Source organism: Cupriavidus sp. HPC(L) (assembly GCF_000307735.3).
Lineage (GTDB): Bacteria > Pseudomonadota > Gammaproteobacteria > Burkholderiales > Burkholderiaceae > Cupriavidus.
Window position 1 is genome coordinate 1 of record NZ_AMPR02000057.1, and the last position, 44,325, is coordinate 44,325.

The 44,325-nt window shown below is 66.8% G+C and carries 45 protein-coding genes; 13 read left to right on the forward strand and 32 right to left on the reverse strand.

What is annotated here, in order from left to right:
• Nucleotides 1-679, forward strand: a 679-nt coding sequence (locus B551_RS26445) for a BspC domain-containing protein (protein WP_023263587.1), incomplete at its 5' end; no start/stop codon positions are given.
• Between the two features lie 54 nt (nucleotides 680-733).
• Here B551_RS26445 and B551_RS04820 read toward each other — a convergent pair.
• Both B551_RS04820 and yaaA read right to left on the reverse strand, forming a co-directional pair.
• A complete protein-coding gene (locus B551_RS04820; protein WP_006577997.1) occupies nucleotides 734-1,903 on the reverse strand; it encodes a M14-type cytosolic carboxypeptidase in 1,170 nt (389 codons plus the stop codon).
• A gap of 98 nt (nucleotides 1,904-2,001) precedes the next feature.
• Nucleotides 2,002-2,799: a peroxide stress protein YaaA gene (yaaA, locus tag B551_RS04825; RefSeq protein ID WP_006577998.1), complete on the reverse strand. Its 798-nt coding sequence runs from the start codon at nucleotides 2,797-2,799 to the stop codon at nucleotides 2,002-2,004.
• Between the two features lie 38 nt (nucleotides 2,800-2,837).
• Here yaaA and B551_RS04830 point away from each other — a divergent pair, with 38 nt between their 5' ends.
• Together B551_RS04830 and B551_RS04835 are read left to right on the forward strand one after the other, a co-directional pair.
• On the forward strand, nucleotides 2,838-3,371 hold the full coding sequence (locus tag B551_RS04830) for a putative toxin-antitoxin system toxin component, PIN family (RefSeq protein ID WP_023263588.1): 534 nt from the start codon (nucleotides 2,838-2,840) through the stop codon (nucleotides 3,369-3,371).
• A 52-nt stretch (nucleotides 3,372-3,423) separates the two neighbouring features.
• Nucleotides 3,424-4,587 carry a pyridoxal phosphate-dependent aminotransferase gene (locus B551_RS04835; RefSeq protein ID WP_023263589.1) on the forward strand — a complete coding sequence of 388 codons (1,164 nt, stop codon included), beginning with the start codon at nucleotides 3,424-3,426 and terminating at the stop codon, nucleotides 4,585-4,587.
• A gap of 195 nt (nucleotides 4,588-4,782) precedes the next feature.
• Here the strand turns inward: B551_RS04835 and B551_RS04840 are convergent, their stop codons facing one another.
• Nucleotides 4,783-5,424 carry a glutathione S-transferase gene (locus B551_RS04840; protein WP_006578001.1) on the reverse strand — a complete coding sequence of 214 codons (642 nt, stop codon included), beginning with the start codon at nucleotides 5,422-5,424 and terminating at the stop codon, nucleotides 4,783-4,785.
• A gap of 162 nt (nucleotides 5,425-5,586) precedes the next feature.
• On the opposite strand from B551_RS04840, the gene B551_RS04845 reads away from it, so the two are divergent.
• From B551_RS04845 to B551_RS26845, 7 genes are all read left to right on the forward strand, one after another.
• A complete protein-coding gene (locus B551_RS04845; RefSeq protein ID WP_023263590.1) occupies nucleotides 5,587-7,110 on the forward strand; it encodes a 3-hydroxyacyl-CoA dehydrogenase in 1,524 nt (507 codons plus the stop codon).
• 59 nt (nucleotides 7,111-7,169) lie between these two features.
• On the forward strand, nucleotides 7,170-7,949 hold the full coding sequence (locus tag B551_RS04850; RefSeq protein WP_006578002.1) for an oxepin-CoA hydrolase, alternative type: 780 nt from the start codon (nucleotides 7,170-7,172) through the stop codon (nucleotides 7,947-7,949).
• 39 nt (nucleotides 7,950-7,988) lie between these two features.
• Nucleotides 7,989-9,074 carry a phosphotransferase gene (locus tag B551_RS04855; RefSeq protein ID WP_006578003.1) on the forward strand — a complete coding sequence of 362 codons (1,086 nt, stop codon included), beginning with the start codon at nucleotides 7,989-7,991 and terminating at the stop codon, nucleotides 9,072-9,074.
• Nucleotides 9,075-9,336: 262 nt separating this feature from the next.
• The gene (locus B551_RS04860; protein ID WP_006578004.1) at nucleotides 9,337-10,323 is read left to right on the forward strand and encodes a tripartite tricarboxylate transporter substrate binding protein; all 987 of its coding nucleotides are present in this window, start codon (nucleotides 9,337-9,339) and stop codon (nucleotides 10,321-10,323) included.
• A 94-nt stretch (nucleotides 10,324-10,417) separates the two neighbouring features.
• Nucleotides 10,418-10,612, forward strand: coding sequence for an oxidoreductase-like domain-containing protein (locus tag B551_RS04865; RefSeq protein WP_006578005.1), 195 nt, complete (start codon nucleotides 10,418-10,420; stop codon nucleotides 10,610-10,612).
• Nucleotides 10,609-11,532 (forward strand): NAD-dependent protein deacetylase, encoded by a 924-nt coding sequence (locus B551_RS04870; RefSeq protein ID WP_006578006.1) that lies wholly within the window; start codon nucleotides 10,609-10,611, stop codon nucleotides 11,530-11,532. Before B551_RS04865 ends, B551_RS04870 begins: the two co-directional genes overlap by 4 nt.
• A gap of 194 nt (nucleotides 11,533-11,726) precedes the next feature.
• Entirely contained in the window at nucleotides 11,727-13,529 is a 1,803-nt protein-coding gene (locus B551_RS26845; RefSeq protein WP_216599689.1) for a hypothetical protein, read from the forward strand.
• A gap of 71 nt (nucleotides 13,530-13,600) precedes the next feature.
• Here the strand turns inward: B551_RS26845 and B551_RS04880 are convergent, their stop codons facing one another.
• Nucleotides 13,601-14,533: a LysR family transcriptional regulator gene (locus B551_RS04880; protein ID WP_023263592.1), complete on the reverse strand. Its 933-nt coding sequence runs from the start codon at nucleotides 14,531-14,533 to the stop codon at nucleotides 13,601-13,603.
• A 193-nt stretch (nucleotides 14,534-14,726) separates the two neighbouring features.
• On the opposite strand from B551_RS04880, the gene B551_RS04885 reads away from it, so the two are divergent.
• The 3 genes from B551_RS04885 (at nucleotide 14,727) to B551_RS04895 (ending at nucleotide 17,660) form a co-directional block, all read left to right on the forward strand.
• Nucleotides 14,727-15,989 (forward strand): acyl-CoA dehydrogenase family protein, encoded by a 1,263-nt coding sequence (locus tag B551_RS04885; protein ID WP_006578008.1) that lies wholly within the window; start codon nucleotides 14,727-14,729, stop codon nucleotides 15,987-15,989.
• 193 nt (nucleotides 15,990-16,182) lie between these two features.
• Entirely contained in the window at nucleotides 16,183-16,875 is a 693-nt protein-coding gene (locus B551_RS04890) for a glutathione binding-like protein (protein ID WP_006578009.1), read from the forward strand.
• 392 nt (nucleotides 16,876-17,267) lie between these two features.
• On the forward strand, nucleotides 17,268-17,660 hold the full coding sequence (locus tag B551_RS04895; RefSeq protein ID WP_023263593.1) for a helix-turn-helix domain-containing protein: 393 nt from the start codon (nucleotides 17,268-17,270) through the stop codon (nucleotides 17,658-17,660).
• A 17-nt stretch (nucleotides 17,661-17,677) separates the two neighbouring features.
• Here B551_RS04895 and ureG read toward each other — a convergent pair whose 3' ends face one another.
• The 28 genes from ureG to B551_RS05035 form a co-directional block, all read right to left on the reverse strand.
• Nucleotides 17,678-18,301 (reverse strand): urease accessory protein UreG, encoded by a 624-nt coding sequence (gene ureG, locus B551_RS04900; RefSeq protein ID WP_006578011.1) that lies wholly within the window; start codon nucleotides 18,299-18,301, stop codon nucleotides 17,678-17,680.
• A 32-nt stretch (nucleotides 18,302-18,333) separates the two neighbouring features.
• A complete protein-coding gene (locus B551_RS04905; RefSeq protein WP_006578012.1) occupies nucleotides 18,334-19,026 on the reverse strand; it encodes an urease accessory protein UreF in 693 nt (230 codons plus the stop codon).
• Nucleotides 19,027-19,041: 15 nt separating this feature from the next.
• A complete protein-coding gene (gene ureE, locus B551_RS04910; protein WP_006578013.1) occupies nucleotides 19,042-19,689 on the reverse strand; it encodes an urease accessory protein UreE in 648 nt (215 codons plus the stop codon).
• Between the two features lie 2 nt (nucleotides 19,690-19,691).
• Complete coding sequence (gene ureC, locus B551_RS04915; protein ID WP_006578014.1) at nucleotides 19,692-21,410, reverse strand: urease subunit alpha; 1,719 nt, start codon at nucleotides 21,408-21,410, stop codon at nucleotides 19,692-19,694.
• Nucleotides 21,410-21,715, reverse strand: a complete 306-nt coding sequence (locus tag B551_RS04920; protein WP_006578015.1) for an urease subunit beta — start codon at nucleotides 21,713-21,715, stop codon at nucleotides 21,410-21,412. The genes ureC and B551_RS04920 overlap by 1 nt, the downstream gene beginning before the upstream one ends.
• A gap of 62 nt (nucleotides 21,716-21,777) precedes the next feature.
• A complete protein-coding gene (locus B551_RS04925; RefSeq protein ID WP_023263594.1) occupies nucleotides 21,778-22,416 on the reverse strand; it encodes a HupE/UreJ family protein in 639 nt (212 codons plus the stop codon).
• 97 nt (nucleotides 22,417-22,513) lie between these two features.
• Nucleotides 22,514-22,816: an urease subunit gamma gene (locus tag B551_RS04930; protein ID WP_006579911.1), complete on the reverse strand. Its 303-nt coding sequence runs from the start codon at nucleotides 22,814-22,816 to the stop codon at nucleotides 22,514-22,516.
• 114 nt (nucleotides 22,817-22,930) lie between these two features.
• Nucleotides 22,931-23,815 (reverse strand): urease accessory protein UreD, encoded by an 885-nt coding sequence (locus B551_RS04935; protein WP_006579910.1) that lies wholly within the window; start codon nucleotides 23,813-23,815, stop codon nucleotides 22,931-22,933.
• Between the two features lie 35 nt (nucleotides 23,816-23,850).
• Nucleotides 23,851-24,543 (reverse strand): urea ABC transporter ATP-binding subunit UrtE, encoded by a 693-nt coding sequence (gene urtE, locus B551_RS04940; protein WP_006579909.1) that lies wholly within the window; start codon nucleotides 24,541-24,543, stop codon nucleotides 23,851-23,853.
• Between the two features lie 50 nt (nucleotides 24,544-24,593).
• Nucleotides 24,594-25,442 (reverse strand): urea ABC transporter ATP-binding protein UrtD, encoded by an 849-nt coding sequence (gene urtD / locus B551_RS04945; RefSeq protein ID WP_006579908.1) that lies wholly within the window; start codon nucleotides 25,440-25,442, stop codon nucleotides 24,594-24,596.
• A gap of 8 nt (nucleotides 25,443-25,450) precedes the next feature.
• Nucleotides 25,451-26,653: an urea ABC transporter permease subunit UrtC gene (gene urtC, locus B551_RS04950; protein ID WP_006579907.1), complete on the reverse strand. Its 1,203-nt coding sequence runs from the start codon at nucleotides 26,651-26,653 to the stop codon at nucleotides 25,451-25,453.
• Nucleotides 26,650-28,299: an urea ABC transporter permease subunit UrtB gene (urtB, locus tag B551_RS04955; RefSeq protein WP_083492518.1), complete on the reverse strand. Its 1,650-nt coding sequence runs from the start codon at nucleotides 28,297-28,299 to the stop codon at nucleotides 26,650-26,652. The genes urtC and urtB overlap by 4 nt, the downstream gene beginning before the upstream one ends.
• A 205-nt stretch (nucleotides 28,300-28,504) precedes the next feature.
• Nucleotides 28,505-29,761 carry an urea ABC transporter substrate-binding protein gene (urtA, locus tag B551_RS04960; protein WP_023263595.1) on the reverse strand — a complete coding sequence of 419 codons (1,257 nt, stop codon included), beginning with the start codon at nucleotides 29,759-29,761 and terminating at the stop codon, nucleotides 28,505-28,507.
• Between the two features lie 202 nt (nucleotides 29,762-29,963).
• Nucleotides 29,964-30,443 (reverse strand): MaoC family dehydratase, encoded by a 480-nt coding sequence (locus B551_RS04965; protein ID WP_006576677.1) that lies wholly within the window; start codon nucleotides 30,441-30,443, stop codon nucleotides 29,964-29,966.
• Nucleotides 30,444-30,462: 19 nt separating this feature from the next.
• Nucleotides 30,463-30,915, reverse strand: coding sequence for a MaoC family dehydratase (locus tag B551_RS04970; RefSeq protein WP_006576678.1), 453 nt, complete (start codon nucleotides 30,913-30,915; stop codon nucleotides 30,463-30,465).
• A 230-nt stretch (nucleotides 30,916-31,145) separates the two neighbouring features.
• Nucleotides 31,146-32,264, reverse strand: a complete 1,119-nt coding sequence (locus B551_RS04975; RefSeq protein ID WP_006576679.1) for an acyl-CoA dehydrogenase family protein — start codon at nucleotides 32,262-32,264, stop codon at nucleotides 31,146-31,148.
• Between the two features lie 13 nt (nucleotides 32,265-32,277).
• Nucleotides 32,278-33,480 (reverse strand): acyl-CoA dehydrogenase family protein, encoded by a 1,203-nt coding sequence (locus B551_RS04980; RefSeq protein WP_006576680.1) that lies wholly within the window; start codon nucleotides 33,478-33,480, stop codon nucleotides 32,278-32,280.
• A gap of 89 nt (nucleotides 33,481-33,569) precedes the next feature.
• Nucleotides 33,570-34,031, reverse strand: coding sequence for a DUF1178 family protein (locus B551_RS04985; protein ID WP_006576681.1), 462 nt, complete (start codon nucleotides 34,029-34,031; stop codon nucleotides 33,570-33,572).
• 310 nt (nucleotides 34,032-34,341) lie between these two features.
• The gene (locus tag B551_RS04990; RefSeq protein ID WP_006576682.1) at nucleotides 34,342-34,986 is read right to left on the reverse strand and encodes an NUDIX domain-containing protein; all 645 of its coding nucleotides are present in this window, start codon (nucleotides 34,984-34,986) and stop codon (nucleotides 34,342-34,344) included.
• 48 nt (nucleotides 34,987-35,034) lie between these two features.
• A complete protein-coding gene (locus B551_RS04995) occupies nucleotides 35,035-35,343 on the reverse strand; it encodes a DUF2818 family protein (protein ID WP_006576683.1) in 309 nt (102 codons plus the stop codon).
• Between the two features lie 34 nt (nucleotides 35,344-35,377).
• The gene (gene nuoN / locus B551_RS05000; RefSeq protein ID WP_006576684.1) at nucleotides 35,378-36,853 is read right to left on the reverse strand and encodes an NADH-quinone oxidoreductase subunit NuoN; all 1,476 of its coding nucleotides are present in this window, start codon (nucleotides 36,851-36,853) and stop codon (nucleotides 35,378-35,380) included.
• 18 nt (nucleotides 36,854-36,871) lie between these two features.
• Entirely contained in the window at nucleotides 36,872-38,338 is a 1,467-nt protein-coding gene (locus B551_RS05005) for an NADH-quinone oxidoreductase subunit M (protein ID WP_006576685.1), read from the reverse strand.
• Nucleotides 38,339-38,352: 14 nt separating this feature from the next.
• Nucleotides 38,353-40,461, reverse strand: a complete 2,109-nt coding sequence (gene nuoL, locus B551_RS05010) for an NADH-quinone oxidoreductase subunit L (RefSeq protein ID WP_006576686.1) — start codon at nucleotides 40,459-40,461, stop codon at nucleotides 38,353-38,355.
• Nucleotides 40,462-40,533: 72 nt separating this feature from the next.
• Nucleotides 40,534-40,839, reverse strand: coding sequence for an NADH-quinone oxidoreductase subunit NuoK (nuoK, locus tag B551_RS05015; protein WP_006576687.1), 306 nt, complete (start codon nucleotides 40,837-40,839; stop codon nucleotides 40,534-40,536).
• 15 nt (nucleotides 40,840-40,854) lie between these two features.
• Complete coding sequence (locus B551_RS05020; protein ID WP_006576688.1) at nucleotides 40,855-41,496, reverse strand: NADH-quinone oxidoreductase subunit J; 642 nt, start codon at nucleotides 41,494-41,496, stop codon at nucleotides 40,855-40,857.
• A gap of 158 nt (nucleotides 41,497-41,654) precedes the next feature.
• Nucleotides 41,655-42,146 carry an NADH-quinone oxidoreductase subunit NuoI gene (nuoI, locus tag B551_RS05025; protein ID WP_006576689.1) on the reverse strand — a complete coding sequence of 164 codons (492 nt, stop codon included), beginning with the start codon at nucleotides 42,144-42,146 and terminating at the stop codon, nucleotides 41,655-41,657.
• Nucleotides 42,147-42,244: 98 nt separating this feature from the next.
• Nucleotides 42,245-43,309, reverse strand: a complete 1,065-nt coding sequence (gene nuoH, locus B551_RS05030) for an NADH-quinone oxidoreductase subunit NuoH (protein ID WP_023263596.1) — start codon at nucleotides 43,307-43,309, stop codon at nucleotides 42,245-42,247.
• Between the two features lie 30 nt (nucleotides 43,310-43,339).
• Nucleotides 43,340-44,325: molybdopterin-dependent oxidoreductase (locus B551_RS05035; RefSeq protein ID WP_023263597.1), on the reverse strand; the 986-nt coding region annotated here is incomplete at its 5' end.

Consider the following 44,325-nt stretch of genomic DNA (forward strand, 5'->3'; position numbering starts at 1 on the left):
CGCGCCCGCACCGCGCGGCGCGACCTCGTACTCCGACAAGCAGGCGGTACCACCGCCGGACAACGACAACTCCCCGACCAAGACCGTGACGCTGCCGCCCACCGGCCGCGTCAGCCTGGCCGAATACCGTGCGCAGATGCGCCAGCAGCTGATGCGCAGCGAGAACGCCAGCGCCGACGTGGCCGACTGCGCCGCGCACGCGAGCTGGGTGGTGCCGCGCTCGGCGACCTACGACGCGCTGCGCATTCCGACCGGCGCGCTGGCCTCGGGCCAGGCCTCGGTCGAAAGCTGGGAAGGCCGCTTCTCGCGCGGCAAGCAGGCCGTGCCGGTCACCTCGGTGGTGACCTTCTCCGCCGCCGCGCATCGCCGCAACGGGCAATCGGGCCAATCGCGCTGGGACCCGGTCAAGGTCCGCTGCGGCTATGACGACGGCATGATGCTGGCCTACGAACTGCTGGACGACGACGGCGACATCATCGTCGAACCGGCCGCCAGGCCGGCCGTCAGCGTGGCACCGCGCAATGCCACGGCCAACAAGGGCCGCAAGGCCAAGGCAACCAGGTCCAGCCGTTCGGGCAAGGCCACGTCGGCCAGGTCGTCGGCCAGCACGAAGAAGGCCGCGGCGAAGTCGACCTCTTCCAGCAAGTCGACGAAAAAGACCAGCAAGCCGTCGCGCTGACCCTGCCGCGCCGCATCGCGGCGGCATCACCGCCGCCTTGCGCGGCGGCGTCGCTCAGTCCAGCTGCGCCAGGATCGCCTGCAGCATCGCCGCGCCCAGCAGCGCGCTGCGGGCGCCGTTCCAGCCGACCTCGGGCTGCGGCAGGTCGGCATTGTCCTTGAACGGCATCTCCAGCGTCAGCGACAGGCAGCCGAACGCGTGGCCGATGTACTTCGAGGCCAGCTTCAGCGCATCGGCGTTGTACTTGCTCGCGGCATAGCCATGCACGTCCTGGAAGTCCGGCGTGGCGCGCTTGAACGCCTCGACGAAACGCGCCTGCGCGACGCGCTGTGACTCGGTGAAGCTCGGCAGCATCTCGCTGCCGGCGATGAAGTTGTAGGGCAGCCCCTCGTCGCCGTGGATGTCGAAGAACAGGTCGCAGCCGGTCGATTCGATCGCGCGGCGCACGTGATAGACCTCGGGGCTGGATTCGAGGCTCGGCGCCATCCATTCGCGATTCAGGTTGGCGCCGGCCGCGTTGGTGCGCAGATTGCCGAGCGCCGAGCCATCCGGGTTCATGTTCGGCACGATATGGAACACGGCCTTCTGCAGCAGCCGCTCGGCGACGCCGTCGCCCGCCCAGATGCCGGTGCCGGTCAGCCGCTGCAGCACGCCCTCGACGAACCATTCGGCCATGGTTTCGCCCGGATGCTGGCGCGCGATCATCCAGATCGTCTTGCGGCCGTCATTGCCACCGTCACTGGCACCCTCGGGCGGCGCGCCGATCGTCACCACGGTCATGTCGCGGCCCTGCACCGTGCTGCCCAGATGCGTCAGCCGCGCGCGCGGCGAACGCTGGCAGGTGCCCAGCAGCGCCAGATGGCGCTCCTCGGCATACGGCTCGAAATAGGCCAGCCAGACGCTGTCGTGGGCCGGCGTGAATTCCACCGTCATCACCTGGCCGTCGAAGCGCGTCGGCACGCGGAACCAGTGCACGCGGTCATACGAGGCCACCGCGCGGTAGTCGCGCCAGCCGTCCGGATAGGTGCAATCGCCGGCATTCAGGAACTGCAGCCGGCAGGCCTGGCCGGCCGCGCCATGCAGCCCGAAATGGAACCACTGGCGGAAGTCGGCATGCGAATCGGCGCGGATGCGCAGCCGGATATCGTCGGCGCGATCCAGCGCCTCGACTTCGATCGCGCCGGAATCGAACCGGCTGGAGATATGCAGCGCTGCGGTCTTCATGTCTGAGCCTCGCAAGACGAATTCGTTTTTTGGCCGGCACCGTGCGTAGCCCATCGGACCATCGGACCATCGCCCCGACGCACCGGGCGCACGCGTCGTCAGTCTTCCAGCCGGCGGCGGAACACCCAGCGCGTCGCGTCGGACGCCTTCGCGTCGTAGGCGTAGCCGTCCTCCGCGAATTTCTTCAGGCCGGCCGCATCGGTGATGCGCCGGGTCACCGCGAAGCGCGCCATCGTGCCGCGCGCGCGCTTGGCGTGGAACGAGATGATCTTGTAGCGGCCGCCCTTCCAGTCCTCGAACACCGGCGTGATCACGCGCGCGTCCAGCACCTTGGGCCGGACGACCTTGAAGTATTCCTCGGAAGCGAGATTGACCAGCGTCGGCGCGCCCTCGCCCTTCAGCGCGGCAAGATCCTTGTTCAGCAGCTGCGTTACGTCGTCGCCCCAGAACGCATACAGATCCTTGCCCGCGTCGTTGGCCAGCCGCGTGCCCATCTCGAGGCGATACGGCTGCATCCAGTCCAGCGGCCGCAGCACGCCGTACAGGCCCGACAGGATGCGCAGATGGCGTTGCGCGAAGGCGAGGTCGTCGTCCGACAGGCTCGGCGCGTCGAGTCCCTCGTACACATCGCCATTGAAGGCCAGCGCCGCGGGCTTGCTGTTGCGCGCGGTGAATTTGGGCGACCAGTCGGCATAGCGGGTCGCGTTCAGCACCGCCAGCTTGTCCGAGATGTCCATCAGCGTGCCGATTTCCTGCGGCGCCAGCGCGCGCAGACGCTCGATCAGCTGCGCCGAACGCGGGATCAGCCGCGGCAGGTGGCTGGCATTGAGCGGGGGCCGGACGCGCGGCGGCGTCTCGTAGTCCAGCGACTTGGCGGGCGACAGAACGATCAACATGGCAGAATGCGGCAGAAACAAAGTCCAGATTGTAACGAATGCTCAACCCCTCTACCGGGCCGGACACCGCTTCCGGCACCGAATCCTTTGCCGATGGCGCATCGCCGCCGCCCGCCGTTTCCGCCCCCCGCGTGGTACTGGACTCCAACGTCTGGATCGACCTGCTGGTCTTCCGCGATCGGCATGCCGAGCCGATCCGCAGCGCGCTGCAGGATGGCGCGATCGCGCCGCTGATCCGCGCCGATTGCCGCGAGGAATTGCGCCGCGTGCTGGCCTACCCGCAGTTCGCCCGCTTCGAGGTCGATATCGACGAGGCGCTGGCCACCGTGGACCGGCTGACCACCGCGGTCGCACCGCCCTGCCCGGCGCAGGCCGAGGCGATCCGGCTGCCGCGCTGCCGCGACGGCGACGATCAGAAATTCATCGAGCTGGCGCACTTCGCCGGCGCCGATTGCCTGGTGTCGAAGGACAAGGCGGTGCTCAAGCTCGCGGGCCGGCTGCGCCGCAGCAGCGGCGTCGCGGTGCTGACGCCGCAGGCCTTCGCGCCGTGGCTGGCCGCGCGGGCGCGCTAGAATCGCCCCGGCTTTTTCACCTGCAACCGATTGACGACTGATCCTTGACGCCATGTCCGCCGACGCCCCGCTCCGCCCTCCCCCGTCCCGCCTGCCCAACGTGGGCACCACCATCTTCACCGTGATGTCCGCGCTCGCCGCCGAGAAGAATGCGGTCAACCTGGGCCAGGGCTTTCCGGACTTCGACTGCGATCCGAAGATCGTCGACGCGGTCACGCGCGCGATGCAGGGCGGCCTGAACCAGTACCCGCCGATGGCCGGCGTGCCGAAGCTGCGCCAGGCCATCGCGGACAAGATCGGCAAGCTCTATGGCCGCGCCTACGACGCCGACAGCGAAATCACGGTGACCGCCGGCGCGACACAGGCGCTGCTGACCGCGATCCTGTGCGCGGTCCATCCGGGCGACGAAGTGATCGTGCTGGAGCCGTGCTACGACAGCTATCTGCCGGCGATCGAACTGGCCGGCGGCAAGCCGGTGCCGGTCACGCTCGACGCGCCGCACTTCCGCATTCCGTTCGACCGCCTCGCGGCCGCGATCACGCCGCGCACGCGCATGATCCTGATCAACACGCCGCACAACCCGACCGGCACGATCTGGCGCGAGGAAGACATGCGCCAGCTGGCGGAGCTGCTGGCAGGCACCGATATCCTGCTGCTGTCGGACGAGGTCTACGAGCACATGGTCTACGACGGCCAGTCGCATCAATCGGTGGCGCGGCATCCGGAACTGGCGCGGCGCAGCTTCGTCGTGTCGAGCTTCGGCAAGACCTACCATGTGACCGGCTGGAAGGTCGGCTATGTCGCCGCGCCAGCCGCGTTGATGGCCGAATTCCGCAAGGTCCACCAGTTCAATGTGTTCACCGTCAATACGCCGGTGCAGCACGGCCTGGCTGACTACATGGCGGACCCCGCGCCCTATCTCGAATTGCCGGCCTTCTACCAGGCCAAGCGCGATTACTTCCGCGCGGGGCTGGCCGATACGCGCTTCAAGCTGCTGCCGTCGGACGGCACGTATTTCCAGTGCGTCGACTATTCGGCGATCTCGGAGATGAGCGAGGCGGACTTCGCGATGTGGCTGACACGCGAGATCGGCGTCGCGGCGATTCCGGTGTCGGCGTTCTATTCGCAGCCACGCGAATCGGGCGTGGTGCGATTCTGTTTCGCCAAGCGGGAAGAGACGCTGGCGCTTGCGCTGGAGAGGTTGCGCAAGCTGTGAGATAGCGCGCGCGGGCGGCGCGAGGCGGCCGCCCGTTACCCTCTCCCCCGCCCCTCTCCCGCAAGCGGGAGAGCGGAGAAAACCGGTACGGTGACGACGAGCAGCGCAAGCACTCGCCGGCCGGAGGTGTTCCCCTTCTCCCCGTCAGGGGGAGAGGGTTGGGCAGAGGGGGTGGTTTCGAAGCGCCCTGCCGCCTTACTTGTTCCGGCTCAGCATCAACTCGGTATTGGCCTTGCGGTCCGCATTGACCTTCTGCACCGTCGGCCGCTCGCTCATCCGCTTCAGATAGTCCTTGACCGGCAGGTCGGCCAGCATGTCCGTGCCGTAAATGATCTTGGTGCACGCCGACACCAGCGGCAGATGGACCACCGCGGCGCAGTCCGCCAGCGTGAAGCTGTCGCCGGCCACATACGGCGAGAACTTCGCCAGTTTGGCGAAGGCGGGAATGTAGCGGGTCAGCAGCTTCTGCTGGCGCTCCTTGACCCCGTCGCTGACCTTGCCACCGAAAAACGCCTCGGGATAGAGCTCCCGCACGGTCAGTTCCAGATACAGTTCCATGTAGGTGACCAGCTCGCGCACCTTGCCGGCGGCCAGCGGATCGGCCGGCAGCAGCGGGGTCTGCGGATACGCGGCCTCCAGGTATTCGGCGATCACCTCCGATTCGCACAGCGTGCCGCCATCGGCGACGATGTACGGCACCTTGCCCAGCGGCGAGGCGTTCAGGTCCGTCTCGCCGATCCAGGCCAGCACCTCCTCGAACGGCACATTCTTTTCCAGCAGCGCCAGCTTGACCTTGTTGTAGTAGTTGCTGGCGGCAAAGCCGCAGAGCTTCAGCATCGGTATGTCTCCTTTGTTGTGCTGCGTTCTCCCGGACGGGATCGGTGGCCGTGCCCCGGCTTGTCTGGCCGATCAGCGCACGCGCCTGCGCGGCAGTGCTCACGCAACGAGTGCAAAAACCGCACGAGCGTGCTAATTTAACCACAACTTTTTGGAAGCACGATGAGCACTTTGACTATCGACACCCTCGGCATCGTAGGCACCGGCGCAATGGGCCGGGGTATTGCCCAGATCGCGGCGCAGGCCGGCCTGACCGTCCGCCTGTTCGACACCAATCCCCAGGCCGTGGCCGCCGCCCGGCAGTATCTGCAGGACACGCTGGCCAAGCTGGCCGACAAGGGCAAGATCAGCAGCGACGATGCCGCCGCCACGCTGGCGCGCGTGCAGCCGTGTGGTGCGCTCGAGGAGATGGCCGATTGCGACATGGTGCTCGAGGCCATCGTCGAGCGGCTCGACGTCAAGCGCGATCTGGTTGCCAAGCTCGAAGCGATCGTCCGTGAGAACGCGGTGATCGCGTCGAACACGTCGTCGCTGTCGATCACCGCGATCGCGGTCGGCGCCAGGCATCCGGGCCGCGTCGTCGGCTATCACTTCTTCAACCCGGTGCCGCTGATGAAGGTGGTCGAGGTGATCGACGGCCTGTCGGGCGATCCGGCCGTCGGCGATGCGCTGATGGCGCTGTCGCGCCGCATGGGCCATACGCCGGTGCGCTGCAAGGACATGCCCGGCTTCATCGTCAACCATGCCGGCCGCGGCATGAACATCGAAGGGCTGAAGGCCGCGCAGGAAGGCGTGGCCGAGTTCGCCGACATCGACGCGATCATGCGCGAGCAGGCGGGCTTCCGCATGGGCCCGTTCGAACTGATGGACCTGACCGGTCTCGACGTGTCGCACCCGGTGATGGAGTCGATCTACAACCAGTTCTACCAGGAGCCGCGCTACCGCCCGTCGCCGATCACGGCGATCCGCCAGGTCGGCGGGCTGCTGGGCCGCAAGACCGGCGCGGGCTTCTACCGCTACGCCGATGGCCAGAAGCAGGTCCCCGCCACCGCGCCGGTGCCGAGCGCCCGGCCGGTCAGCGTCTGGGTCAGCCGCGACAGCGAGCGCGGCCATGCGATGGTGGTCAAGCTGCTGACCGCGATGGGCGCCACGCCCGAGGGCGGCAACGCCCCGTCGGCCGATGCGCTGATCGTGGTCACGCCGCTGGGTCTGGACGCCACCACCTGCGCGCTGCAGCAGGGGCTGGACGCGAGCCGCGTGGTCGCCATCGACACGCTGCTGCCGTTCGAGGCCACCAAGCGCCGCACGCTGATGACGACGCCCGCCACCAGCGTGGCGATGCGCGACGCCGCGCACGGCCTGTTCGCCAGCGACGGCGTGCCGGTCACGGTGATCCGCGACTCGGCCGGCTTCATCGCCCAGCGCATCGTCTCGTGCATCGTCAATATCGCTTCCGATATCGCGCAGCAGCGCATCGCGACGCCGTCGGACATCGACCTCGCCGTCAACCTGGGCCTCGGCTATCCGAAGGGCCCGCTGGCGCTCGGCGATGCGATCGGCCCGCAGCTGGTGCTCGAGGTGCTGCGCAATATGGAGCGGCTGACCGGCGACATGCGCTACCGTCCGAGCCCGTGGCTGTGGCGCCGTGCCAGTCTGGGCCTGTCGCTGCTGACCGAGGAAGCCTGACGCTTCCGGCCGCCCCCCCGGACTTTCTTCCATCCACCACGCCACCGAGCCGAGCCGCCATGCCTGCCCAACTGCTGTCCGAACGCGTCGATGCGACGCTGGTGCTGACCATCTCGAATCCGGAAATGCGCAATGCGCTCGGCCCGGAGATCTATCTCGCAACGAAAGAAGCCCTGCAGGCGGCCGAGCAGGACAGCAGCATCCGCTCGGTGGTGCTGACCGGCGCCGACGGCATGTTCTGCGCCGGCGGCAACCTGAACCGGCTGCTGGGCAACCGCGCGCAGCCGCCGCAGGTGCAGGCCGACAGCATCACGATGCTGCACGCCTGGATCGAAAGCCTGCACGCGTTTCCGAAGCCGATCATCGCGGCCGTCGAGGGCGCGGCCGCGGGCGCGGGCTTCTCGCTGGTGCTGGCCTGCGATTTCGTGGTGGCGGCCAGCAATGCCAAGTTCGTGATGGCCTACGTCAAGGTCGGCCTGACGCCGGACGGCGGCGGCTCCTACGAGCTGGCGCGCGCGCTGCCGCGCCAGCTGGCCTCCGAGCTGCTGATCGAGGGCAAGACCGTCGACGCGCAGCGGCTCGCGCAGTTCGGCCTGGTCAATCGCGTGACCGAGCCGGGCGAGGCGCTCGGCGAAGCGCTGCGCCTGGGCCAGTCGCTGGCGGCGCAGTCCTCGCATGCAATGGGCCGCATCAAGGGCCTGATCAACCAGGCCGGCACGCTGTCGCTGAACGCGCATCTGGCGCAGGAGCGCGAGAACTTCGTCGCCGCGCTGCATCACCCCGACGGCGGCGAAGGCATCAGCGCCTTCCTGGAGAAGCGCAAGCCGACCTATCGTTGAAGCCGCACCGATCCCGATAAAAAAGATACCGGAGACAGCATGAGCAGCAATCTTTCCCAGTTCGAGGGCACGCGCCCGGTCGCCGACCAGCAGCGCTTCGATACCGCCGCGCTCGAGGTCTGGCTGCGCGACCATGTCGAGGATTTCGCCGGCCCGCTGACCGTCGAGCAGTTCAAGGGCGGCCAGTCCAATCCGACCTTCAAGCTGATCACCCCGGGCCGCACCTACGTGATGCGCGCCAAGCCGGGCCCGAAGTCGAAGCTGCTGCCGTCGGCGCACGCAATCGAGCGCGAGTACCGCGTGATGGCGGCGCTGGCGAATACCGACGTGCCGGTCGCGCGGATGTACGCGCTGTGCGAGGACGAGGCCGTGATCGGCCGCGCCTTCTACATTATGGAATACGTCAACGGCCGCGTGCTGTGGGACCAGTCGCTGCCGGGCATGAGCACCAGCGAACGCGCCGCGATCTACGACGAGATGAACCGCGTCATCGCCGCGATGCATACCGTCGACTACCAGGCCATCGGCCTGGGCGACTACGGCAAGCCCGGCAACTACTTCGCGCGCCAGATCGAGCGCTGGACCAAGCAGTACAAGCTGTCCGAGACCGAGAAGATCGACGCGATGGACGCGCTGATGGACTGGCTGCCGCACCATATCCCCGAGGAAGACCAGGACCTGACCAGCATCGTCCACGGCGACTACCGGCTCGACAACCTGATGTTCCACCCCACCGAGCCTCGCGTGCTCGCGGTGCTGGACTGGGAACTGTCGACGCTGGGCCATCCGATGGCCGACTTCGGCTACCACTGCATGAGCTGGCATATCGCGCCGGGCCAGTTCCGCGGCATCGCGGGGCTCGACTACGCCGCGCTCGGCATTCCGGACGAGGCGACCTACCGCCGCATGTACGAGCAGCGCACCGGGCGCCAGATCACCGGCGACTGGAACTTCTACCTGGCCTTCAGCATGTTCCGCATCGCCGGCATCCTGCAGGGGATCGCCAAGCGCGTGGTCGACGGCACCGCTTCGTCCGCGCAGGCGGTCGACGCCGGCAAACGGGCCCGGCCGATGGCCGAGATGGGCTGGCAGTACGCGCAGAAGGCGAAGCAGCGGATCGCCTGAGCCCGGCACCGGCGACCAAGGCTGGCCTGACAAGGGTCGGCGCGGCGACAAGCCGTGCCGGCCTTTTTTGTTGTGCGGAGCAAAGCTGGCGCGGGCGCCATATTGTCTGACGACATATAACAGACGGGGCTACTGGACCCCCGGGATTTCCCTGAACCCAGCAAAATTTCGCCGCTTTCCCGCTGGACGGCGTGCATTCCGGCTTTTATGATGGCGACCATTGTTGTATGACGACTGACAAATAACCCGTTCCGGAGACATCATGCAAACACGCCGCCGCTTCCTCAAGCTCGCCTCCACCGCCGCCCTCGCCGCTGCCTCTACCACGCTGGTGGCGCCTACCCTGGCAGCCGATACCTGGCCGAACCGGCCGATCCGGCTGGTGGTGCCCTATCCCGCCGGCGGGTCGTCGGACATCATCGCCCGCCTGATCAGCAAGCAGCTGGGCGAGGCGCTGGGCCAGCCGGTGGTCGTCGACAACCGTCCGGGCGCCAACGGCAACGTCGGCGCCGCCTTCGTGGCGCAGTCCGGCGGCGACAACCACACGCTGCTGCTGTGCGACGTCGGCGCGCTGGCGATCAGCCCGTCGGTCTACACCAAGCTGACCTTCGACCCGGCCAAGGACCTGAAGGGCGTCAGCATGCTGGCCTACTCGCCGCACATGCTGGTGGTCAACCCGTCCGTGCAGGCCAATACGCTGAAGGATCTGGTCGAGATGTCCAAGCGCGGCGAGCTGAATTTCGCCGTCACGGCGATCGGCAGCGCCCCGCATCTGGCCGGCGTGGCCGTGCAGCAGGCCACCGGCGCCAAATGGCAATACGTGCCGTACAAGGGCGGCGCGCAGGCGATTGCCGATACGGTCGGCGGCACCGCGCAGGTGCTGATGAACGGCATGCTGGCCACGCTGCCGCATGTGCAGAGCGGCAAGCTGAAGGCGATCGCGGTGTCCAAGCGCACGCGCATGCCGCTGGTCGGCAACCTGCCGACGATCGCCGAACAGGGCGTGGCCAACTTCGAATCGGGCACGTGGCAGGGCGTGATGGCGCCGGCCAGGATGCCGGACGCCGCCGTGACGCGCCTGAACGCCGAGCTCGTGCGCATCATCCGCTCGCCCGAAGTGCGCGCGCAGCTGGCCGGCCAGGGCGCCGAGGTGGTGACAATGACGCCCGCCGAGACGAATCGGTTCTTCGCCACCGAGAAGACCCGCTGGGCCGCGGTGGTCAAGCAGGCCGGCATCAAGCTCGACTGACGGCTGTCACAGGCCTGCGGGCCCGTGGCGTCACGGGCAGCGTCGGGGCGTCAAGCGTATACTGGCCGTTGCTATAGGTTTTCGCCCGTTCGCTGTGTCCGCCCCCACTCCCCACGACGCCCACGACGATCCCCGCCCGCTGCCGCCCAACCGGCCCGACGACGACGCCTGCTGCGGCAGCGGCTGCAGCCCGTGCATCTTCGATTTCTACTACGAGGAAATGGAGCGCTACCGGCAGGAGCTGAAGGACTGGCTGGTGCGGCATCCCGAGCAGGCATCCTCGTCGTGACCGCCCAGATGCCGGGCGCAGCCGCCCCGATTGCCTCCTCGATTGCCTCCTCGATTGCCTCCTCGATCGCAACCGACGGTCCGCCGCATGGCGATGCCGAGGCGCTGATCGACTTCGTGCGCCGCCACCCGAGGCTGCTGGTGCTGACCGGCGCCGGCATCAGCACCGACTCGGGCATCCCCGGCTACCGCGACGCCGATGGCAACTGGCGTGCGAGCACGCCGATCCAGCACCGCGAGTTCCTCGAATCGCACGCGCGCCGGCAGCGCTATTGGGCGCGCAGCATGGTGGGCTGGCCGATCATGTCGCGCGCCTTGCCCAACGACGCGCATCGCGCGCTCGCCCGGCTGCAGCAGGCCGGGCATGTCGAGGCACTGGTCACGCAGAATGTCGACGGCCTGCATCAGGCCGCCGGCAGCACCGGCGTGATCGAACTGCACGGCAGCCTCGCCTCGGTGGTCTGCCTGGCTTGCGGCGAACGGCATCCGCGCGCCGAAATCCAGCGCGAACTCGAAGCGGCGAACCCCGCCATCGCCGGCCTGTCCGCCGTGCCGTCGGCCGACGGCGACGCGCATCTCGAGCCCGACGATCTGCACGGCTTCACGGTGCCGCACTGCCGCCGCTGCGCCGGCGTCATCAAACCCGATGTGGTGTTCTTCGGCGACTCGGTGCCGCGCGATCGCGTGGCCGCGGTCCACGAGGCATTGCAGCGCGCCGATGCGCTGCTGGTCGTCGGCTCCTCGCTGATGGTCTTTTCCGGATACCGCTTCTGCGTCGCCGCCGCGCAGGCCGGCAAGCCGGTGGTTGCCATCAATCTCGGCCGCACCCGCGCCGACCCCCTTCTGACGATGAAGATCGCCGCGCCCTGCGGCGCCACGCTGACGCGCCTCGACGCCACGCTGCGCAACATCGCCGCCTGACTTCGCTGCCAATTCGATACGAATAAGTCGCAAATCGGAAACGGCCGTAAACCATCGACAGTTGAGATACCAATTCGGTAGCAGCATGTGACGCGTCGTTGGTTGTGGCGCGGGGTCGACAGCGAATGTTCGTCGCGACAGCGCCCCGTCCTCGACGTACGAACCGTCCGCGCGCCCTGGATGCCATGCCGGCCATGGACGTCGAATCCATCCTGCCCGAGGGAATTACCATGCCCGTCTCCTACCTGACTTCGATGCCGACCCAGCAGTCCTATGCCGCCAAACCCTTGTTCGAATCGCAACTGCATTTCCCGGAGCTGACCGCCGAACAGCTTCCCGCCTTTATCGAGAACGCCGAACGGTTGCTGCTCCAGGAAAAGCGAATCAAGCTGTCGGTCAATGGAACCCCCCTGCCGCTGGCGGAGATGGTGGGCAATAGCAATGACCGGGAGGGCGCAGTCATTCTCACGGGCATCGCGGAAGCCCTGCCCCGCGCCTTCGAGAATCATTCTGACGTCGAGGTTCGCGATCTGGCGTTTTATGAAGCAGCGGGCCTGATTGCCAGCCCAGCGTTCTGGGAGGCAACCGAAGACGCGATGAAAGCGACGCTGAACCTGGGCACCACGGGCGGCGACATCCGCCTGCACGACGCGGCGCAGCTGGGAATGAATGTCACGCTGGCCAAGGATGGGAAAAGCCTTGAGTGCCATATCAGCGCCACCTGGAAAGAGTTCACCGCCGGTGCGAAGTGGCACGCCATGACCGGTCTTGAACCCGTGATGAAGGCGGACGTGCGGATGCGGATCCCGCTGAAGCGAAAAGGCGGTCAGCAGCAATTGCAGCCGACCTTCGTTTATCTGCACGCCAACAGCCCTGTCCCTGAAATCGCCAGCAAGCTCAAGGAACGGAAGACCACGCTGGGTCAGGCCCTTCTCAACGCGCTGGCCAGCCTTCCGCTGCTCGGTCGCCTGTTCCGGGGCGTGCAGATCAAGGTGTGTGTCGGGGAAAACTTCCGTGGCCATGGGCTCGCCTGCATGCCGGCCGATCTGGGCGACAGAGACTGGATCGGCCGGGGACATGACAGGCGTCTGGGACACCATCTCGCCGCGTGCACCCACATCACCGCAAAACGGCTGACGCACCGGCCAAACGCGACCCGGCACCTGACTCGCGCCATGGCCGCGGCGCAGGTTAACGCCAACGAAGTGGCTCCGCTGAAAGTCCTGTTGGCTCACCGGGCACCCGAATTGAGAGTCAAGGCCAACATGGTGGAACGCCTGGACCATTGGGCGTTCCAGCGTGGGCTCAACGATCCAGCAGCAAACGAGATTGCCGGCCAGCCGCCGCAGGAAGTGCCGGCGCGCCCGCTCGATGTTCCGCCGCCGCCCGATGAGGTGCCGCCGATCGGCCCGACCGTCGAGGCGCTTCAATCCCAGCTGCAAGAGTTCCAACAAACCTTGGAGGCTGAACGGAGCGCACGGCAGCAGGCGGATACCGAACGCGATGGATTGCGCTCGGAAACGGAGAAGCTGAGGGTGCAACTTGCGGCCCTGCAGGAAGAGCGATTGCAGCTGACTGGGGAACTCGAAGAGTTGAACGCGAAATTCATGAAGACGCATACCGCGCTGATGGCGACGCGAAGCCCGCTCGTCTCCATGCCGCATAGCCTGGACGGCGGCCCCATCCCCAACGGAATCGTCAGGAACCGGGCACAGTCAATCTCGAACCAAAGAAGCACGAGACCCGCGGCGCCTGGCGCCAATACGTCAACCACGACGCGCACAGCCGCGATACAGGCTACACCGGTGGCTCCGACTACGACCGAGGCTCGGGCTACGACCGAGGCTCGGGCTACGACCGAGGCACCGGCTACGACCGAGGCACCGGCTACGACCGAGGCGCCGGCTACAACCGAGGCACCGGCTACGACCGGCACATCCGCTACATCGGCGACAACCGCCACGACAGGCACGACGACGTCCACGGATGACGCATAGCAGGCCGGGTGAACCGCTTCTTGCCGCCTTGCGCCAGATGGCCGCCGCCCGGCGGCAATGGCGGACGCTCGTCAGCTCGCGACGTCCGCCATACCCGTGCCCAACTCTCCGATCACCGCCCCCAACTGCTCCCGCAACCACCGATTCGCGCCGTCATTCTCGCCGCCAGCATGCCAATACAAGTGCAGCTCCAATGACGGCACCTTGAACGGCAGCGTCAGCAGGCGGTTGCCATACGCCTCGTTGGCGATGCGCGCATAGCGCAGCGGCAGCGTCGCCAGCAGGTCGGTGCAACTGACGATGCGGCACGCGGCCGCGTAGTGCTGGCAGCGCAGCCGCACCCGCCGCGTCATGCCCATCCGGTGCAGCGCCTGGTCCTCCAGCCCCGCCCCCCGCCGCCGGGACGACACGTGCACGTGCTCGGCGGCCAGATAGCGCTCCAGCGTCAATTCCTTCTTCACCAAGGGATGGTCGCGCCGGGCCAGCACCACCATCGGGTCGGCCATGAACTGCGCGTGGTGGATCGCCGGCGAGACCGGCAGCAGGATATCGATCGCGGCATCGAGCGTGCCGGCCAGCAGCTCCGATTCCATCTCGCGGCGGTCGAAGCGGACCGCCGCGATGTCGACGTGCGGCGCCACCGCGGCGACGCGCGACATCAGCGGCGGCAGCAGCGTCGATTCCAGCGCATCGCGCATGCCGATGGTGAAACGCCGCACCGTCGCGGCCGGATCGAAATGCGGCGTGTCCTGCAGCGTCCGCGCGAACGACTGCAGCGCGGTGCGTACCTCCCCGGCCAGCGAGCGGGCCAGCGGGGTCGGCGCCATGCCCTGCCCGCGCCGCTCGAACAGCGGGTCGTCGAACAGCGTGCGCAATCGGCCGAGCGCATGGCTGACCGCCGGCTGCGTCAGGTTCAGCTGCCGGGCGGCCGCCGTGATGCTGCCTTCGGTATAGATGGCGTCAAACACGACGAACAGGTTCAGGTCGATGCGGGAGAGCTGCATGGCGGCGATTGTGTCATGGAATGCAGCAGATTGATACCATCGAATCCAGAAAATTCATTTTTCATATTCCATCGATTCGGATAGAGTGGCCTCAGTCGGCGTATATCGCGCCCGCCCGCCGTCTGTCCGGTCCGCCCTCACGCGGTCCGGCAGCCCCGGCGGGGCCAAATCGCAGGGGTTGTGAGGAGACACCATGGATTTCGAATACTCGCCCAAGGTCAAGGAAATGCGCGCCAGGTTGCTGGCCTTCTTCGACCAGCACATCTATCCGAACGAGAAGCGCTTCCACGCCGAGATCCAGGCCAACCGCAAGGCCGGCAACGCCTGGGTGCCGAGCCAGCTGATCGAGGAACTGAAGCCGCTGGCGCGCGAAGCCAGCCTGTGGAACCTGTTCCTGCCGCGTTCGAAGCGCGCGCCCGAAGGACTGTCGAACCTCGAATACGCGACGCTGTGCGAGATCATGGGCCGCGTGCCCTGGTCGCCCGAGGTATTCAACTGCGCGGCGCCCGACACCGGCAACATGGAGACGCTGGAGCGCTACGCGTCCGAGGAACTGAAGGACAAGTGGCTGGAGCCGCTGCTGCGCGGCGAGATCCGCTCCGCCTTCCTGATGACGGAACCGGACGTGGCGTCCTCCGACGCGACCAATATCCGCTGCAGCATCGAGCGCGATGGCGACCACTACGTGATCAACGGCACCAAGTGGTGGTCGTCGGGCGCCGGCGACCCGCGCTGCAAGGTCTATATCGTGATGGGCAAGACCAATCCCGATGCGGGCCGCCACGAGCAGCAGTCGATGATCGTGGTGCCGGCCGACACGCCGGGCATCACCGTCAAGCGCCATCTGCCGGTGTTCGGTTATGACGACGCGCCGCACGGCCACATGGAGATCGAGCTGAAGAACGTGCGCGTGCCGGCGGACAATATCCTGCTGGGCGAGGGCCGCGGCTTCGAGATCGCGCAGGGCCGCCTCGGCCCGGGCCGCATCCACCACTGCATGCGCAGCATCGGCGTGGCCGAGCGCGCGCTGGAACTGATGTGCAAGCGCAGCCTGGAGCGGGTCGCGTTCGGCAAGCAGATCGCCCGCCATGGCGTCACGCAGGAGCGCATCGCCGAGGCCCGCTGCGAGATCGAGATGGCACGCCTGCTGACGCTGAAGGCCGCGTACATGATGGACACGGTCGGCAACAAGGTCGCCAAGGCCGAGATCGCGATGATCAAGGTCGTCGCGCCCAATGTCGCGCTGAAGGTCATCGATTGGGCGATCCAGGTGCACGGCGCCGCCGGCGTGTCGGAAGACTTCCCGCTGGCCTCGTGGTGGGCGCACCAGCGCACGCTGCGTCTGGCCGACGGTCCGGACGAGGTGCACCGCAACGCGATCGCCAAGCTGGAACTGGCCAAGCACATGAGCCTGAATCCGGACGAGATCCAGATGCCGGTCACGCGCGGCGGCTGATGCCGTCGTCACGATAAAAAACACCCCGCGGCCATCCGGCCGCACGACTCCAGGGCGGCTGCGCCGGCAGCAAGCCATCCACGCGCAGCCTGTCTGCGCGTTTTTTTCTTCTGTGATTAAATGCGTCGGTCCATTCAACCGGCGCTGCGCTGCCGAGTCTGCGGCGCCCTTCTCCCGTCCAGGAGCTTCCTCGATGATCGATGTCTACAGCTGGGCCACACCCAATGGCCACAAGGTTCATATCATGCTGGAAGAGTGCGGCCTGCCCTACCAGGTGCACCCCATCAATATCGGAGCCGGCGACCAGTTCGGCGAGGAATTTCTGAAGATCAGCCCGAATAACAAGATCCCGGCGATCGTCGACAGCGAAGGGCCGGACGGCAAACCGATCTCCCTGTTCGAGTCGGGCGCGATCCTGGTGTATCTGGCCGGCAAGACCGGCAAGTTTCTGCCCGAGGACGTGCGCGGCAAATACGAAACGCTGCAATGGCTGATGTTCCAGATGGGCGGCGTGGGACCGATGCTGGGCCAGGCGCATCATTTCCGCATCTATGCGCCAGAGAAAATCGAATATGCGATCAACCGCTATACCAATGAAGCGCGCCGCCTCTATGGCGTGATCGACAAGCAGTTGTCGAATCGCCCCTGGCTGGCTGGCGACGAATATACGATCGCCGATATCGCGACCTTCCCGTGGCTGCGCAGCTGGCAGAACCAGGGCATCGAACTGGACGACTATCCGCACCTGAAGCGCTGGTTCAATACGATCGCTGAACGCCCGGCGGTCAAGCGCGGCGTCGAGGTACTGGCACGCGAACGCAAGCCGCTGCATACCGACAAGGAACGCGAGATCCTGTTCGGCGCGACGCAATACGCCCGCCGCTGAGCCGAAAGCCGCCCTCCGGCACCGAAGACCCCCAGCGAACGCTGGGGGTTTTTTCATTGGACGAGCGCTTGTGTGCGGGACGCGGCTCGCGCCAGCGGATCCGTCGGCGGGTCGCCGTCGCCCCATTCCTTAACTAAAACGCGCTGTTCTTTAGATTATTGAGAGATCGATTCAGGTGAATACCTGTATGACATTCACCTCCGAACATGAGAAAAAAGCGTTACGCGCTTTTGATTTCCCGATGCCGGCGCAGATTTTCAACACTTTACGCAATCTATAGTGTTTATATCGAAGGTTATGTTGTCTGACACCGATTGTGCGACGGACTCTAGGATGTCGAGTCGATCAGGCGAATCCCTTAACTTCCTTCAAATTCCTCTCTCCCCCTTACCATGATCGGCGATCCTCTCAAGCTATTTGGCCAAAGACTGACGGCCCTGCGCAAACAAAGGGGCTGGTCGCAGGAAAAACTCGCGCTCGAAAGCGGAATGGCGCGCTCCTACCTCAGCGGCATCGAGCGCGGGCTGCGCAACGTGGCGCTGATCAACATCTGCACGCTGGCCGATACCCTCGGCGTTCCTCCCGGCGAAATGTTGAAGTTTGATGGCGACAACTCGGTATTGACCGTCGAGGAATTACGCACGCCGTTCGGTGCGGAAGAAACTACCGCGCAACGCAATGCGCGGCGTTATATGGCAAGGCTCGATAATGACGACCAGGATCTCGTTGCCTCGGTGGCACGTGCGCTCGCCCGCAAGCGCGCCGCCGGACAAAATGCCGCCTGACGGCATCCGCCGCCGCGCTACATCGCCAGCATGCCCTGCCGCTCGATAAAGCGGATCACCGCGTCAAGACCCTGCCCCGACTTGACGCTCCCCATCACGAAAGGCCGTTCCCCGCGCATCTTGCGCGCGTCGCTTTCCATCACGTCAAGATTGGCGCCGACGTACGGCGCGAGGTCGGTCTTGTTGATCACCAGCAGATCCGACTTGGTAATGCCCGGTCCGCCCTTGCGCGGAATCTTCTCGCCGCCGGCGACATCGATCACGTAGATCGTCAGATCGGACAGCTCGGGGCTGAATGTCGCCGCCAGATTGTCGCCACCGGATTCGATGAACACCACGTCCGCATCGGGAAAGCGCGCCAGCATGCGGTCGACCGCCTCCAGGTTGATCGATGCGTCCTCGCGGATCGCGGTATGCGGGCAGCCGCCGGTTTCCACGCCCATGATGCGCTCGGCCGGCAGTGCTCCGGAGATCGTCAGCAGTCGCTGGTCCTCCTTGGTGTAGATGTCGTTGGTGATCGCCACCAGGTCGTAGCGCTCGCGCATGGCCTTGCACAGCATCTCCAGCAAGGTGGTCTTGCCGGAGCCGACCGGGCCGCCGACGCCGACGCGCAGCGGAGGAAGTGTCTTGGTACGGGTCATGATGTCGGTTCCGATTCGATATGCGGCTGCGCTCAGGAGCGGAACAGCCGGGAATACTGCGTTTCGTGGCGCGCCGACAGCAGGCCGAGCATCGGCGACAGCGTCGACAGCGCGGGCGGTTCGGCATCGGCGCGGCGCGCCGCCTCGGCCACCGCGTCGAGCACGCAGCCATGCATGGCGCGCAGGATCTGCTGGCCGGCGACCTGCCCCAGCGGCACCGCCTTGATCGCCGCGGCGATCTGGTTCTCGGCCCAGTTGAAGCAATAGGCCGCCAGCCCGTCGCGCTCGTCGACCTGCAGCGCGACGCAGGCCGCCGCGAACGCCGTTGGCAGGCACACCGGCGATATCGCCGCCAGCGCTTCGCGCAGCGCCGGCTCGCCCCATTCCATCTGCCCGACCAGCCGCGCCAGCGACCATCCCATCTGCTCGGTTTCGAGCCGCAACTCGGCGGTTTCCCGGCTTTGGTGGAACCAATCGTTCCAGTGCCGCGCGGCATCGCGGTCATCGGCACGCCATGCACGATGCAGCAGCAGCCACAACGGACCTTCGGCATGCGCCTGCACGTGCAGCAAATTGTCGCGAATCCACTGCCGCGCACTGTCGGCATCTAGCACGATGCCGCATTCGATCGCCGCCTCCAGCCCTTGCGAATAGCTGAACCCGCCAATCGGCAGCGCCGGCGAGGCCAGATGCAGCAGCGACAGCAGTTGCGGGAGTTGGGTCATGGCAGCGCGAGCGGCTCAGCGCGGGTGATCGCAGCCGACATGGTGTCCTTGATCCCCATGCGAATGATCATGATCATGCGGATGCGGATGCGGATGCGGATGCGGATGCGAGTGCGAGTGCGAGTGCGAGTGCGAGTGCGAGTGCCCATGATGCTCATGAAACACCGCCTGCGCCGCCGCGTAGTCTTCGGCGAAGGTCGCGTCGTGGCCGTGCTTGTGGCCGCCGCCATAGGCGCCGGCTTCGGGTTCGAATGGCAGCTCGGCGCGTTCGGCGTTCACGCCGAGGCGGACCAGCATGTCGGCCAGCACCGGGTCGTATTCCAGCCGCAGATAGTCGCGGCCGATCTCCACCGGGGTGTGGCGGTTGCCGAGGTGGTAGGCCGCGCGCATCAGTGCGTGCGGATCGCCGGACCGTACTTGCAGCACCGATTCCGCTGCCGCCTGCACCTCGACGAACGTGCCGTCGGCGGTCACCAGCAGGTCGCCGCCGCGCAGCACCGTGCCGCGCGGCAGGAAGATCGCCGCTTCCTCGCCGTTGTCCAGCACCGCGCGCAGCCGGCTCTTGCTGCGATCGCCGAACGGCAGCACCAGCTTCGGCGCGCGGCGCACCAGCACCGGCGCGATGCCGTGCGGCGCGGGAAGATGCTTGTCGATCTTGTGCATGGTCAGAACAGGAAATAGCGCTGCGCCATCGGCAGCGAGGTCGCCGGCTCGCAGGTCAGCAGCTGGCCGTCGGCGACGACCTGGTAGGTCTCGGGATCGACGGTGACCGTCGGCTGCCAGTCGTTGTGGACCATGTCGCGCTTGCTGACCGTGCGCGTGCCGCGCACCGCCGACAGCGTCTTCCGCAGCCCATAACGCCCGCCCACATCCGCAGCCAGCGCGGCCTGCGACACGAAGGTCAGCGACGACCGGTGCAGCGCACCGCCGGCGCTGGCGAACATCGGCCGATAGTGCACCGGCTGCGGCGTCGGGATCGACGCGTTGGGATCGCCCATCGCCGCGGCGGCGATCATGCCGCCCTTCAGGATCAGGCTCGGCTTGACGCCGAAGAACGCCGGCTTCCACAGCACCAGGTCCGCCCACTTGCCGACCTCGATCGAGCCAACCTCGTGCGCGACGCCATGCGTCAGTGCCGGATTGATCGTGTACTTGGCGACATAGCGCTTGACGCGGAAGTTGTCGTGCCCGCCGCGCGCATCGTGCGGATCGCCCGGAAGCTTGCCGCGCTGCAACGCCATCTTGTGCGCGGTCTGCCAGGTGCGCAGGATCACCTCGCCGACGCGCCCCATCGCCTGCGAATCGCTGGAGATCATCGAGAACGCGCCGAGGTCGTGCAGGATGTCCTCGGCCGCGATGGTCTCGCGGCGAATCCGGCTCTCGGCAAAGGCGATGTCCTCGGCGATCGACGGATCGAGGTGGTGGCAGACCATCAGCATGTCCAGATGCTCGTCGATCGTATTGATCGTGTAGGGCCGCGTCGGGTTGGTCGACGACGGCAGCACGTTGGCCTCGCCGCAGACCTTGATGATGTCCGGCGCATGCCCGCCGCCGGCGCCTTCGGTGTGATAGGTATGGATGGTGCGGCCCTTGAACGCGGCGATGGTCGCCTCGACGAAGCCGCCCTCGTTCAGCGTGTCGGTATGGATCGCGACCTGCACGTCGGTCGCGTCGGCCACCGACAGGCAGGTATCGATGGCGGCCGGCGTGGTGCCCCAGTCCTCGTGCAGCTTCAGCCCGATCGCGCCGGCCTCGACCTGCTCGACGATCGGCTGCGGCAGGCTGGCGTTGCCCTTGCCGAGCAGGCCGATATTCATCGGATAGGCGTCCACCGCCTGCAGCATCCGCTCCATGTGCCAGGGGCCCGGCGTCACCGTGGTCGCATAGGTGCCGGTAGCCGGACCGGTGCCGCCGCCGATCATCGTGGTGACGCCGCTCATCAGCGCCTCCTCGATCTGCTGCGGGCAGATGAAGTGGATATGGCTGTCGATGCCGCCGGCGGTGACGATCATCCCCTCGCCCGCGATCACCTCGGTGCCCGGACCGATGACGATCGCCACGCCCGGCTGGATATCGGGATTGCCGGCCTTGCCGATGCCGGCGATGCGGCCGTCCTTGATGCCGATATCGGCCTTGACGATGCCCCAATGGTCGACGATCAGCGCATTGGTGATCACGGTGTCGACGCAGTCGCGCGCCAGCCGCTGGCTCTGCCCCATGCCGTCGCGGATCACCTTGCCGCCGCCGAACTTGACCTCCTCGCCGTAGATCGTGAAATCCTTCTCGACCTCGATGACCAGCGCGGTATCGGCCAGCCGCACGCGGTCGCCGGTGGTCGGCCCGAACATCTCGGCATAAGCCTGCCTTCCGATCGTCAACGCCATCACAGCGCTCCCATGATCTTGCCGTTGAAGCCGTAGACGATGCGGTCGCCATCGAGGGCGACCAGCTCGACGGTGCGCGACTGCCCGGGCTCGAAGCGCACCGCGGTACCGGCGGCGATATTGAGCCGGAAGCCGCGCGCGGCATCGCGATCGAACTCCAGCGCGGCGTTGGTCTCGTGGAAGTGGAAATGCGAGCCGACCTGGATCGGCCGGTCGCCGGTATTGGCGACCGCCAGCCGTATCGTCGCGCGGCCCGCGTTCAGTTCGATCTCGCCGTCGGCGGGCATCAGTTCACCGGGGATCATGGGGTCTCCTGTCGTTGGTCGGGGCGGATTCGAGCCACCATCGGGCCACCATCGGGCCACCATCAGGCCACCATCAGCCCGACGCCATACAGCGCGACGCCGGCCCCAAGCGCGCGCGCCAGCCACGGCGCATGCCGGCGCAGTACCGAGCCGGCGGCGATGCCGGCCAGATGCAGCGCCATCGTCGCCAGCGCGAAGCCGCCGACATAGGCCAGCACCGCAGGCAGCGCGCCGGCACTCGCGGGCAGCTCGGCACCGTGCGCATGGCCATGGAACAGTGCGAAGCCTCCGACCAGCGCCATCGCCACGCCGGCGGGCAGCCGCGCACGCAGCGCGACCAGCAGGCCGATCACCAGCAGCGAGGCGGCGATCATCGGCTCGACCGCGGGCAGGGCAACACCGGCGAGGCCGAGCGCGGCGCCGACCAGCATCAGCGCGACGAAGGCCAGCGGCAACCGCAGCACGCCGCCACCCGCTCCGCCACCCGCGCCTGCGCCACGCACCGCCAGCGCGCTCCAGACGCCCACCGCCACCATCGCCAGCAAATGGTCGGCACCGGTCAGCGGATGCAGCAGGCCGGAGGCGAGACTGGCGCCGACGCTGGCGACATCGTGGCCCGGATGCGCCAGTGCCTGCCCGCTGGCGAGCAGCGCGGCCGCAGCGGCGAGATGAGCGGCGACGCCCGCCCGGCCACGCGGCATGGCTTGTTGGAAGGAAACGGAACGAATGAAACCGGCCATGTTGGTCCTCGGTAGAAAACGGAAATTCAGTCAGCGGCGGCGATGCGGGTGACGCCGGTCAGACGATCGGCTGGTGCACGGTGACCAGCTTGGTGCCGTCGGGAAAGGTCGCCTCGACCTGGATCTCCGGGATCATCTCGGCGACGCCGTCCATCACGTCCTCGCGCGACAGCACCGTGGTGCCGGCATGCATCAGCTCGGCGACGGTGCGCCCGTCGCGCGCGCCCTCCATGATCGCGGCGGTGATCAGCGCGACCGCCTCCGGATAGTTCAGCTTCAGCCCACGCGCGCGGCGGCGCTCGGCCAGCAGCGCGGCGGTGAAGATCAGCAGCTTGTCCTTCTCTCTTGGCGTCAGTTCCATCGCCAGTCCTCAACGTTCTGTCGTTACGTCGACCTGTCAGATCGACTTGTTGGATCAACCTGCTGGATCGACCTGCTGGATCGACCTGCTGGATCGACTTGTCAGATCGACCCGTTACGTCGCCCACAGCCGCAACGGCCTCGCCGCTACCCCATGGATCGGCATCCGCAACGCGCTCCACGCCGCCACCATCAGCTCGCGCACCGGCTCGATGCGCGCGCCCAGCACGCGCAGCAGCAGCATCGGCTGCTCGGCGTCGGCCAGGCACGTCACGCCGGCACGCAGATCGGTCCGATACGGCAGGCGATCGGCAAGCTGCTCGGCCAGTTCCTGCGTCGCGCCCGCGCCGACGGCCCACAGCGTGCCGAGCACCGGCAGGCCGTCGAGCCCGACGCGCGCCTGGCGCAGCGGCGAATCGGCATCGAGGCGGGCATGCTCGCGCCACAGCGTGCGGACGCCCTGTCCGATGCGCGTGTCCATCCACGCGGTGCCGCGCCGCCATTGCTCGCCGGACGCCTGCCGCCCGAGCACCAGCGCGTCCCAGCCGATCGCGCTGGCGCCCGGGGCGACCTCCACCGTGGTCGCGAGCCGCGCGCGCGCATCGTCGAACACGATGTTCTCCTGCGGCAGCCAGTCCAGCTTCGCGCCGGCCGCGACCGAGATGCGCACGCGCTGGCTGGCGTCGCGGCCGAGCGACTTGTACCACTTGGTCGCGCCCGGCGTGGCCAGCACCGCGTGCGCGCCGGCCTCGATGCCGATATCGATGTCGAGCACGTCGCCGCCCGCGATGCCGGCCGGCGGATGCAGCACCACCGCGTGGCAGATGCCGCCCTCCGGATACAGCGGCTTCTGCACCATCAGGGGCCCGGCATGCCGCCGCTCGACCAGCGCAGTACGCTCGCCGCGCACGGCAAAGCGCAGCCGCAACTGCGCGTGCCACGCGGCCGGCAAGGCCAGCGTCGCGGCCGGGTCGTCGGCGGGGAAATCGGGATGGCGCATCGATCGATCGAGCGAAGGCGAAGATGAGCCGCGGCCTAGACCGCGATCATTTCCCGCACGCCCTGCTCTTCCATTCGCCCGCCCTCGCCGCTGGCCACCACCTCCCCGCGGCTCATCACCACGTAGTGATCGGCCAGATGGCGCGCGAACTCGTAGTACTGCTCGACCAGCAGCACCGTCATGCCGAACTCGTCGACCAGCAGCCGCAACGCGCGGCCGATGTCCTGGATGATCGACGGCTGGATGCCTTCGGTCGGCTCGTCGAGGATCAGCAGCTTCGGCTCGCTCATCAGCGCGCGGCCGATCGCCAGCTGCTGTTGCTGTCCGCCCGACAGGTCGCCGCCGCGGCGCTGCCGCATCGTGCGCAGCACCGGAAACAGTTGATAGATGCGGTCGGGCACGCCGGCCGGCTTGCCGCGGCTGGCGGCGCCGATCAGCAGGTTCTCTTCGACGGTCAGCCGCGGAAAGATCTCGCGGCCCTGCGGCACATAGGCCAGGCCCGCGGCGACGCGCTCGTAGGGCGGCGCCTTGTCCAGCGTCCGGCCGTGCCAGCGGATGGTGCCGCTGCGGGTCGGCACCACGCCCATCAGGCATTTCAGCAGCGTGCTCTTGCCCACGCCGTTGCGGCCGAGCAGCGTGGTCAGCCGGCCCTCCGGCACGTCGAAGCTGACGTCGCGCAGGATATGGCTGCCGCCGTAGTACTGGTTCAATCCGCTGACTTGCAGCATCGGTTTTCCTTTCTGCGCTTCCATTCCGCGCCGCCGTTCAGCGCCGCCGTTCAGCGCCCCAAATACGATTCGATCACGCGCTCGTCGCGCTTGACCGCGTCCAGCGTGCCCTCGGCCAGCACGCTGCCCTCCGCCAGCACCGTGACCTTGCCGGCCTCGCCCGCCAGCGCGGCGACGAATTCCATGTCGTGCTCGACCACCATCATCGAGCAGCTGCCGCGCAGGCCATTGAGCAGCTTGGCCAGCTGCATCGTTTCCTCGTCGGTCATGCCGGCCACCGGCTCGTCGAGCAACAACAGCTGCGGCCGCTGCATCAGCAGCATGCCGATCTCGAGACGCTGCTTCTGGCCGTGCGACAACAGCCCCGCCGGCCGGTAGGCCTCGTCCTCCAGGCCCGTCAGCGCCAGCGTCTGCTCGATGCGGCGGCGGCCATCGGCGTCGAGCCGTGCGCGCAGCGACGACCACCAGCGCTTGTCCGCCTTCATCGCCAGCTCCAGGTTCTCCCACACCGCGTGCTGCTCGAACACGGTCGGCTTCTGGAACTTGCGGCCGATGCCGGTCTGCGCGATGGTCGGCTCGTTCAGCCGCATCAGGTCGATGCTCTGGCCAAGGAACACGCGGCCGCTGACCGAGGCATTGCGTGGCCCGGTCTTGCCGGTGATCACATCCATCATCGTGGTCTTGCCCGCGCCATTGGGGCCGATCACGCAGCGCAGTTCGCCGTGGTCGATCGACAGCGTCAGCCGGTTCAAAGCGCGGAAGCCGTCGAACTGCACGGTGACGTCCTCCAGATACAGGATCGGGCCGTGCGAGACGTCGATGGCGCCGCGCTCGAGCACGCGGCCCAGGCCGGTGGCGTCGCCGCTTTCCGCCTGCGCCGCGTCGTGGCGTTCGTTCATTGCGGCGTTCATGCCTTTCCTCCGCTGCCGGCAGGCACCGCCACGGGCGCAGGCTTGGGTGCCGCCGTTGCACCCGCCGCGCCGCCCCGCCGCAGGCGAACCAGCAGCCCCACGACGCCGTTTGGCAGATACAGCGTCACCAGCACGAACATCGCGCCGAGCAGGAACAGCCAGTACTCGGCGAAATGCGCGGTGAACAGCGTCTTGGCGCCATTGACGAGGAACGCGCCGATCACCGGACCGATCAGCGTGCCGCGTCCGCCGACCGCGACCCAGACCGCCATCTCGATCGAGTTCGCCGGCGACATTTCGCCCGGATTGATGATGCCGACCTGCGGCACGTACAGCGCGCCCGCGATGCCGCACAGCACCGCCGAGAAGGTCCAGACGAACAGCTTGTAGCCGAGCGGGTTGTAGCCGGAGAACATCACGCGCGTCTCGGCATCGCGCACCGCGGTGACCACGCGGCCAAGCTTCGAGGTCACGATATAGCGGCAGGCGATCAGCCCGCCCAGCAGCGCGAACGCGGTCAGTACGAACAGCACGGTGCGCGTCTCGGGTGCGGCGATCGCGAAGCCGGCGATGCGCTTGAAGTCGGTGAAGCCGTTGTTGCCGCCGAAGCCTGTCTCGTTGCGGAAGAACAGCAGCATCGCGGCATAGGTCATCGCCTGCGTGATGATCGACAGGTAGACGCCCTTGATGCGCGAGCGGAACGCGAAGAAGCCGAACAGCCAGGCCAGCACGCCGGGCACCAGCACCACCAGCAGCAGCGCGTAGCCCAGATGCTCGGTGCCGTGCCAGAACCACGGCAGCTCCTTCCAGTCGAGGAACACCATGAAGTCGGGCAGCTCGCTGCGATAGACACCGTCGCGGCCGATCGCGCGCATCAGGTACATGCCCATCGCATAGCCGCCGAGCGCGAAGAACAGCCCGTGGCCCAGGCTCAGGATGCCGCAGTAGCCCCACACCAGATCGAGCGCGATCGCCGCCAGCGCGAAGCACATGATCTTGCCGATCAGCGTCAGCGCATAGGCCGACAGATGCAGCGGATGCGTGTCGGGCAGCACCAGCGCGCACACCGGCACCGCCACGGCGGCGAGCAGCGCGAGCAGCGCCAGCGCCAGCCAGCCGCGCGTGGAGAACAGCGGCTGGCGCGCGGGCACCGCCAGCGTGAAGGCGCGCGTTGAAGGATCGATCGAGCTTTGCATCATGCCTCCGCGCTGCGCCCCTTGAGCGCGAACAGTCCCTGCGGCCGCTTCTGGATGAACAGCACGATCAGCACCAGGACGATGATCTTGGCCAGCACCGCGCCGTAGAACGGCTCGATGAACTTGTTGATGATCCCCAGGCCGAAGGCGCCGACGATGGTGCCGGCCAGCTGCCCGACGCCGCCGAGGACGACCACCATGAAGGAATCGATGATGTAGGCTTGCCCCAGGTCCGGGCCGACATTGCCGATCTGCGACAACGCGCAGCCGCCGAGCCCGGCGATGCCCGCGCCGAAGGCAAACGCATAGCTGTCGACCTTCCAGGTCCGTACGCCGACGCACGCTGCCATCGTGCGGTTCTGCGTGGTGGCGCGCACGAACAGCCCGAGCCGGGTGCGATTGAGCACGGCCCAGGCGATCGCCACCACGGCCAGCGCGAACACGACGATGACGATGCGGTTGTACGGAATCACCAGTCCCGGCATCCACTGCACGCCGCCGCTCATCCAGCTGGGGTTCGCCACCTCGACGTTCTGCGCGCCGAACAGCATCCGCACCGCCTGCATCAGCAGCAGGCTGATGCCGAAGGTCGCCAGCAGCGTTTCCAGCGGACGGCCGTACAGATGGCGCAGCACCAGCCGCTCCAGCACGAAGCCGACCGCGGCGGCGGCGAGGAAGGCCGCGGGCAAGGCCGCCGGCAGATACCAGTCGAACGCATCGGGCAGATAGGTGCGGAACAGCGTCTGCACCAGCCAGGTCGCATAGGCGCCGATCATCAGGAATTCGCCATGGGCCATGTTGATCACGCCGATCAGGCCATAGGTGATGGCCAGGCCCAGCGCGGCCAGCAGCAGCACGCTGCCCAGGCTCAGGCCCGCGAACAGGTTGCCGATCAGCTCGGCCTGGCGTTCACTGGCGCGCAGATTGTCGAGGGCCTGCTGCGCGGCGGCACGCAGTTGCGCGTCGGGCTCGCGGTACTGGCCGCTGTCGTCGCGCTCGACCAGCGGCTGCAGCCGCTGGCGCGTGGCCGGATCGATGTCGCGGCCCAGTATGCGAATCGCCTCCAGCCGCTCGTCGCGGCTGCCGTCGGCGAGCACGGTATTGGCCCAGATCACGTCGAGCCTGGCGCGCAGCGCGGTGTCGGCTTCCGACTGGCGTGCGACGGCGACGGCCTCGCGCGGCGCGTCCTCGGGGCGCTCGAGCAGCGCGGCAATCGCCTGCGCGCGTACCGCGGCATCCGGCGACGCCAGCAGCAGGCTGCCGGCCGCGCCGTCGACCTGCGCGCGCAGGCTGTTGTTCAGCGTCAGCGATTGCAGCGCGCCGGCATCGACCTCGACCGGCTTGCCGGTGATCGCGTCGATCGCACGCTCGCCGTCGACGCGCACCATGCCGATGCCCGGCGCGAACTGCAGCGTGTCGTCCTGCAGCGCCCGCAGGATCGGGCCAGCCTGCTTCGGATCGGCCTTGGCCAGCGCGGCGATGGCGGCGCGCTTGGCGTCGAAGTCGTCTTCGGCCAGCGGCTGCAGGTCGGCCTGGGTCAGCGCGGTGGCGGCCCACAGCGCAGGGGCGGCCAGCAGCAGCGGCAGCACCAGCAGCACGGCAAGCGTGGCGCGCCACCAGGAGGCGCGGAGCAGCATGGGTCGGGACATGGAAATGGGTAGTGTCCTGGATGATGGAGTGGGCTTGAAGCGGATGGCAGTGGGATAGCGAGCGCCGCTACCCTCTCCCCCGCCCCTTTCCCGCAAGCGGGAGAGAAGAAAACCTGCGAGAGAACCGACGGTCTTCTCCCTCTCCCCCTCAGGGGGAGAGGGTTGGGGAGAGGGGGTGGTTTGCCACCCTCTCCCGCACGAAGCCTCACATCACCTTGTCCGGCTTGCCCTCGTTGCCCGCGATGAACGGGCTCCACGGCTGCGCGCGCAGCGGCTTCGGCGTCTTCCAGACGACCGAGAACTGGCCATCGCCCTTGACCTCGCCGATCATCACCGGCTTGTACAGATGGTGGTTCTCGCCCATCGTCAGCGTGAAGCCGCTTGGCGCCTTGAAGGTCTGGCCGATCATCGCGGCGCGGACCTTGTTCGGATCGGTGGTGCCGGCCTTCTTGACCGCCTGCGCCCACATATGGATGCCGACGTAGGTCGCTTCCATCGGATCGTTGGTCACGCGCTTGTCGCCGCCCGGCAGCTTGTTGGCCTGGACCCAGGACGCCCATTGCTTCTTGAACGCGTCGTTCTCCGGGTTCTTGACCGACATGAAGTAGTTCCATGCGGCCAGATGGCCGACCAGCGGCTTGGTATCGATGCCGCGCAGTTCTTCCTCGCCGACCGAGAACGCCACCACCGGCACGTCCTTGGCCTTCAGGCCCGCGTTGCCCAGCTCCTTGTAGAACGGCACATTGGAGTCGCCGTTGATCGTCGAGATCACCGCGGTGCGGCCGCCCTGCGAGAACTTCTTGATGTTGGCGACGATGGTCTGGTAATCGCTGTGGCCGAACGGCGTGTAGACCTCCTCGATATCCTTGTCGGCCACGCCCTTGCTCTTCAGGAATGCGCGCAGGATCTTGTTGGTGGTGCGCGGATACACGTAGTCGGTGCCCAGCAGGAAGAAGCGCTTCGCGCCGCCGCCCTCCTTGCTCATCAGGTACTCGACCGCGGGAATGGCCTGCTGGTTCGGCGCCGCGCCGGTGTAGAAGACGTTCTTCGACATCTCCTCGCCCTCGTACTGCACCGGATAGAACAGCAGCGCGTTCAGTTCCTCGTAGACCGGCAGCACCGACTTGCGCGACACCGAGGTCCAGCAGCCGAAGGTCACCGCAACCTTGTCGTTGCTGATCAGCTGGCGCGCCTTCTCGGCGAACAGCGGCCAGTTCGACGCGGGATCGACGACTACCGGCACCAGCTTGCGGCCCAGCACGCCGCCGCTCTTGTTGATCTCGTCGATGGCCATCAGCGCGACGTCCTTCAGCGACGTCTCCGAGATCGCCATCGTGCCCGACAGCGAATGCAGCACGCCCACCTTGATCGGCTCTTTCGATTGCGCGATCGCCAGCGGGCTGGTACCGATCATCGCCGCGGCGGCCACCGCCGACAGCTTCAATATCTCACGTCGTTTCATTGCAGCTCCCTAGCTCGTATTGGTGTTCGAGGAAGAACGCACCCCGGCAGGGACTTCTGCAACTAGCGTGCCACCAAAAAAGAACGCGGCCTGTGGCCGCGTGGGTGACTGCATCGAGATGACGGCACCGTGGCGGTGCGCGCGTGCCTTGCATCACGATGGTGCGATGACGCAAAGCGGTGCGGCGCACCGCGCCGGGGCGTCAGGAATAGCGCCGGCTGATCGATTCGGCGACGCAGACCGGACGGTCGCTGCCCTCGCGCTCGATCGTGACCTCCCAGGTCGACTGCGCGCCGACCAGGTCCGGTGCATTGGGCGGCGGCGCGATGCGCTCGACCTTCAGCAGCTTGATGCGCGCGCGCAGCCGGCTGCCGACCGGCACCGGCGCGGTGAAGCGCACGCGGTTCAGGCCGTAGTTGACGCCGATCTTGACGCCCGGCATCTGCATCGCGCTCTGCATCAGCGCGGGCAGCAGCGACAGCGTCAGGAAGCCGTGCGCGACCGGCGCGCCGAACGGCGATTCGCGCCGCGCGCGTTCGGGATCGACGTGAATCCACTGATGGTCGCCGGTCGCCTCGGCGAACAGATTGACCTGGTGTTGCGTGATCTCGGTCCAGTCGCTGACCGCGACCTCCTGCCCCTGCAGGCCCTCGAGTTCTTCCAGCGAAGCGATGGTGCGCATCTTCTCTCCTTGTCCAATGTCAGGCCGGCCGGCGGCCATACATGCCCATGCCCTTGACGGTGCAGACCAGCTCGCCGCGCTGGTTGACCGCCTCCCACTGCGTGTGCACGACGCCGCGATCGGGCTTGGACTGCGACGGCCGCTTGTCCAGCACCGCGACAAACACCGTCAGCGTGTCGCCGGCATAGACCGGCTTGAGCCAGCGGATCTCGTCGACCCCAGGCGAGCCCATGCTGGCGGATTTCGATGTCATGTTGTCGACCAGCATGCGCATCATCACCGCGCAGGTCATCCAGCCGCTCGAGATCAGGCCGCCGTAGATGCTCTTCTTCGCCGCCTCCTTGTCGACGTGGAACGGCTGCGGATCGTATTGCGCGGCAAAGCTGACGATCTCGTCCTCGGTGATCAGCCGCGAGCCGAGCTCGCGCCGGCTGCCGACGACGAAGTCTTCGAAGTACATGGTGTCGGACATGGGGTCTCCGTGGTTGTCGGTATCGACAATGTATCGAGTGTGTTCTCCCTCTCCCCTCAGGGGGGAGGGTCGGGGAGAGGGGTGGTTTCAGTCGCCACGTACATAGCGACCGCCGCTGCCCTCTCCCCCGCCCCTCTCCCGCACGCGGGAGAGGGGAGAAACCCGGAATGCAAAAAGCCGCGCCGGACGTTCAGCCCGAGCGCGGCCTTGCTTGCCTCAGCGGCTGGCCATCATGCCGCCTGCTGGAATTCCGGCAGGCTGGCGAAGCGGCCAAGATGGTGGTCGACGTCGCCAAAGGTCGTGTTGATCAGCGTCAGCCGCTTGAACATGTGCGCGGCCGGCAGTTCGTCGGTCACGCCCATGCCGCCGTGGATCTGCACCGCTTCCTGGCCGACCGTGCGCGCCGCCTGTCCGACCCGCGCCTTGGCGGCGGACACGTAGCGGCGGCGCTCCTCGGGGCTCGCCTCGTCGAAGCGGGCCGCGGCCAGCAGCGTGATCGAGCGCGACTGCTCCGCATGGATGAACATCTCGACCATGCGGTGCTGCAGCGCCTGGAAGCGCGCGATCGGCACGCCGAACTGCTGGCGCGTCTTGGCGTACTCGATGGTGGCGGCGGTCAGCGTGTCCATCACGCCCACGGCCTCGGCGCACAGCAGCACCGCGGCGTAGTCGGCGACCTGCTCGAGCAGCGCCCAGCCCTGGCCCTCGGCGCCCAGCAGTTCGCCAGCGGCGTCCTGGAAAGTGATATCGGCCGCGTGCAGGTTGTCGATCGTGCGGTAGTCGCGGATGGTGACGCCCGGCGCCTTGGCATCGACCAGGAACAGCGAGATGCCGTCCTGGTCGGCGTTGCCGCCGCCGCTGCGCGCCGACACCACCAGCTTGTCGGCCTGGCCGCCGTGGATCGCCACGACCTTGGCGCCGTTCAGCTTGCCGCCCTTGGCCGTCACGCGCACGTCGTTCAGCGCGTAGCGCGCCTCGCGCTCGTTGAACGCGGTGGCCAGCTTGATCTCGCCGCCGGCAACCTGTTCGAGCACGGCGTCCTGGCCGCCGGCCTGCTTCAGCGCGTAGGCGGCGGTCACCGTCGCCAGGTACGGCTCGACCACCAGGCCGCGGCCCAGCTCCTGCATCACGACCATCATGTCGATGGCCGACCCGTTGAAGCCGCCCTGCGCCTCGGGCACCGGCAGCGCGGTCAGGCCGAGTTCGACCAGCGCGTTCCAGGCCGCCTCGCTGTAGCCGGTCTCGCTCTTGTAGGCCTTCTTGCGGGACTCGAAGTCGTAGCTCTTGTCGATGAAGCGGCGTACCGCGTCAGCCAGTTGCTTCTGCTCGTCGCTGAGATTGAAGTTCATGGTTCCTGTCTCCTCACAGCCCCAGGATCATCTGGCTGATGATGTTCTTCTGGATTTCGTTGGATCCGCCGTAGATCGAGGTCTTGCGGAAGTTGAAGTAGTACGCGGCCAGCGGCGCGGCATCGTCGTAGCCGGTCACCGCATGCTCGGTCTCGCACTCCAGGTAGTCGCGGTCGAACGGCTGCGCGTACGGGCCGACGGCTTCGACCATCAGCTCGGTCAGCATCTGCTGGATCTCGGTGCCCTTGATCTTCAGCAGCGAGGCCTCGGGGCCGGGGCCCTTGCCGGCGCTCTCGCTCGACACCACGCGCAGCACGGTGATTTCCAGTGCCATCAGCTCGATCTCCAGCGCGGCGACCTTGGCGCCGAACACCGGATCCTCCAGCAGCGGCTTGCCGTTCTTCTGCTGCTGGCGCGCGACGCGCTTCAGGAAGCCGAGCTCGCGCTTGGAATTGCCGACGCGGGCAATGCCGGTGCGCTCATGGCCGAGCAGGTACTTGGCGTAGGTCCAGCCCTTGTTCTCCTCGCCGACGCGGTTCTCGACCGGCACCTTGACGTTGTCGAAGAAGACCTCGTTCACCTCGTGGTCCTCGTCGAGCATGATGATCGGACGCACGGTGATGCCCGGCGTCTTCATGTCGATCAGCAGGAAGGAAATGCCCTCCTGCTTCTTGGCTTCGGGGTCGGTGCGGACCAGGCAGAAGATCATGTCGGCATGCTGGCCGAGCGTGGTCCAGGTCTTCTGGCCGTTGACGATGTAGTGCTTGCCGTCCGGGGTCAGTTCGGCGCGGGTCTTCAGCGAGGCCAGGTCCGAGCCCGAGCCCGGCTCCGAATAGCCCTGGCACCACCAGTCGGTGCAGTCCAGGATGCGCGGCAGGTAGTACGACTTCTGCTGCTCGTTGCCGTACTTCATGATCACCGGCGCGACCATCGCGACGCCGAAGGGCAGCACGCCGGGCGCGCCGACGCGGGCATTTTCCTCATCCCAGATATGGCGCTGGGTCGCGTTCCAGCCGGTACCGCCGTACTCGACCGGCCAGTGCGGCGCCGACCAGCCCTTGCCCGCCAGGATCTTGTGCCAGCGCACCAGATCGTCGCGGTTGGGCCGGCGGTGATTCAGAATCTTGGCGCGAATGTCCGCCGGCAGGTTGGCTTCCAGCCAGCTGCGCACTTCCTCGCGGAAGGCGTTGTCGGCCGCCGTGTAGTTGAGATCCATGCCCGTCTCCAGTGATGCCGGCTGCGGCCGGCAAATTGTTCTGGCCAACGCACCCTCGCACCGGCGCGAAGGCGGGCACGGGACGCGATTCAGTGAGCCGTCTGCTTCAGCGCATCCGGCACCACGAGCGGAAACGTTTCGATGCCCTCTTCGGCGAGCGCCTGCACTTCCTCCGGCGACGCCGTCCCGCGGATGCCGCGTTCCGGTGCCTCGTCGTAATGCATGCGCCTGGCCTCCTCGGCAAAGCGCGGCCCCACGTCCTCGGTCTGCGCCAGCACCTGCCTGACCGCCTGCAGATACAGCGATTGCAGAGCCTGCGCCGCCTGCGGGACCGCCTGTGCCTGCCGCGCCGGCGCCTGAGCAGCCGGCTGGCGCTCGGCCGCGCCGGACAGATTCAGGCGCGGGGCGCTCGGCAGCCGCGTCACCGCGTGGTCGCCGCAGACAGGACACTGAACGAGATCGCGCGAAATCTGCGACTGCGCATCGTCCTCCGAAGCAAACCAGCCTTCGAACCGATGGTCATGCGCGCAGCGCAGGTCGAGCACCTTCATGATGTTTCCAGCCCGTCAAAGCAAATATTAGCCGTGAATCGCAAATTTGTGAACGGTCGTTCTAATTTTTTCCTGACCGCGGCCAGCCTGGGGCTGGCGTCTGGGGAAGATGGTAGCGTCTCGGCGAATTTAAAGGTGGGTTGCCCTCTCCCCGGCCCTTTCCCCGGCCCTTTCCCCGGCCCTCCCCCGCAAGCGGGAGAGGGAGAACACCCTTGGCACACCGCCACCAGGCGGTTCGCTCCCCGCTCCCGCTTGCGGGAGAGGGCCTGGGGGAGAGGGCAGCAGCGCTCGCACAACCAGCGGGCCGGGATCAACCCGGCACCGTCTGCTCCCCCGGCTGCCAAGTCCCCGACAGCACCTTTTCCAGCCAGAACGCCCCGATGATGGTCTTGACGTCGGTGATGCGGCCCTGGCGGACCCAGTCGATCACCTGCCCCGCCGGCACGATCAGCGTTTCCAGGAATTCGCCGTCGTCGAGCGCCGCCTCGCCGGCGGTCAGGTCGCGCGCCAGGAACAGGTCGATGAACTCGGTCGAGTACGAGATCACCGGGTGGATGCGGGTCAGATAGTCCCAGCGCGCGGCGCTGTAGCCGGTCTCCTCGCGCAGTTCGCGCTCGCCGCAGCGCTGCGCCCCTTCCTGCGGATCGAGCTTGCCGGCCGGGAATTCCAGCATGACCTCGCGCACCGCATAGCGGAACTGGCGCTCCACCAGCACGGTGCCGTCGTCGAACAGCGGGATCATCATCACCGCGCCCGGATGCTCGACATACTCGCGGCCGGCCTGCTTGCCGTCGGGCAGCCGCACGATGTCCTGCTTCAGCGTCAGAAACTTGCCCCGGTGCAGCGTCGCGGACGCCAGGGGGACTTCCTTCAGATGGTCGTCGCCGCCGGCGTCGAGCGCTTCGGGCGAGACCAGGGAGGCGGCGTTGGCGCCTTGGGATCGGGATGACGACATGAACCCTCCGGGATGGCGAGGCCGCCGAAGGTCATGCCGGATTCGGCGTCAGCTCGCGCGATGTTTGACCAGGTACTGCCAGGTGTAGCCGGGGAAGGCGAACACCAGCATCAGGCAGGCGGTGATCGCGTAGAACTGCCAGCCCTGGGCGAAGCGGTTGCCCAGGCCGGCCTCAACCGCGAAGCCTACCGCGCCGACCAGCAGATAGTAGACGATCAGCTCGGCGAGCCGCATCCAGAACGGCTTGCGCGGCTTGCCGAGCGGAATGACCGCGAACAGGCGCTGGTTGACGAACGGCAGATTGGCACAGGCCAATGCCAGCAGGATGACAAACCAGCCGCCCGCGGATGCGCTCATTGTGGTGTGCGTGGTGCGCGTGTCGGCCGGGCGCTCAGGCGCCCAGCGTGGTGCGCACGACCTGGTAGCACAGGTTCATCAGCGCGGCCGGGAAGATGCCCAGCACGACGATGACCAGGCCGTTCAGGCTCAGCAGCGAACGCAGGCCGCCCGAGGCCTCCAGCGTTTCCTCGCCGGCCGGCACGTCGAAGTACATCAGCTTGACGATGCGCAGGTAGTAGAACGCGCCGATCAGCGAGAACAGCACCGCCACCACGGCCAGCCACGACATGCCCGCCGCGACCACCGCCTCGAGCACCGCCAGCTTGGCGTAGAAGCCCACCGTCGGCGGGATGCCGGCCAGCGAGAACATCATCACCAGCATCAGCAGCGCGAACCACGGGTTCTTGCGCGACATGCCCTTCAGGTCTTCCAGCGTCTCGGCCTCGAAGCCCTTGTTGGTGCGCAGCAGGATGATGCCGAAGGTGCCCAGCGTGGTCAGCACATAGGTGACCGCGTAGAACATCGCCGAGCCGTAGGCGCTGGCGGCGCCGTCGGTCTGGCCGCCGGCCACGCCCGACAGCATGCCCAGCAGCAGGAAGCCCATGTGCGAGATCGTCGAATACGCCAGCATCCGCTTCAGGTTGCTCTGCACGATCGCGGTCAGGTTGCCGATCGCCAGCGACACCACCGCCAGCACCGACAGCATCAGCTGCCAGTCCACCGCCAGCGGCAGCAGGCCCTCGACCAGGATGCGCAGCGTCATCGCGAACGCGGCCAGCTTCGGCGCACCGGCGATCAGCAGCGTCACCGCGGTCGGCGAGCCCTGGTAGATGTCCGGAATCCACATGTGGAACGGTGCGGCACCCAGCTTGAAGGCCAGGCCGGCGACCAGGAACACCACGCCGAAGGCCAGCATCGTCGTGTTGACGCGGCCGGACTCGACCACGCGGAACACCTCGCCCAGGTTCAGCGAACCGGTGGCGCCGTACATCATCGACATGCCGTACAGCAGGAAGCCCGAAGCCAGCGCGCCCAGCACGAAGTACTTCATCGCCGATTCGGAGGTCACGCGCGAATCGCGGCGCAGCGCGACCAGCGCGTACGACGACAGCGACAGCAGTTCCACGCCGAGATACAGCGTCAGGAAGTTGTTGCCGGTGATCATCACGATCTGGCCGCCCAGCGTGAACAGCGCCAGCATGTAGAACTCGCCGGCGTACAGGTCACGGTCGCCGAGGTAGCGGCGGGTGTAGACCAGCGTCACGAACAGCGCCAGCGCCGAGAACGAGGCCAGCACGTTGGCCATCGGGTCGATCACGGCCAGGTTCGAGAACGCGTAGTGGGTCTCGCCGTTGGCGGCGTTCAGGCCGAACCAGACGGTCAGCACCAGCGTGATCAGCAGCGACAGCGGATAGGCGACGCTCGGCCGGTTCTTGCCGCGCGCAAGGTCGATCCAGTTGACCGCCGCGATGGCGATCGCCAGGAAGATGATCGGGGCGACAGCGGCCCAATTCGTGGTCGATTCCATGATTCGTTCTCTCCCTGCTTACAGCTTGGACTGCGCCACGTGCGACAGCAGGTTGACCACCGATGCGTGCATCACATCGGTAAAGGGTTTCGGATGCAGGCCCATGTACAGCGTCATCGCGGCCAGCAGGCCCAGCATGACGAACTCGCGCTTGTTCAGGTCGACCAGCTCGGCGACGTGCTGGTGCTTGATATCGCCGAACACCACGCGCTTGACCATCCACAGCGAATAGGCCGCGCCCAGGATCAGCGAGGTAGCGGCCGCCAGGCCGATCCAGAAGTTGTACTGGACGCCGCCCAGGATCACCATCCACTCGCCGACGAAGCCCGAGGTGGCCGGCAGGCCGCTGTTGGCCATCGCGAAGAACACCGCGAACGCCGCGAACTTCGGCATCGTGTTGACCACGCCGCCGTAGTCGGCGATCTGGCGCGAGTGCACGCGGTCATAGAGCACGCCGATGCAAAGGAACATCGCGCCCGAGATGAAGCCGTGCGAAATCATCTGCACGATGCCGCCCTCGATGCCGATCTCGCTGAAGATGAAGAAGCCCAGCGTGACGAAGCCCATGTGCGCGATCGACGAGTACGCGACCAGCTTCTTCATGTCGGCCTGCACCATCGCCACCAGGCCGATGTAGATCACCGCCACCAGCGAGATCGCGATGATGAACGCGGCCAGGCTGTGGCTGGCGTCCGGCGCGATCGGCAGCGAGAAGCGCAGGAAGCCGTAGGCGCCCAGCTTCAGCATGATCGCGGCCAGCACCACCGAGCCGCCGGTCGGCGCCTCGACGTGGGCGTCGGGCAGCCAGGTATGGACCGGCCACATCGGCACCTTGACCGCGAAGGCCAGGAAGAACGCCAGGAACAGCAGCACCTGCTCGTTCATCGACAGCTTGGCCTGATGCCATTGCAGGATCTCGAAGCTGCCGGTCTTGTTGTACAGGTACAGCAGCGCGACCAGCGTCAGCAGCGAGCCGAGCAGCGTGTACAGGAAGAACTTGAAGGCCGCATAGACCCGGTTCGGACCGCCCCAGACGCCGATGATGATGTACATCGGGATCAGCGTGGCCTCGAAGAACACGTAGAACAGCATGCCGTCGAGCGAGGCGAACACGCCGACCATGATGCCCGACAGGATCAGGAACGAGGCCATGTAGGCCGCCACGCGCTCGGTGATGACCTCCCAGCCGGCGATCACGACGATCACCGTGATGAAGGCGGTCAGCACGACGAACCACATCGAGATGCCGTCGACGCCGAGGTGGTAGTGGATGTTGAAGCGCTCGATCCACGAGTACTTCTCGACGAACTGCATCTGCGCGGTGCCGCGGTCGAAGTTCAGGATCAGCGGCAGCGTGACCAGGAAGCTGACGATCGAGCCGAACAGCGCGGTCCAGCGGACGAAGCCCGGGCTGCGATCCGAGCCGAAAGCCAGCACCAGCAAGCCGAAAAAGATAGGCAGCCAGATAGCGAAAGAGAGAACCATTTTCGTTGTATTCCTTACTTGGCGCCCACCGCGCTAGCCGAGCCGAAGATCGTGATCGACAGCAGCACCAGCATGCCCAGGATCATCGCGAATGCGTAGTGATAGATATAGCCGGACTGCACGTAGCGGCTGATCGAGGCGACCCAGCCGACCACACGCGCGGCGCCGTTGACCAGCAGGCCGTCGATCAGGCCCTGGTCGCCGCCCTTCCACAGGCCCGTGCCGATCAGGCGCGCGCCGCGGGCGAACACCGCTTCGTTGATGGCGTCCATGTAGTACTTGTTGTCGAGCAACTTGTACACGCCGCTGAAGCGCTGCTGGATCGCGGCCGGGATGTCGGGGCGCTTCATGTAGAAGAACCACGACAGCACCACGCCGGCCAGCGCGAGCCACAGCACCGGGGTCTGCAGCGAGTGGATGCCCATCGCGACCCAGCCGTGGAACATCCCGGCGAGCTCGCGCATCGCGTGATGGTTTTCGCCGACGAAGATCACGTCCTGGAAGGCCACGCCGTTCTTGAAGAAGTCGCCGAACAGCATCGGCTCGATCGCGATCGCCCCGATCACCACCGACGGGATCGCCAGCAGCACCAGCGGCAGCGTCACGACCCATGGCGACTCGTGCGGCTTCTCGCCCGGCGCCAGGCCATGGTGATGGTCGTCGCCATGCGCCTCTTCCTCTTCCTCGGCGTGGTCGTGGTGCAGGTGCGGCTTGCCGAAGCGCTCCTCGCCGTGGAACACCAGGAAGTACATGCGGAACGAATAGAACGCGGTGACGAACACACCGGCCATCACGGCAAAGTAGGCGAAGCCCGAACCGGCGATGTGCGACTCGGCCACGGCCTCGATGATCGAGTCCTTCGAGTAGAAGCCCGAGAAGAACGGCGTACCGATCAGCGCCAGCGAACCGACCAGCGAGGTGATCCAGGTGATCGGCATGTACTTGCGCAGGCCGCCCATGTTGCGGATGTCCTGGTCATGGTGCATGCCGATGATCACCGAGCCCGCGGCCAGGAACAGCAGCGCCTTGAAGAACGCGTGGGTCATCAGGTGGAACACCGCGACCTGGTAGGCCGAGGCGCCCAGCGCGACCGTCATGTAGCCCAGCTGCGACAGCGTCGAGTATGCGACCACGCGCTTGATGTCGTTCTGGATGATGCCGAGGAAACCCATGAACAGCGCGGTGATGGCGCCGATCACCAGCACGAAGGACAGCGCGGCGTCGGACAGCTCGAACAGCGGCGACATGCGGCTGACCATGAAGATGCCGGCGGTCACCATGGTGGCCGCGTGGATCAGCGCCGAGATCGGGGTCGGGCCTTCCATCGAATCGGGCAGCCACACGTGCAGCGGGAACTGCGCCGACTTGCCCATCGCGCCGATGAACAGGCAGATGCACGCCACCGTCAGCATCATCCAGTCGGTGCCCGGGAAGGTCACGGTCGCCAGCTGGTCGCGCGCGGCGAATACCTCGGTGTAGTTCAGGCTGCCGCTGTAGGCCAGCAGCAGGCCGATGCCCAGGATGAAGCCGAAGTCGCCGACGCGGTTGACCAGGAAGGCCTTCAGGTTGGCGAAGATCGCGGTCGGACGGGTGTACCAGAAGCCGATCAGCAGATACGAGACGAGGCCCACCGCTTCCCAGCCGAAGAACAGCTGCAGGAAGTTGTTGCTCATCACCAGCATCAGCATCGAGAAGGTGAACAGCGAGATATAGGCGAAGAAACGGTTGTAGCCGGGGTCGCCCTGCATGTAGCCGACGGTGTAGATATGCACCATCAGCGAGACGAAGGTCACCACCACCATCATCATCGCGGTCAGCGAGTCGACCAGGAAGCCGACCTCCATCTTGAGCTCGTGGCCGGCGAACGGCAGCACCATCCACTCATAGACCGTGGCGTTGAAGCTGGCCCCATCCACCATCACGTCGCGCAGCACGAGCAGCGACAGCAGGCAGGCGATCGCCACACCGAGAATGGTCACGGTGTGGGCGATGGCGCGGCCGGCGCGCGTCTGCGACGAGAACGATCCGAAGAACTTGGTGCCGAACAATCCCGCGATAGCCGCGCCGGCGAGCGGCGCCAGCGGAATCGCGAGCAGCAGGTTGGGGTTGAGCGTGGTTGCCATAGGACGCTTGTTGGTGTGCGGTCGGGTGCGGTCGGTTGGGTGACGTGTTTCGACAGGATCGGCTCGCAGGCATCAGCCCTTGAGCGCGTCCAGGTCGTCGACGTTGATCGTGTCCAGGTTACGGAACAGCACGACCAGGATTGCCAGACCGATCGCCGACTCGGCGGCGGCCACCGTCAGGATGAAGAAAACGAAGACTTGTCCGGCCAGATCGCCCAGATAGTGCGAAAAGGCGACGAAGTTCATATTGACCGCCAGCAGCATCAGCTCGATCGCCATCAGCAGCACGATCACGTTCTTGCGGTTCAGGAAGATGCCGACGATGCTGATCGCAAACAGGATCGCACCGAGCACCAGGAAATGGGCGAGAGAGAGCACGTCGTTCCCCGATCTTCAGTTCTTGTTGGCGGCGTCGGCTTGCTCGCCGGCGGCTTGCGCGGTCTGTGCCGGCATCGAAACCAGCCGCACGCGGTCGGCGCGGCGGGTGCGCAGCTGTTCGGACACGTCCTGCGCCTTGGTGTCCTTGCGGCGGCGCAGCGTCAGCGCGACCGCGGCGATGATGGCCACCAGCAGGATGATGCCGGCCACCTCGAAGGCGTAGATGTAGTCGGTGTAGATCACCTGGCCGAGCGCGCCGGTATTCGAGTAGTCGCTCCCCTGCGGCATCGGCTTGAGCGGCTGCGTGGTGCCGACGAAGTTGCGCACCAGCACGATCGCCATCTCGGCGATGATCAGCGCGCCGACCACCGAGGCCAGCGGCACATAGGTCCAGAAGTCGCGGCGCAGGTGCTCGATATCGATATCGATCATCATCACGACGAACAGGAACAGCACCATCACGGCGCCGACGTAGACCAGCACCAGCAGGATGGCGAGGAATTCGGCCTGCAGCAGCATCCACAGCGCGGCCGCCGTGAAGAACGACAGCACGAGGTACAGCGCCGAGTGCACCGGGTTCCTTGCGGTGATGACTTTCAGTGCGGAGAGCACCAGCACCACTGCGAAGACGTAGAAGATGGTGGTCGTGAATTCCATGGTTCTCGTCGTGCCGCACGGCACAGCCCACCCCCGGTGGCCTGCCCCTGCGGCATCCTTCTAGTTGCCCCTCGCGGGGCACGATTCAATGTGTAGCCTTGCGGCCCGGTTCGCCCGGATTCGCGCCGTTCGCACCGATTCGCGCGAACGGCCGGCGATCAGCGGTACTTCGCGTCCGCCGCCTTGGCCGCCGCGATCTGCGGCTCGTAGCGGTCGCCCACCGCGAGCAGCATGTCCTTGGTGAAATACAGGTCGCCGCGCTTCTCGCCGTGGTACTCGAGAATCTGGGTTTCGACGATCGCGTCGACCGGGCAGGCTTCCTCGCAGAAGCCGCAGAAAATGCATTTGGTCAGATCGATGTCGTAGCGCGTGGTACGGCGGGTGCCGTCGGCGCGCACGTCCGACTCGATCGTGATGGCCAGCGCCGGGCAGACCGCTTCGCACAGCTTGCAGGCGATGCAGCGCTCCTCGCCGTTCGGATAGCGGCGCAGCGCGTGCAGGCCGCGGAAGCGCGGCGACACCGGCGTCTTCTCCTCGGGGAACTGCACCGTGATCTTGCGGGCGAAGAGATAGCGGCCGGTCAAGGCCATGCCCTTGAAGAGTTCCTTCAGGAGCAGGCTGTTGAAGAAGTCCTTGATGGCGAGCAGCATGACGATTGCTTCCTAGTAATTCCACCGGGCGCGGCGCGTGCGCCGCAGCCCGGCTTGGTCCGTCCCGGCCAGCTTCGTGGCCGGGATCGGCGGCGATTTCAGTGCCAGATATTCCAGGGCGACTTCATCCAGATCGCCACGATGATCAGCCATGCGACGGTCAGCGGAATGAAGACCTTCCAGCCCAGGCGCATGATCTGGTCGTAGCGGTAGCGCGGGAACGAAGCGCGGATCCAGATGAACACCGACAGCAGCAGGAACACCTTGATCAGCAGCCAGAAGAAGCCCGGGATCGCGTTGGTCACGACGCTGTCGACCGGGGGCGCCCAGCCGCCGAGGAACATCAGCGCGGTCATCGTCGAGATGATGATCATGTTGATGTATTCGGCCAGGAAGAACAGCGCGAAGCCCATGCCGGAGTACTCGATCATGTGGCCGGCCACGATTTCCGATTCGCCTTCCACCACGTCGAACGGGTGGCGGTTGGTTTCGGCCACGCCCGAGATGAAGTAGACGCCGAACATCGGCAGCAGCGGCAGCCAGTTCCACGACAGGATGTTCAGGCCCATGTTGGCGAAGTAGCCGGTGTTCTGGCCGTTGACGATCGCCGACAGGTTCAGGCTGCCCGACACCATCAGCACGGTGACCAGCGCGAAGCCCATCGCGATTTCGTACGACACCATCTGCGCCGCGGCGCGCATCGCACCGATGAACGCGTACTTCGAGTTCGAGGCCCAGCCGGCCAGGATCACGCCGTAGACGCCGACCGAACTGATCGCCATCACATACAGCAGGCCGGCATTGACGTCGGCCATCACCACCTCGGCCTGGAACGGGATCACCGCCCAGATCGCCACGGCCGGCATCAGCACCATCAGCGGCGCGATCAGGTACAGGCCCTTGCTGACCTGCGAGGGCGTCATCACTTCCTTGAGCAGCAGCTTCAGCACGTCGGCGATCGGCTGCAGCAGGCCCAGCGGGCCGACCCGGTTCGGGCCGATCCGCACGTGCATCCAGCCGATCAGCTTGCGCTCCCACAGGATCAGGTAGGCCACGCACAGCAGCAGCGGCACCACGATGACCACGGCGCGAATCAGGATCCACAGCGGCGTCCATGCGCCACCGAAGACGGCCTGTCCCTGCGAGGTAATCCAATCGATCATCTTTCTCTCTCGCCTGTCGTATTCGCTTCTTTAAGCCGCGGCCACCGGGGCCAGTTCCACCGCCTTTTCCACCAGCACGGTGCCGAACATCGGCCCGAGGCCGACGGCGGCCGGCGTGGCCGCCGACACGCGCACCGTATTGGCGGGCAGACCTTCTTCCAGCACGGCCGGCAGCACCACGCTGCCCTGCCCTTGCGTGACGCGCACCGGATCGCCGGCGGCCACGCCCAGCGCGGCGAACAGGTCGGCCGACAGGCCCACCTGCATCGCGCGGCGCGCAGCCGCGCTCAGCTGCAGCGAATCGGCACGGCGCACGATCGCGTCCGAGTGGTAGATCGGCACGTCGGCGACGCGCTCGATCGCCGGCACGGCGCCATCGGCCGACGGCGCGGCGACCTGGATCGCGGCGGACGTGCGGTTGTTCAGGCGCGGAGCGATCGCGTCGGCCAGCGCTTCGTCGCGGACCGACTCGGCGGTCTCGTAGTCGAAGCCCGGCACCTCCAGCAGGTTGCCCAGCACGCGCAGCACCTTCCAGCCCGGACGGGTCTCGCCCAGCGGGCGGACCACGCCGTTGAAGCTCTGCGGCACGCCTTCGCAGTTGACGAAGGTGCCCGAGGTCTCGCTGAACGGCGCGATCGGCAGGATCACGTCGGCGTATTGCAGCGCGGCCTCCGAGCGGAACGGCGACAGCACGATCACGGTACCGGCCTGGCCCAGCGCGGCCAGCGCGCGTTGCGGATCGGCACTGTCGAACTCGGGTTCCGCGTTCAGCACCACGTAAGCCTTGCGCGGCGTCTCCAGCATGGCGCGGGCATCGGCCCCACCCTGGCGCGGCAGCGCGCCGACCAGATGCGCGCCGACGGTGTTGGCGGCTTCCGTCAGGAAGCCCAGCGTGGCGCCGGTGCTGTCGGCGATCCACTGCGCCAGCGCGTGCAGCGCGGCGAATTGCGGATGGCGGACGGCCTCGTTGCCGAGGAAGACGGCACGGCGCTCGCCCGACAGCAGGGCCTGCGCGG

What these genes read in the sequence shown, in the direction of transcription:
- B551_RS04890 (WP_006578009.1), top strand. Translation starts at nt 16,183, where the DNA reads ATGATCGATGTCTACAGCTGGGCCACACCCAATGGCCACAAGGTTCAT.
- B551_RS04845 (WP_023263590.1), top strand. Translation starts at nt 5,587, where the DNA reads ATGAGCACTTTGACTATCGACACCCTCGGCATCGTAGGCACCGGCGCA.
- nuoI (WP_006576689.1), bottom strand. Translation starts at nt 42,146, where the DNA reads ATGCTGCTCGCCATCAAGGACTTCTTCAACAGCCTGCTCCTGAAGGAA.
- B551_RS04885 (WP_006578008.1), top strand. Translation starts at nt 14,727, where the DNA reads ATGGATTTCGAATACTCGCCCAAGGTCAAGGAAATGCGCGCCAGGTTG.
- B551_RS04985 (WP_006576681.1), bottom strand. Translation starts at nt 34,031, where the DNA reads ATGAAGGTGCTCGACCTGCGCTGCGCGCATGACCATCGGTTCGAAGGC.
- urtD (WP_006579908.1), bottom strand. Translation starts at nt 25,442, where the DNA reads ATGAACGAACGCCACGACGCGGCGCAGGCGGAAAGCGGCGACGCCACC.
- B551_RS04905 (WP_006578012.1), bottom strand. Translation starts at nt 19,026, where the DNA reads ATGACCCAACTCCCGCAACTGCTGTCGCTGCTGCATCTGGCCTCGCCG.
- B551_RS04920 (WP_006578015.1), bottom strand. Translation starts at nt 21,715, where the DNA reads ATGATCCCCGGTGAACTGATGCCCGCCGACGGCGAGATCGAACTGAAC.
- B551_RS26845 (WP_216599689.1), top strand. Translation starts at nt 11,727, where the DNA reads ATGGACGTCGAATCCATCCTGCCCGAGGGAATTACCATGCCCGTCTCC.
- ureC (WP_006578014.1), bottom strand. Translation starts at nt 21,410, where the DNA reads ATGGCGTTGACGATCGGAAGGCAGGCTTATGCCGAGATGTTCGGGCCG.
- B551_RS04995 (WP_006576683.1), bottom strand. Translation starts at nt 35,343, where the DNA reads ATGAGCGCATCCGCGGGCGGCTGGTTTGTCATCCTGCTGGCATTGGCC.
- B551_RS04895 (WP_023263593.1), top strand. Translation starts at nt 17,268, where the DNA reads ATGATCGGCGATCCTCTCAAGCTATTTGGCCAAAGACTGACGGCCCTG.
- B551_RS04970 (WP_006576678.1), bottom strand. Translation starts at nt 30,915, where the DNA reads ATGTCCGACACCATGTACTTCGAAGACTTCGTCGTCGGCAGCCGGCGC.
- yaaA (WP_006577998.1), bottom strand. Translation starts at nt 2,799, where the DNA reads ATGTTGATCGTTCTGTCGCCCGCCAAGTCGCTGGACTACGAGACGCCG.
- B551_RS04930 (WP_006579911.1), bottom strand. Translation starts at nt 22,816, where the DNA reads ATGGAACTGACGCCAAGAGAGAAGGACAAGCTGCTGATCTTCACCGCC.
- B551_RS04840 (WP_006578001.1), bottom strand. Translation starts at nt 5,424, where the DNA reads ATGCTGAAGCTCTGCGGCTTTGCCGCCAGCAACTACTACAACAAGGTC.
- urtB (WP_083492518.1), bottom strand. Translation starts at nt 28,299, where the DNA reads ATGTCCCGACCCATGCTGCTCCGCGCCTCCTGGTGGCGCGCCACGCTT.
- urtC (WP_006579907.1), bottom strand. Translation starts at nt 26,653, where the DNA reads ATGATGCAAAGCTCGATCGATCCTTCAACGCGCGCCTTCACGCTGGCG.
- B551_RS04965 (WP_006576677.1), bottom strand. Translation starts at nt 30,443, where the DNA reads ATGCGCACCATCGCTTCGCTGGAAGAACTCGAGGGCCTGCAGGGGCAG.
- urtE (WP_006579909.1), bottom strand. Translation starts at nt 24,543, where the DNA reads ATGCTGCAAGTCAGCGGATTGAACCAGTACTACGGCGGCAGCCATATC.
- nuoL (WP_006576686.1), bottom strand. Translation starts at nt 40,461, where the DNA reads ATGGCAACCACGCTCAACCCCAACCTGCTGCTCGCGATTCCGCTGGCG.
- B551_RS04975 (WP_006576679.1), bottom strand. Translation starts at nt 32,264, where the DNA reads ATGAACTTCAATCTCAGCGACGAGCAGAAGCAACTGGCTGACGCGGTA.
- nuoH (WP_023263596.1), bottom strand. Translation starts at nt 43,309, where the DNA reads ATGATCGATTGGATTACCTCGCAGGGACAGGCCGTCTTCGGTGGCGCA.
- B551_RS05005 (WP_006576685.1), bottom strand. Translation starts at nt 38,338, where the DNA reads ATGGTTCTCTCTTTCGCTATCTGGCTGCCTATCTTTTTCGGCTTGCTG.
- ureE (WP_006578013.1), bottom strand. Translation starts at nt 19,689, where the DNA reads ATGCACAAGATCGACAAGCATCTTCCCGCGCCGCACGGCATCGCGCCG.
- B551_RS04980 (WP_006576680.1), bottom strand. Translation starts at nt 33,480, where the DNA reads ATGGATCTCAACTACACGGCGGCCGACAACGCCTTCCGCGAGGAAGTG.
- B551_RS05020 (WP_006576688.1), bottom strand. Translation starts at nt 41,496, where the DNA reads ATGGAATTCACGACCACCATCTTCTACGTCTTCGCAGTGGTGCTGGTG.
- B551_RS04820 (WP_006577997.1), bottom strand. Translation starts at nt 1,903, where the DNA reads ATGAAGACCGCAGCGCTGCATATCTCCAGCCGGTTCGATTCCGGCGCG.
- B551_RS04830 (WP_023263588.1), top strand. Translation starts at nt 2,838, where the DNA reads ATGCTCAACCCCTCTACCGGGCCGGACACCGCTTCCGGCACCGAATCC.
- B551_RS04860 (WP_006578004.1), top strand. Translation starts at nt 9,337, where the DNA reads ATGCAAACACGCCGCCGCTTCCTCAAGCTCGCCTCCACCGCCGCCCTC.
- B551_RS04990 (WP_006576682.1), bottom strand. Translation starts at nt 34,986, where the DNA reads ATGTCGTCATCCCGATCCCAAGGCGCCAACGCCGCCTCCCTGGTCTCG.
- B551_RS04880 (WP_023263592.1), bottom strand. Translation starts at nt 14,533, where the DNA reads ATGCAGCTCTCCCGCATCGACCTGAACCTGTTCGTCGTGTTTGACGCC.
- B551_RS04855 (WP_006578003.1), top strand. Translation starts at nt 7,989, where the DNA reads ATGAGCAGCAATCTTTCCCAGTTCGAGGGCACGCGCCCGGTCGCCGAC.
- B551_RS04925 (WP_023263594.1), bottom strand. Translation starts at nt 22,416, where the DNA reads ATGCCGCGTGGCCGGGCGGGCGTCGCCGCTCATCTCGCCGCTGCGGCC.
- B551_RS04835 (WP_023263589.1), top strand. Translation starts at nt 3,424, where the DNA reads ATGTCCGCCGACGCCCCGCTCCGCCCTCCCCCGTCCCGCCTGCCCAAC.
- B551_RS04935 (WP_006579910.1), bottom strand. Translation starts at nt 23,815, where the DNA reads ATGCGCCATCCCGATTTCCCCGCCGACGACCCGGCCGCGACGCTGGCC.
- nuoN (WP_006576684.1), bottom strand. Translation starts at nt 36,853, where the DNA reads ATGGAATCGACCACGAATTGGGCCGCTGTCGCCCCGATCATCTTCCTG.
- urtA (WP_023263595.1), bottom strand. Translation starts at nt 29,761, where the DNA reads ATGAAACGACGTGAGATATTGAAGCTGTCGGCGGTGGCCGCCGCGGCG.
- ureG (WP_006578011.1), bottom strand. Translation starts at nt 18,301, where the DNA reads ATGACCCGTACCAAGACACTTCCTCCGCTGCGCGTCGGCGTCGGCGGC.
- B551_RS04850 (WP_006578002.1), top strand. Translation starts at nt 7,170, where the DNA reads ATGCCTGCCCAACTGCTGTCCGAACGCGTCGATGCGACGCTGGTGCTG.